Here is a 57671-nt window from a genome sequence, read left to right as displayed (position 1 = left end):
AAGCGATGCTGATTCCTTCATTAGGCTATATTGTTGGCTTAATTGCAGGTATTTATTATTATAGAAAACCTAGAAAATATTCTGAACATAAAGATATTAAAGATATGAGTGAAATTGAAATTAGACCATATGTCCTCATAGTAACCATTATTTCTATTATTGCTACGTTTTTAGTACAAATGTTCACTGATTCTATGATATTTGGGGCTTTAGCTGGTGTGCTTGTATTCTTCATCTCACGTGCATACAAGTGGACTGAGTTAGACCAAAAATTTGTAGATGGTATTAAAATTATGTCATTTATAGGTGTCGTAATCTTATCAGCAAATGGATTTGCAGGTGTAATGAATGAAACAGGAGATATCGGTAATTTAGTAAGTGGGCTTAGCGATGTTATTGGTGAGAATAAATTATTTAGTATTATTGTCATGTACATTATTGGTTTGGTCGTAACATTAGGTATCGGTTCATCATTTGCTACAATACCTATTATTGCAACGTTATTTGTGCCATTAGGTGAATCTTTAGGATTAAGTACTATGGCATTGATTGCGTTGATAGGAACAGCAAGTGCATTAGGTGATTCAGGATCACCTGCAAGTGATTCAACATTAGGACCTACGGCAGGTTTAGATGTTGATGGTCAACATGATCACATTCGTGATACATGTATTCCAAACTTTGTTTTCTATAACATTCCTCTAATTATTTTTGGAACAATAGCGGCTATGATATTATAAATCTAAGAATAAAAAAAGAGGTGTCTTAAATGGCAAATATGCTTGATGCTTTAAAGATAAAGGTAGAGCGACAAGAACATGGACTTATGGTTATGTCCATGCCAGTAACAGATGAAGTGAAACAACCATTTGGCTTTTTACATGGTGGGGCGAGTTTAGCGCTCGGAGAAACAGCATGCTCTATGGGGGCTGCTGAAATCATTGACACAGAGCATTACATTCCCCTAGGTTTAGAAATGAATGCGAATCATATAGGTTCGACAACCGAAGGGACAATATTTGCGACTGCTACAATCATACATGAAGGTAGTACGACTCAAGTTTGGAACATAGATATCAGAGACCAAAATGATAGATTGATTTGTGTAATGAGAGGAACCGTTGCTATTAAACCACGTAAACGGCAATGAGCAATTAAAGTATTAGATTAGTGATTTTTATTTTAATGATTAACATGTATTCAAGATAATTATTATTACATGTAAACTATATATAAGCTTGGGATAAAAACCTAGAAAAATAGCACGCAGATGATTTAATTAATGCATCTGCGTGCTTCTTTGTTATTCAATATTTCGTATGGTTGTCTCGCTTTCTTAGGAAACAGCTTCAGATTGTCTTGTTTCCTCAATCGACACGCCAAAATACAATGTATTCATATGTCATTTCACATTAAAATACTTTAAAAACAAAGTCTTATATTAACCAAAATGATGTTAATAATTATTCTACATGCATACACCAATCTGTATACACTGGTCGTAAAATAGAAAAATGCTTAATAATCGTATCTGAATGATGTAGCTCTCACAAAATCAAACACCTTTTATAAAACAATGAATCGTTTTAAAGTAAATCTTAAAGTAGATGTCTTATTAGTATCTTTATTTCTTGGTATTAATGGTATTTAATATGAGCAAAGTAGCAACTCAATGAGTTAATTATTATTTCAATTGAAATTGGCTTTTTCACATGTCCAAGAACTTTATGTCCCAGATTCTTTTGAATATGTTTATTTGTTGTTAAATATATCTTATGTTCAATACGGTTTTTTTGATAATACAGCAGTTGCAATTTTTGCTGCTGCTTCACGGCCACCCATGATGTTGCGAGCAAAGGGACCGAGTTCTAAATCTGCTAGACCACCTGTGACGAATAAATTCGGTAACCATTCTAAATGAGATGAAATAGAAGGCAATCCCGCATCTGACACAGGTGCATTAAAATTTTTAACGAGCTGCTTGATAATTGGTTGTTGCATAAGTGTATCTTCGAAACCTGTGGCTAATACTACGCTATCATAGAACATACAATATTGTTCTGTACAAATATGATGATGATGTATATCTTTTAATTCATTGATATGCATTATTAATTTACCTTGCTTCATGTGTTTTTTGAGCCTCAATGCTAATTCTTTAGGCATAGAACCTTTATGGCGCTCTTTTTGAATGATTTTCAGTTTGGTTTTTGAGTCAGTTAATGCACTAAAGTTTGACATTTTTTTGGGACCTAACCAACCTGGATCTGCGTCGAAGTCATGTACATCAATTATTTTATTTGTCCAAAGATGAATGACTGATTGCGGTTGATGTTGTAGTAATTTTAAAGTGACATGTGCTGCAGAAATCCCACTTCCAACGACATGAGAAGTTTGTTTATGTAAATTTAATTGTGAATCAAAAATATGATATACATCTGGTGTATGTTTAAAGTTATGTGGAATATAGGGTACGTGATTACAACCTGTTGCAATCACCAAGTAATCTGATGTAATCCAATTGTGTTGTGATAATTGTACATGCCATTGTTTTTGGTTGAAGCTGATTTTATTAGCAAAATCGACAATATGGTTCTTGTTCAAATTGAATTTATGTAATAGATGGTGAATATGGTCTATAAATAACGCTCGATTTGGTCTTTTATACGGTCCATAACTGGCATTAATATATTGATGACATTTAGCAAATTGATTTAAATGAAAGGGATTAGGATGTATATGGTGGACACACGGCGAACGTAAATAAGGCATTTGAATGCGTTGAGTATAATCCTCGAATTGCTCGCATAAACTTTGATGTGGATCAATAATTGTTAGTTCGTGGTCTTTGATACCTATGGATTTTAATTTTATTGCAATTGTAACTGCTTGGATACCGCCACCGATTATGGTCCAAGTAGACATATTTTCAGCTCCTTTTAAAACGTAATAATTACGATTTAATATATCATCACACACCGAATTTAGCAATCATTAATTTTATAAAATAAAAAACGCATCCCAGTTAATTGGAATGCGTAAGTTAATGACTTTACAATTTTGTATCTTTTAGGTCTTTTTGTATATCATCACGTTTTGTTCTTTTGGAAGCGGGTGTTCTCAAATTATATGCGGATTTAATAATAAGGTGACTTGCTAGTGGACCTGTTATCAGAATAAATAATATTCCAATAAGTAATTGCATATTTACGTAACCTTCACGCCCGATGAAATATAAGAAAACACCACTTATAAGTAACATTGCTCCCAATGTAGCAGCTTTACCAGCAGCATGTGCGCGCGCATATACGTCATCTAAACGCAAGAGGCCAATCGCAGCTAGTGCACTTATGAGTGAGCCAAGGATAACTAAGATAAGCGCTATGCTAATGATAATCGTTGTTATCATGTTCAATCACCTTACCTTTATCCATATATTTTGCAAACACTGCGGTTCCTAAAAATGCTAAAATACCAATTAACAAAATAGCAACCATCATATATTTAGTACCTAAGAAAATACTAAATAGTGCTACAATCGCCATTAATTGGATACCCATTGCGTCGAGTGCCACAACCCTATCCGCAAGAGAAGGGCCGATAATGACACGAACAAGCATACCAAACATTGACAATGTTACGATAACTAATGCCACGATTAATATTACGTTGTAGTTCATTAATATTCGCCTACCTCTCTTACCACTTTTTCAAGTGATGATTTAATACTTTCTATTTCTTCTTCCTTAGTACTAAAATCAATACTGTGAATGTATATTTTTGTGCGATCATCACTAATGCCTAGAACAATTGTGCCTGGTGTCAGGGTAATCAAATTTGATAACAACACAATTTGCCAATCTTTTTTTAAATCGGTCGGATAAGTAAAAAAGGCGGGTTCGTTGTTGATTTTAGGCTTAGTTACAATTCTAATAACATCAATATTTGCTTTAATCAATTCTACTAAAAAGACGATAAATAATTTAATGATTTTATAAATAGTAATAATATAAAATCTACCGGGTAAGACACCGCGCATTAGGAATACTAATAAAAGTCCAAAGATATAACCTAAAAGGAAATTATTAAATGTATAACTGCCGGTAACGAATAGCCAAAACACAGATAAAATTAAATTTACTAATATTTGAATTGCCATACTATTTACCCCCCAATACGCTGTCTATATATACACTAGGATTATAGAATGTTTCAGCAGCATCTTTTATGATTGGCTGTAAAAAGTCAGCGGATAGGCCAAATATTACTGATATGGCAACTGCGATAATAGCTACTGTTAAGATACCTTTGTACTGCAGTTTAGGATTGACTTCATAACCTTCAGATTCACCGAAGAATCCTTTTAAGAAAATACGAATAACAGAGTAAAGTACGACTAAACTAGATAGTAATACGATTATACCGCTTAGATAAAATCCTTTTTCGAAAGTAGCTTGAACGATATAGTATTTACCATAAAAACCACTTAACGGCGGAATACCGGCTAAACTTAAAGCAGCGATAAAGAAAGACCAACCTAATACAGGATAATGTTTGATTAAGCCACCATATTTGCGTAAATCGTGTGTTTTGGTAATTTTATACATCACACCAATTAAGAAAAATAGTGCTGCTTTAATCAACATATCGTGTAAAGTATAATAAATTGCGCCCATCATGCCAGCCTGATTCATCATTGCTACGCCTACTAAAATGACACCAACAGCAATCATAATATTATAAATGATAATTTTTTTAGTATCAAAGTAGCTTACTGCACCCACACAACCAAAAATAATTGTAAGTAAGGCTAAGAATAGAATGGTGTACAGCGAAAAATTAGAGGAATCGCCAAAGAAAAGGCTTGCTGTTCTAGCTATTGCGTAAACCCCAACTTTTGTTAACAATGCACCAAAGAAAGCGATAATTGCTATAGGTGGCGCATAATAAGCACCTGGTAGCCAGATATACATTGGAAACACACCAGCTTTTGTAGCAAAAACAAAGATGAACATAATAAATATAATACTGATAATTCCTTTGTCTTGTGTTGACAGTTGGCTTAATTTTTCACTGATATCTGCTAAATTCAATGTGCCGACGACAGAATAAAGCATTGCAACGGCTATAACAAAGAAAGCAGAAGATGTCACATTCACAAGCACATATTTTATCGTTTCACTCAATTGAACTTGTGTGCCACCAATAACTAATAAAATATAAGATGCCATTAAAAATACTTCAAAGAATACGAAAAGGTTGAAAATATCACCAGTTATAAATGAGCCTATAACACCTGTGAGCATAAACATTATGGCAAAATAATAATAATAAGTTTCACGTTCGATACCTACTGATTGATATGAATATAAGATAATCAACATTGTTACAATTAAACTTGTAATCACAAGTAAGATACTAAAAATATCTGTAACAAAAACAATACTATAAGGTGCATCCCATGAACCAAGCTCGAGTTTAATAGGTCCATCTCTGAGAACATTCTTTAGATTTATAAAAGCAAAAATTAATGTAACTGCAGTACCTGTTAATGCAACGTAGCGTTTAATTTTAGGGCGTTTACCAATAAAAATTAATGCAATAATTGTTAACATTGGTATGACAAGTAATGAAATAATAAGATTACTCTCTATCATTATCTAGCACCCCTTTCATGCTTTCTACGTTGTCTGTACCTAGTTCTTTATAGCTTCTAAAAGCCAATACTAAGAAAAAGGCTGTTACTGAAAATGAAATTACAATTGCTGTTAATATGAGTGCTTGTGGAATTGGATCCACATATGAAGTGAACCCTTTTTCATAAATAGGGACTTCACCTTTTTTAAGACCACCCATCGTTATTAAAAATAAATTAGCTGTATGTGTTTGTAATGTAGTCCCAATAATGATGCGTATCAAACTTTTAGAAAGAATGAGATAGACGCTCATTGCAGTGAGAATACCACAAACAAAAATCATCACTATTTCCATTACTCATTCTCTCCAATCGCTAATATTATAGTCATTATTGTGCCAACAACCGCACATAAAACACCTAAATCAAAAAATGTGGCAGTGTGCATTTCTATAGGTTTTAAAATACCTAATGGAATTTCAAAAGGTGTATGCGTAAAGAAGTTTTTATTGTATAGCCAACTCGCCATCGGTGTAGCTAAACAAAAGAACAACCCGATACCAATGAGTTTCTTGAAGTCCCATGGGTATATTTTACGCATCGTTTTAATATCGTAAGCCACAGCTACAATCACAAGTGAACTTGATAATAGTAAGCCACCGACGAAACCGCCACCAGGTGTATAATGTCCTGTTAGAAATAGGTGTAAACCAAACATAACGATTAAGAAGAAAATCACAATGGCAGAGTATTGGAATATTAAATTATTTTTCTGTCTTTTCAATGTGAGTTCCTCCTTCATCATTTGGTTTATTTTTATAACGAAGTTTAATCATTGTGTAAACACCTAATCCAGCAATACCTAATACTGAAGATTCGAATAAAGTATCCGTACCACGGAAGTCAACTAGGATAACGTTGACCATGTTTGTACCATGAGCTAAATCATATACATGCGCTTTATAAAATTCTCCAATTGAGCCAAAGTGTCTATTTCCGTATGTGATTAAACCCAATACTGTTACAACAGTACCAGCACCGATGGCAATCAAAACATTCAGCCACTTAAATGAAGTGGACTCGTTATGTCGATTTAGATTTGGTAAGTGATAGAAACATAATAAGAACAATGCAGTAGAAATAGATTCTACAACAAATTGCGTCAGCGCTAAGTCTGGCGCACCAAAGAAAATAAAGAAGATTGCTACTGCATAACCTACTGCACTTGCCATGATAATACTGAATAGTCGAGAGCGAGCAAAAATAATCATTGAAGCTGCCGTAATAATAATGACTACGATGATCAATTCGAATGGTCTGATTTCACTAACATCTTTAAAGTTAACACTGAATGGTGTTACTAATAACGTCACAAGTGTAATTACGATTAAAGACGCAAAAATGATTAATAAGTTATTACGTGTAAATCCAGTAACATAAGTGTTGGTAAATTGACTAGAATAGCCTGGGAATACCGTTCCAACTTTATCATACCAATAATTGATTGTTAGTTTTGTAGGTTGTGCTTTTAATAAACTAATCCAATAACCAAAGCTAAATATTAACAATATACCAGCTACATAAATGCCCAATGTGGAGAAAAAGGCTGGTGTAAATCCATGGAACATATGAAACTCAGCTGTTGCATTTGTATTATTACTGATTGCGTTGACAGCTGGTTCAATAATCGTACCTGTCAATATTGAAGGGAAGAACCCAAAAACAATGACGAGTAGTGCTAAAATACCTGGAGAGATTAGCATTAATTTTGAAACTTCATGAGCTGATTTTGGTAAATTATCTGGTTTATAACTACCTAAGAATATTTGACCAATAAATCTAACTGCATAAACAAAAGTGAATACGCTGCCCAAAATTGCTACGATAGGTATGAGTATGCCAATACTATTTAAACTGAAGATATTAGCATGTGTAACTTCAATCATACTTTCAAGAAATTTCTCTTTAGATAAGAAACCATTAAACGGTGGAATACCCGCCATACTCAATGATGTAATTAATGTAATCGTAAAAGAAATTGGCATGATTGTTACTAAGCCACCCAATTTATTGACATCACGTGTTCCTGTACTGTGATCAACAGCACCAGTTACCATAAACAATGCACCTTTAAATGTAGCGTGATTTATAAGGTGAAACACAGCCGCTGTAAACGCAGCAACATAAATTTGACTATCTGCACCTTCGAAATGATAACTTACTGCCCCGATACCTAACATTGACATAATCATGCCTAATTGTGAGACAGTTGAAAAAGCTAAAATGCCTTTTAAATCTTGTTGTTTTGTGGCATTCAAAGATGCCCAGAACAGCGTGATTAAGCCGACTGCAGTAATCGTCCAAATCCAACCTTGAGAAAGTGCGAATATTGGTGTCATACGAGCAACTAAGTAAAGGCCAGCTTTAACCATCGTTGCAGAATGCAAGTAAGCACTAACGGGTGTCGGTGCTTCCATAGCATCCGGTAACCAAACGTAAAATGGAAACTGAGCTGATTTAGTCATTGCTCCAATGATTACAAAAATCATAGACAATATAAAGTAAGGGCTTGTCTGAATTTCAGACGCATGATTGATGAGCGTTTGAATACTGGTAGAATTACCTGCAAGTGATAGTAAAATAAGGCCACCTAGCAGAGAAAGACCGCCCAAAACAGTTATGAGCATTGATTTTTGTGCACCATAAATAGATGCTTGTTTTGTTCTCCAAAATGAAATGAGTAGAAAACTTGAAAATGAAGTTAGCTCCCAAAACAGATATAAGATAATGATATTATCTGATAATACGACCCCTAACATGGCACCCATAAAAAGCAAAAGGTAACAATAAAAATGACCCAATTGCTCTTGTCGACTTAAATAACTAATGGAATATAATACAACCAAGCTTCCGATACCAGTTATTAATAAACTGAATAATAAGCCTAAGCCATCAACGTATAAATCGAAATTCATGCCAAAATGAGGCATCCAATTTGCTTTATGTACTACGTTTTCACCTGACATTGTTGTCGAAATGATTGATATAAAATATATAAATAAGACGACGGGGATAGGTAACACAAACCATCCTAAATGTATCCGCTTATGTATGCGATATACAATTGGAATAATGAGTGCAAATATTAACGGTAATAACACCGCTATATGTATCAAACTCATTATTTTATCCTCCTTTTAAAAATAGTATAAGGTCATTATACATGAATAAGACTATTCTGAAAAACCACGCTAACCCTTGTGGAGCTTTAATTTTAAGTTTGTTTTAAATAAGAAGAAACACGGTATTTTTATTCAAAATTTTGTTTGTATTGAATTGAATAATCTTTTTTTAATTGTGCTAAATTAGCAAGTGAGTATTGTGCAAATTCGGTATTTTCTTCTTTTAATTTGTTTTCTAAATTCGTAATGGCAAATTGTAAAGATTGTATATAATCCAGTTCTTCTACATTAAAAGGTCTAAGTTTGGATTTTGAAGTATAGCGCTTTTCAAATTGACTTAAAGCTTTGCGTTCGTGAAAAAAGACATTGTTCGTTTCGTTTGGGTGATGTAAGTCTCCTTGTTTTGGATGTTTAATGACCTGTTCAATTTGAACAAGTACTTGATTGTCATCTTCTTCTATAATAGATACACCATAACTTCCAGTTTTATGTGCAAAACGATATAACATAATTCAATACACTCCTCATTTTATGTTAGAATACATATATCATCTTAACATGAAATGGAGAATAAAAATGTCGAACTATCCTCAGTTAAATTCAGAAGTAAACGAAAATGAAATAAAAATGGTTATGCATACAAATAAGGGTGATATGACTTTCAAATTATTGCCTGATATTGCGCCTAAAACTGTAGAAAACTTTGTTACACATGCAAAAAATGGCTACTATGATGGCATTTCTTTTCATCGAGTAATCAATGACTTCATGGTACAAGGAGGCGACCCAACAGCAACTGGTATGGGCGGTGAAAGTATTTATGGAGGTCCGTTTGAAGATGAGTTTTCACTAGAAGCATTCAACTTATATGGTGCTTTATCGATGGCAAATTCTGGACCGAATACGAACGGTTCACAATTCTTTATTGTTCAAATGAAAGAAGTACCAGAATCTATGCTTAGCCAACTCGCAGATGGTGGTTGGCCAGAACCGATTGTGAAAGCTTATGGTGAAAAGGGTGGTACACCTTGGTTAGATCAAAAGCATACTGTTTTTGGTCAATTATTAGAAGGTGAATCTACATTAGAAGATATTGCGGCTACTAAGGTAGGACCACAGGATAAACCTTTACATGATATCACGATTGATTCAATAGATATTATTGAAAAATAAGGTAAAATAAAGTTTGAAAGATGGTAAACTCTAGTAAGCATTTAACCATTTTTAAATTGTTTTTAAATACCTGTTATATTAAAAATAAAAAATGTTTAAGAGGTTGAGACAAATTCATTGTTTCAGCCTCTTATTTTATTTTGACAATTTTAGTTATCTCCATTGGAGCGTGATGGTGTAATATATTCAATTAAATACCATTATAAGTAAAAACCTAAGAATTTTTATTTTGAAAGCATTGATGCAAGTATCAGTTCTTGGAAATGGTTTAAAAGCCTTTGTATAATGAGATATAAGAGAAATTCAATCCGTGGTTGTGTAGCTTGATTTTTGATAAATCGTGAAATTTTTCTAGGTAATATTAGTACCATTGAATGATTTATGCTATTATGAACATGTTAAGTAAAACGAATTAAGGGGTTATCACGTTGAATAATCACTATAAAGTAGGTCAACATATCAAAGTTCGTGTGACTGGAATTCAACCGTATGGCGCTTTTGTAGAAACCCCTGACAATACTGAAGGATTAATCCATATTTCTGAAATTATGGATGATTACGTCCATAATTTAAAAAAGTTTTTATCAGAAGGACAAATTGTAAAAGCGAAAGTCATTTCAATTGATAAAGAAGGAAAGTTAAATCTTTCTTTAAAAGATAACGACTATTTTAAAAATTATGAACGTAAAAAAGAAAAGCAATCAGTATTAGATGAAATTAAAGAAACCGAAAAATATGGGTTTCAAACAATTAAAGAACGCTTACCGGTTTGGATTAAACAGTCCAAAAACGCGATAAAAGATGAACAGTCATCTTTTAAAAAACACTAACATCTTATTTTAAGATGTTAGTGTTTTTTTATTTATAAGCTAAAATTTATTGGAAGAGTAGCAATATAAAATTATATGCGTGAGCATATAATTTTATATTTAAAACTAAGGAAGTTAGAATTAAAAACACTTAAAGTGATTATGTAATGACATTTAAGTATTTTGTATTTTAGGAGGATTTAATTTAATGGATAAAAAATTTCAACCGTTATTTGAAAAATTAAAATTACCAAATCAAGTTGTTTTAGACAATCGATTTGTACTAGCACCTTTAACACATGTTTCATCTAATGACGATGGCACAATTTCTAATGAAGAGGTTGTGTATATGGAACAGCGTTCAAAAGATGTTGGTTTAGCAATTTCAGCTGCAAGCAATGTAACAGATTTAGGTAAAGCTTTTCCTGGACAACCTTCAGTAGCACATGACTCTAATATAGAAGGTCTAAAACGTTTGGCAAAAGCTATGAAAAAAAATGGTGCAAAAGCGGTTGTCCAAATACATCATGGTGGCGCGCAATCTTTACCTAATTTAACACCTAATGGTGATGTTGCGGCGCCAAGCCCGATATCATTAAAGAGTTTTGGTGAACAAGAAGCACATGATGCACGTGAAATTACAAAAGAGGAAATTGAATCAACAATAAAAGCTTTCGGTGAAGCAACTAGAAGAGTCATTGAAGCTGGATTCGATGGTGTTGAAATTCACGGTGCAAACCATTACTTAATCCATCAATTTGTATCTCCATATTATAATCGTCGTAATGATGAGTGGGGACAAGACCGTTATAAATTTGCTACAAGCGTGGTAGATGAAGTGACTAATACTGTTAAGCAATACGGAAGTAAAGATTTTATCGTTGGCTATAGATTTTCTCCTGAAGAAGCTGAATCTCCAGGTATAAGCATGGAAATTACTAAAGAGTTGATTGAATTATTAGTAGAAAAACCTTTAGATTATTTACATGTATCGTTAATGGATATTCACTCACAAACGCGTGAAGGTCAATACAAAGGCAAAGAGCGTATTAAACTTATTTTAGAGTGGATGAATGGACGTATGCCACTCATAGGTATAGGATCTATTTTCACAGCTGAACAAGCTATTGAAGCAATTGAGTCAACTGGTGTAGAACTGGTCGCACTAGGACGTGAAATCTTGTTAGATCATAATTTTGTAAGTAAAATTAAAGATGGCAAAGAAGATGAAATTCTATCTCAATTTGATCCGCAAAGAGCAGATAAACATCACTTGCCACCAAAATTATGGGAACAATTTAATAAAGGTTTTTATCCATTACCTAGAACTGATAATAAATAAAAGTTTTGAATGCGTAAATACTAACTTTATTAATCCTATCTAACTGCCAAAGTGAGCACAAGTTATAAATATTTTACTAGCAAAAAAAACGTCAATTTCTATTGAAAAAATTATAGAAATTGACGTTTTTTGTTTGTATAAAATTTTAAATTATAAACACTAGAATTAGCATAAATCTTGTAATCTGGATTTAAATCAAGAAGAATTTTTAAATTTATAAAAATTGGCTTGTGTAAACGGTCGAGAATGTGTCATTATATTAATGTAAAGGCTTACATTTTGACGGTTATATTCTAAATTTAACGTTTAAAAGTTGTAATGTAAGTTCTGAATCGATGATTTTATAGTATTTTCGGAAAATAGTTTTCGTAAGTGAATAAATACGTTATGCTATGAATGAGTAATGCCAATAAATTATTATATAATTCATGCAAAGGGGAGATATTATGTCAAGATCTGAAGAAATCATTGAATTAACAAATCATTACGGTGCCCACAACTATGTGCCACTTCCAATTGTAATTTCAGAGGCTGAAGGTGTATGGGTTAAAGATCCTGAAGGAAATAAATATATGGATATGCTATCTGCTTATTCTGCAGTAAACCAAGGTCACAGACATCCTAAAATCATTCAGGCTTTAAAAGATCAAGCTGACAAAGTGACTTTAGTATCACGTGCGTTTCATAGTGATAACTTAGGGGCATGGTATGAAAAAATATGCAAGTTAGCCGGTAAAGATAAAGCCTTACCTATGAATACAGGTGCTGAAGCGGTTGAAACAGCACTAAAAGCAGCACGTCGTTGGGCTTATGATGTGAAAGATATTGCACCTGATAAAGCTGAAATTATTGCGTTCAATGGTAACTTCCATGGCCGAACAATGGCGCCAGTATCATTGTCATCTGAACCAGAATACCAACGAGGATACGGCCCATTATTAGATGGTTTCCGTAAAGTTGATTTTGGTAACATAGAAGCTGTTAAAGAAGCAATTAATGAAAATACTGCTGCTATTTTAATCGAACCTATTCAAGGAGAAGCAGGTATCAATGTTCCACCAGAAGGTTATTTAAAAGAAATTAGAGAATTATGTGATGAGCATAATGTATTATTTATTGCTGATGAAATTCAAGCTGGACTAGGGCGTTCAGGAAAATTATTTGCCACAGATTGGGATAATGTAAAACCAGATGTCTATATTTTAGGTAAAGCATTAGGTGGAGGTGTATTCCCAATTTCTGTTGTATTAGCTGACGAAGAAGTGTTGGGCGTATTTACACCTGGTTCTCACGGGTCAACGTTTGGTGGTAATCCATTAGCGTGTGCTGTATCGATTGCAGCGTTGGATGTATTAGTTGATGAAGATTTAGCAGGGCGTTCATTAGAGCTAGGTGAGTACTTTAAATCAGAATTAGAAAAAATAAATCACCCAGCAATTAAAGAAGTGCGTGGTCGTGGATTATTTATTGGTATAGAACTAAATGAAAATGCTAGACCTTATTGTGAAAAGTTAAAAGAAGAAGGATTATTATGTAAAGAAACACATGATACAGTAATTAGATTTGCACCACCTCTTATTATTTCCAAAGAAGAACTGGACTTTGCATTGGATAAAGTAAGAAATGTTTTTAAATAAAAATGTTCTGTAACTTAAGTTTTGAAAACCCTTTAAAAAGCAAAATCTTATGTTACAATTATCGTGAAAGCGAAATCATTAGTAACGAAAAAGAGGCGAAATGAATCATGACTGAGAATAATAATTTAGTTACTTCTACGCAACAAATTATTAAAGAAGCATTGCATAAATTGGGATTTGATGATGGGATGTATGATTTAGTAAAGGAACCATTAAGATTCCTTGAAGTCCGCATTCCTGTACGTATGGATGATGGTACGGTTCAAACATTTAAAGGTTATCGTGCTCAACATAATGATGCAGTTGGACCAACAAAAGGTGGGGTGCGTTTCCATCCAGACGTTGATGTCGAAGAAGTTAAAGCATTATCTATGTGGATGACATTAAAATGTGGTATCGTCGACTTGCCATATGGCGGCGGTAAAGGTGGTATCATCTGTGATCCTAGACAAATGAGTATACATGAAGTTGAACGTTTATCTCGTGGTTATGTACGTGCGATATCTCAATTTGTTGGACCTACAAAAGATATCCCAGCACCAGACGTATTTACTAACTCACAAATCATGGCTTGGATGATGGACGAGTATAGTTCATTAGATAAATTTAATTCACCAGGGTTTATTACTGGTAAACCGATTGTATTAGGTGGATCACAAGGTAGAGACCGTTCTACTGCACTGGGAGTAGTTATTGCCATAGAACAAGCTGCTAAAAGAAGAGGTCTAGATTTGAAAGGTGCACGTATCGTTATTCAAGGATTTGGTAACGCAGGTAGTTTCTTATCTAAATTCCTTTATGATATGGGAGCAAAAATTGTGGGTATTTCAGATGCTTACGGTGCTTTACATGACCCAGACGGTCTTGACATTGATTATCTTTTAGATAGAAGAGATAGCTTTGGTACTGTAACAAATTTATTTGAAGAAACAATTTCTAATAAAGAATTGTTTGAACTTGATTGTGATATTCTTGTACCTGCAGCGATTGCTAATCAAATCACAGAAGACAATGCAAATGAAATTAAAGCTGATATTGTGGTTGAAGCGGCTAATGGCCCAACAACACCAGCTGGTACACGTATTTTAACTGAACGTGGTAAATTGCTCGTACCTGATGTATTAGCAAGTGCAGGTGGCGTAACAGTTTCTTACTTCGAATGGGTACAAAATAATCAAGGTTATTATTGGACAGAAGAAGAAGTAAATACAAAATTACGTGAAAAACTTATCACAGCTTTCGATACAATTTATGAGTTATCCCAAAATAGAAAAATTGATATGCGCTTAGCAGCTTATATTGTAGGTATTAAACGTACTGCTGAAGCTGCACGTTATCGTGGTTGGGCTTAATTAAATATTTAACTTTTAGAAAAAGAAGAAGTTCTTGAACCCAAGAACTTCTTCTTTTTTGTTATTTATTTTTTTGTTCATTATCTAGAACGACTTGTTTATATAAATCAGGATAATTTGTAAAAACGCCGTCAACGCCATATCGATTTAAGCGGTGCATATCGGTTTCATTATTAACGGTGAAAGGATGTACGAGCAGACCAGCTCTTTTAAGGTTTTTAACATTTTGTTTAGTTAAGTCTGTATATTCAGGGCCGACACCGATTGCGTATTGACGAATTTGATTAAAATCTTGTTGGGTTAACGCGGGTAATTCACCTTTATCTAATAACCTTATCAATGGGACATTGCTATTTAAACGATGTAATTTACTTAAGCTTTCAGGTGAAAATGATTGTAATAAGACATGCCCTTGATTTAATGATTGCTCATTAAGCATTTTGTGATTGTTTAGTGATTTTAATACTGCTTCTTCCATCCCTGGATACACATCTGGTGATTTAGTTTCAATATAATAATTTGCATTCGGACCATATCGTTCTAAAATTTCATCTAATGTAGGAATTTCAGCACCTACATAATTTGAATTAGCATACTGAGGGTTTGTGGCATTAAATTTACTACCAGCATCTAATTGCTTTAATTCTTTTAGTGTATATGAATCAACTCTACCTGTACCGTTTGTAGTTCTATCAACTGTTTCATCATGCATGGCAACTAGATGACCATCTTTAGTCATCTGAAGATCGATTTCGATATATGATGCTCCCATTGCATTGTGACTTTTATCATATGAATAAAAAGTATGTTCTGGTGCATAACCACTGGCACCTCTATGAGCAATCGTTGCATATTTTTCACCTGTTAGATTTTGAGCTCTGTTTGGGTTGTGTGAGTTGTTACCTTGTTGCTTTGAGGGTGTGGCAGATGATTGTGTATTAATATTGTGGTTATTTTCACTTGCAGTTGCTATAGATGTCGTTCCAATCAAAGCTAGAGATAACATTGCTAGACTCGTTGATAATGCTTTTTTTAAATTTTGCAAGAATGGGTCACTCCTCGATATGTATTTACATATCAACCCTACAAAATAAACGTTTGTTTGAGAATGACATTTACACGATTAAAATTTAAGATTTAAAAAGTTAATATTGTTATAACAATATATTAAACTAATTAAAATTTTTTCTGGCATATATAGAATGTATTAGTTTAATCACGTTAACTTCATATGCCTATATATAAGTTCAAACCAACAAAAAGCGTCAATTTCATTTGAAACGGACGCTTTGGCGTAGTCAAAGCTGCTGTGCCGGTGACTTAATACATTTATTTGGTTTTAAAATTTTCAATTGCTAATTTAATTTCGTCTCTAACACGTTGAAATTCTGTCCAAGTTTTTCCAGCTGGATCATCAAAACCCCAATGTTCTTTTTTTACATTCGGTGGTAAAATTGGACAATTTTTATCTGCATCGCTACATAGTGTTACGATTAAATTTGCTTTCTTTAAAATATCATTATCAATCAAGTCTGACGTATGATTTGATATATCAATACCTACTTCATTCATAGCATCTATCGCTTTAGGGTTAACACCATGTGTCTCAATACCAGCAGAATAGACATGCCATGTTTCACCTAATATATGCTTTCCCCAACCCTCAGCCATTTGGCTACGACAAGAGTTACCAGTACATATAAAATAAATTATTTTCTTCTTCATAATTAAGACCTCTTTTCTTAAAAAATAACGAGCGTGAAATATAAACCTAACAAGGTAACAAATAGTACTGGAATGGTAATGACGATGCCTGTTTTGAAATAGGTACCCCAAGCAATTTTTACACCTTTTTGTGTTAAAACATGAAGCCACAATAATGTAGCTAAAGAACCAATAGGCGTGATTTTAGGGCCCAAGTCAGAGCCAATGACATTCGCATAAACCATACCTTCTTTCAAAGTGCCAACGACATTGGATTGGCCAATAGCAATTGCATCTATTAAAACGGTAGGCATATTATTCATGATTGATGATAAAAAGGCCGATATAAATCCCATTCCGATAACACTACTGAATAGTCCATAACTTGAAATACTGGATAATACGTCGGCTAAAATTGTGGTAATACCCACGTTTTTTAACCCAAATACGACGAGGTACATACCAATGGAAAATAACACTATATTCCATGGAGCACCTTTAATTACTTGCTTAGTATGAACTGCATTAGATTTACGAGCTAAGCATACAAAGACAAAAGCAATCATACCTGCAATGATTGATACAGGTATTTGGATAAATTCACTTACAAGATAGCCTACGAGCAGTACGGCTAATACAATCCATGAAATCTTAAATAATTTAGGATCTTTAATAGCATCTTTAGGTACTGAAATGTTTTCAGTATCAAATGTATGTGGTATAGATTTTCTAAAATAAAGCCACAATACGAGAATACTAGCTAGTAAAGAAAATACATTAGGGATTATCATACGACTAAAATACGCAATGAATCCTATATCGAAATAATCTGCAGAAACGATATTTACTAAGTTACTTACAATGAGGGGCAATGATGTCGCATCAGCGATAAATCCACTGGCAATAATAAAAGGGAAGATGACTTTTTTATTAAATCCTAAATTTCTCACCATGGCTAATACGATAGGCGTTAAGATTAAAGCAGCACCATCATTTGCGAAAAATGCTGCTACAACTGCCCCTAATAGCATGATGAAAACAAACATTTTTAACCCGTTACCATTCGATGCTTTAACCATATGTAGTGCAGACCATTCAAAGAAACCAATTTCATCTAATATTAATGAAATAAGAATAACAGCAACAAAAGTTAACGTGGCATTCCAAACGATGCCTGTTACTTCTAATACATCGGAAAAGCTAACTACACCTGTAATTATAGCTACGATAGCCCCAGCTAAAGCAGTAATACCAATATCTAATCCCTTAGGTTGCCATATGACAAAAATTAATGTTAAAAGAAAAATTAATATAGCTAAAATGGTCATTGATTAACATTCACCTGATTTCATATTATGACATGCGCAATGTTGGTTCGATGTGTGAATTATATTGAGACTTTGATTGATTTCATCTAAAATAACATGATTAAGCTGGTACAAACGCTTATTTCCATTTTTACGTGTATGCACTAACTCATAATCCACTAATGTTTTCATGTGATGGCTTAGCGTGGGTTGCGAGAATTGAAAGTGCTCCAACAAATCGCATGCACATCGTTCACCACAAGAAAGTAAATCTAATATTTCTAATCTGTTTGAATCTGATAAAACTTTAAGCAATGCTGAAAGTTTTTTATAAGACATAATGATACCTCCTAAGCATTAAATAGACTAACATCTATATAGAAAAGTGTCTATATAGATTTGAGACATATAAATAAATAGCTTTATCTATAGGATTCAAGACATGGTGAGTTGAGTACTGTTAATACATTTATACAAACATATGTTGAGGGAGCTAAGTAAAATGTGAAATGGATTAAAACGTTGGACTATGAATGGAAGAAAAAACCGGAAGTTAAGTAATGGTTTAACTTCCAGTTTTTAAAGGTTTATTAATTTGTATTTAGATGTTGCTTGATAACTGATAATTGATGTTCTACCGCTGATTGTCCAGTTGAGCCATAACTAATTCTACGACTAACGCAATTTTCTGGCTTTAAATAATCATAAATATCTGAATCAATACGTTTATGCGCTTTCTGATATTCTTCCAACGGCACATCTAATAAATAGACATTATGTTGAATTGACCACAGTACGATTTTTCCTACAATTTCATGTGCTGATCTAAATGGAACACCTTTATTGACAAGGTAATCAGCCAATTCAGTAGCGTTTGAAAAATCATTGTAAACAGTTTGTTGTAGATGATCGACATTCACAGTCATTGTATCTATCATGCCAGCAAAAATTCGTAAGGAGCCCTTTATCGTATGCACCGCATCAAATAGCCCTTCTTTATCTTCTTGCATATCTTTGTTATAGGCAAGCGGTAAACCTTTGAGCGTCATCAAAATGCTCATTAGGTTTCCTGTTGTACGTCCTACTTTGCCTCTTATTAACTCTGCCATGTCAGGATTTTTCTTTTGAGGCATAATTGAGGAACCTGTTGAGAATGCATCCGATAAAGTTACAAAATTGGCTTCTGCTGATGACCAAAAGATAATCTCTTCAGCAAAACGTGATAAATGTATCATTGTTAATGATATATTGTGCAATGTTTCTACTATATAGTCTCTATCACTTACAGCATCTATACTATTTTCATAAACAGAGCCGAAATTCAATAAAGATTGCGTTTCATGACGATTGATTGGATAAGTCGTCCCACTTAGAGCAGCAGCACCAAGTGGTGAAATATCGATTCGCTTCAAACTATCTTGAAAACGCGATTTATCTCTATCTAACATCCAGAAATAAGTCAGTATATGGTGTGCAAATGAAATAGGTTGAGCTCTTTGCAAATGTGTATAACCAGGCATAATTGTATTGACATGTTGTTCTGCGATATTGACAATTGTTTGTTGCAACTCATTGATGAGCTCAATAATTTGAGTAACTTCTTCTTTAGTATATAAGTGCATATCAGTAGCAACTTGGTCATTTCTGCTACGTCCTGTATGCAACCTACCACCTGCATCACCGATACGTTTAATCAATTCATGCTCAATGTTAAGATGAATATCTTCTAAAGAAACATCGAATGATAAATTACCTTGTTCATAATCATTTAATATTGTTGTTAAACCATTGATTATTTGCTGACAGTCTTCATCGGTTATGATATCTTGTTTAGCTAGCATTTTAGCGTGAGCAATACTTCCTTGCACATCATATTGGATGAGCGTTTTATCAAAGTGAATGGAGGCATTAAATTCATCGACCCAGTCTTCGGGTTGCTCACTAAATCTTCCACCCCAAGCTTTATTACTCATCTGAATATCCGCCGTGTAACATAGAATTAACTTTTGTAGGTAAACCAAAGATATCAATAAAACCGACTGCAGATTCTTGATTAAATGCATCTTCTTTTGTATAAGTCGCTAATTTTTCATTATATAGTGTATGCGGTGATTTTCTACCATTTACAACGGCATTACCTTTAAATAATTTAAGACGTACGTCACCAGAAACGAATTTTTGTGTACTATCTACAAACGCTTTTAGGCTATCAGTTAGTGGAGAAAACCAAAGTCCATTGTACGTTTGTTCCGAAAATTGTTTTTCAATAATAGGTTTAAAATGAGCGACATCTTTAGTTAAAGTGATCATTTCGAGTGCTTTATGCGCTTTGATTATAACCTCTGCTGCAGGTGTTTCGTAAACTTCTCTAGACTTAATACCGACAAGTCTATTTTCTACATGATCAATTCTTCCAATACCATGTTTACCCGCTAATTTGTTTAAATCCAAAATTAATTGGCTTAATTTATAGGATTTACCGTTTAAAGCGGTAGGTAAGCCTTGTTCGAATGTAAGTACGACTTCATCTGCTTCGTCAGGTGTATCTTCAATTTCATTCGTTAAGTCAAATGCATCTTTTGGTGGTGCTGCATATGGATCTTCTAAAATGCCACATTCATTACTTCTTCCCCATAAATTTTGGTCAATAGAATATGGTGAATCATGTTGGATAGGTACTGGAATATTATGTTTGATTGCATAGTCAATTTCTTCTTCACGGCTCCAAGCCCACTCCCTTACTGGAGCAAATACTTTTAACTCTGGATCCAATGCTTTTATGGCCACTTCAAAACGAACTTGGTCATTACCTTTGCCGGTACAACCATGTGCAATACCTACTGCATTTGTTTTGTTAGCAATTTCAACTAATTTTTTTGAAATTAAAGGTCTTGATAATGCAGATACAAGGGGATATGTGCCTTCATACATTAAATTGCCTTTGATTGCATATGAAACAAAATCTTCACTAAATTCTTCTGTGGCATCAATAATATGACATTCAACTGCACCCATATCTAAAGCTTTTTGATGCACTAAATCTAAATCTTTACCTTCCCCGACGTCCAGACAACAAGCTACGATATCATAGCCTTTATCTATCAACCATTTCACTGCAACACTTGTATCTAAACCGCCCGAATATGCTAAAACTATTTTTTCCTTCATACCGTTACACCTCAATTGAATTTTTTAATATGTTGTTTATAAATTTGATATTAGTAAGTATAGCAGAAGGATGGTGAAAATAAAACCATTTTTATACATAAATATGCAATTTGTAGAAATTTCTTACAATTCAACCGTCTGTTTGTATATTGAAATTTAGGTGTTTTGGAGTTATATGCGTTTTATGAAGATGTATATATAAGTGAATATATGATTGGATGTTCTGTCTGTTGTATAAGAAATGAATAAGCTAAAATAATTATAAAAAATTTTGTTTTGTAGGCTAGTTGTTTGAATAGTCAAAATAAACTTAGTAAAATATGTATGAAATCAAAAACACTGGAGGCAATTTAGATGACTCATATTCAATTAGATTACGGTAAAACTTTAGAATTTTTCGGCGAACATGAATTAAAACAACAAAAAGATATTGTTAAATCAATTCATCATACAATTCATGAAGGAACAGGTGCTGGTAGTGATTTCTTAGGTTGGATTGATTTACCTGTTAATTATGATAAAGAAGAATTTTCACGTATATTAGAAGCTTCTAAACGTGTCAAAAATAATTCAGATGTATTTGTTGTAATTGGTATTGGTGGTTCATATTTAGGTGCACGTGCTGCAATTGAAATGCTGACACCGGCATTTAGAAATAGTAATGAATATCCTGAAATTGTCTTTGTAGGTAATCATTTATCTTCGACATATACACAAGAGTTAATTAGTTATTTAGATGGTAAAGATTTTTCAGTAAATGTTATTTCTAAATCTGGTACTACAACAGAACCAGCAGTTTCATTTAGACTATTTAAACAAATCTTAGAAAATAAATATGGTAAAGAGGAAGCAAAACAACGTATTTTTGCTACTACTGATAAAGAAAAAGGTGCATTAAAACAATTAGCAACAAATGAAGGCTATGAAACATTTGTAGTGCCGGATGATATTGGTGGACGTTACTCAGTTTTAACTGCAGTAGGTTTATTACCAATCGCTATCGCAGGTATTGATATTGAAGCAATGATGGGCGGGGCTGCAAAAGCGCGACAAGAGCTCTCTTCTGAAAACTTAGAAGATAATATTGCATATCAATATGCTAGTATCCGTAACATTTTATATGCTAAAGGTTATGACACTGAAATGTTAATCAATTATGAACCTTCAATGCAATATTTTAACGAGTGGTGGAAACAATTATTTGGTGAATCAGAAGGTAAAGATTACAAAGGCATCTATCCATCCAGTGCAAATTATACAACTGATTTACATTCACTTGGACAATATGTACAAGAAGGTCGTCGTTTCTTATTTGAAACTGTTGTCAAAGTAAATACACCAAAGCATAATATTACAATTGAAGAAGATAATGACAATTTAGATGGTTTAAACTATTTAGCAGGTAAAACAATTGATGAAGTGAACACTAAAGCCTTTGAAGGTACTTTATTAGCACATACTGATGGTGGCGTGCCAAATGTAGTGATCAACGTTCCACAATTAGATGAAGAAACATTTGGTTATCTCGTTTATTTCTTTGAAATGGCTTGCGCAATGAGTGGCTATCAACTTGGTGTAAATCCGTTTAACCAGCCTGGTGTAGAAGCATATAAACAAAATATGTTCGCATTATTAGGTAAACCAGGTTTTGAAGATAAAAAAGAAGCATTAGAAAAACGTCTATAATTTTATCTGTGCATTAGATTAATAAGTGACTGAGAAAATGATTTCCGCATTGAAAATGCGGAAATTTTTTTATGTGCTATTTTATAAAAAAAACTTATCATTTGTGTGTAATGTCATTTACTGTTTTGGTACTTGAGACTGATATTTACACAAAAGTATACATAATTGTTTTAAAATCGCTATAATACACTTATAATAATCGTTGACTAACATTGGTAGGGATTGATGAAATGACTCAAGAACAAGTGCAGTATTGGTTTGATTTATTTGGTAGTTTAGGTTATATCGTAGGATTTTTATTGCCTTTTATTGAAGCATTTATCCCAGTACTACCTATTATTGTATTTGTGATTGTGAATGTGAATGCATTTGGATTTTTGATGGGTACATTATTAGCATGGTTGGGTACTGTTTTAGGAAGTTATCTTGTATTTTTAGGTTTTCGCAAATTGAACCATACACGTTATATGAAAAAATTACAACAACGCACCTCGGTTCAAAGGTTAATACATTTTATAGATAGAAAAGGCGTTATTCCTATTTTCATTCTATTATGTTTCCCCTTTACCCCAAGTGCATTAGTAAACTTGGTCGTAAGCTTGTCGCATATCAGAGCACACGTTTATCTGGTAGTATTGTTCAGTTCGAAATTGATAATGATTGGTTTGATTGGATGGTTAGGCAATGATATTACGACGTTATTTACACAGCCTTTAAGGTTGGTCATCATCATTATTGTTATTATTGTCGTTTGGTTTATAGGTAGAAAACTTGAACGATATTTTATGCATTCTCCAGAGGAGTGACAATTTGAGTAAGGTAGTAAAACATTTGATTTCTATAATATTTGCGATTATTATTGTAATATTGATTCAGACTTTTATTATTACAGGAGCAGTCATACAAGATAAAAGTATGACGCCAACGTTGAAACAAAATGATCGTGTGATTGTTAATAAAATCAAAACGACTTTTAATATGCTAAAGCTTAACGATATCATCATGTACCATAAAGGTGACGATGTACATATTGGTAGAATTATCGGGAAGCCTGGCCAATCTATAACCTTTAAAAATAATCAGTTGTATAGAGATGACAGACAAGTAGATGAAATGTATACTGAGTCAAGTATGAAAGATCTATCCCTCAGAAATATTAAAGGCTCTGAAGGAGATATAATTCCACCAGGCGAATACTTTGTACTGAATGATAATCGAGAACTAAAAAACGATTCAAGAACAGAGGGTTTTGTTCGACAAGAAGACATTATTGGTGATGTAAGTTTAAGGTATTACCCTTTAAGCAACTTCACAGTAAACTTTAAATAAATAGACGAGGTGTAAAAAGTGAAAAAAGAAATACTAGAATGGATTGTGTCAATTGCTGTCGCAGTAGCGTTAGTACTATTGATTACAAATTTTGTTGCAAAATCATACACAGTCAAAGGGGATTCTATGGACCCAACCTTAAAAGATGGTGAACGCGTAGTTGTAAATATGATTGGTCAAAAACTAGGACATTTAGAAAAGGGAAATGTCATTGTATTCCACGCTAATAAGGAACAAGATTATGTAAAACGTATTATTGGTACATCTGGAGATAACATCGAATATAAAAAGGATCAATTATATGTTAATGGTAAAAAAGTTGATGAACCTTATTTAGATTACAATGAAAAACACAAACTAGGTGAATACATTACAGGTACTTATAAAACAGAAGATTTTAATCAGGCTGATGGAAAAAACAAAATTCCAAAAGGTAAATTGTTAGTATTAGGCGATAATCGAGAAGTGAGTAAGGATAGCCGCTCATTTGGTTTGATTGATGAAGATAAGGTAGTAGGTAAAGTTTCATTTAGATATTGGCCGTTAAATAAAATGACATTTGGATTTAACCCAGATGTCAGTTATGAATAGATAGCATATGTGTATACTTCCTGAGACATAAAAATGTCTCAGGTTTTTCTATATATTAATGTTGTTCAATTTGTGCTTCGTGAACCTTTTGAATAACACCTTTCAAATATTAAACTTACACAGTATATCATTCATTTATGAACTTAAATGTAGGTAAATCACATAGACTATTAAACAAAGTGTAATGCCTAATATGTTAAAATATGAATCAAAGGAGTTGTTGCACGCAATGGAATTTAATGCTTATATTGGGAGAGCTGGCACTGGTAAATCGCACAGTGTAATAGAAGAAATAAAAACTAAAATGAAACAAAATCCATTAGGTGATCCTATTATCTTAATCGCACCTACCCAAAACACGTTTCAGTTAGAGCAAGCTTTTGTAAAAGATCCATCATTATATGGCAGTTTGAGAACTGAAGTGCTCCATTTTGAACGTTTAAGTCACCGTGTTTTTCAAGAAGTTGGTGGATTAACAGAACAACAGTTATCCAAAGTTGGTACTGAAATGATGATTTATGACATTATTCAACAACATCAGTCAGAATTGAAATTATATCAATCTCAAGTAAAATACTATGGCTTTAGTGAAAAATTATATGAGCAAATTCAAGATTTTAAAAAATATGCAGTTTCTCCACAACATATTGAAGATTATATAGCAAACAACCACTTACAAACGAGGACTAAACACAAATTAGAAGACATCGCGTTAATATATAAACATTTAGAAGATAGGATTCGTGGCGAGTATGTTTCTACTGAGGATAGTTTGCAGCGATTTATTGAGGTGATGAACCAATCCGATTGGTTGCAACGTGCTGAGATTTACATTGATGGATTTCATAACTTTTCTACAATTGAATATCAAATCATTCGTTCATTAGTTCAGCATACCAAGCAAGTTACGGTTGCTTTAACTACAGATGGAGATAAAGATGTTTTTAGTTTATTTAGAAAGCCGTCAGAATCATTAACACAAATGCAAGCCATCGCAAATGATTTGAATATCCATTTAAATGTTAAACCATTTTATCAACAACAAAGATTTATTCATAATGACTTATCGCATTTAGAGAAAAACTTTAATGCATTGCAATTTGAACCTATTGCATCAACAGGTCATATCTCTATCCTAGAATCATCAGTGATGCGAGAAGAAATAAATGAAGTTGCTAGACGGATTTTAAAAGAAAACCGTGAATTAGGTAGACGTTTTCAAGATATTGCTATTTTATATAGAGATGAATCATATGCCTACTTAATGGAATCGATATTATCACAATACGATATACCTTATAACATTGACGTCAAGGCTTCTATGACTCATCATCCTATAATGGAAATGTTTCGCTCGTTAATTGAAGTGCTTCAGACAAATTGGAATTTTGAGCCTCTAATGCGTTTGTTTAAAACGAATATTTTAACTAAAAAATTTAAAGACAGCCAGTACTTAATTGATATTTTAGAAAATTTTGTATTAGAACGTGGTATTTATGGAAAACGTTGGATAGATGATAAATATTTCCAAGTTGAACAATTTAGGAAAATGGGTTTAAAACGACAACCATTAACAGAAGAAGAACGTGAAACATTTGAAAGGGTTATTCAGTTAAAAACAGATGTGATAGATAAAATTATGCGATTTGAAAATCAAATGGCTGATGCAACCACAGCTGTTGATTTTGCAACAGCGTTTTACGAAGCTATTGAATCGTTCGATTTGACCAGTCAGTTAATGACAGAACGTGATACGTTAGACGCTGAAGGCGAACACCGTAAATCAGAAGAAATTGATCAAATATGGCATGGATTTATTCAAACATTAGATGATTTAGTTACGGTTTTTGGAACTCAAAATTTAACAAAAAGTAGATTTTTAGAGTTATTAGATATTGGTTTGGATCAATTGGAATTTGTAATGATTCCCCAAACGCTTGATCAAGTTAGCATTGGTACAATGGACCTAGCAAAAGTTGATAATAAAGAACATGTGTATTTAGTTGGGGTCAATGATGGCGTTTTACCACAGACTGTGAATGCTTCAGGCTTAATAACAGATGAGGAGAAAAAATATTTTGAAGAACAAGCTGATATCGAATTAAGTCCAACATCAGATATATTACAAATGGATGAAGCATTTGTTTGCTATATTGCTATGACACGAGGGCGTTCAGAGGTGACATTTTCATATTCCTTAATGGGATCAAATGGGGATGAAAAAGAAGCGAGCCCATTTTTAGGTCAAATTCAGCAATTGTTTACAGATCTTGAAGTACAAAATATCCATCGTCAACATCAAGCAAATCCGCTAACGTTAATGGAACATCCACATCAAACAAAAATTGCATTATTTGAATCACTTAAAGCTTGGCTTGATGAAGAAATCGTCGCAGATACGTGGTTAGATACATACCAAGTTATGAGGGATGATGAGCAGTTAAATGAAGGGCTTACTTATTTGTTATCAGCACTCACTTACGATAATAAAACTGTACAATTAAGTGAATCTTTATCAAAAGATTTATATGGTACGACTATAAATGCTAGTGTATCACGTTTTGAAGGGTATCAATCATGTCCATTTAAGCATTTTGCTTCACATGGTTTACGACTTAATGAACGAACAAAATATAAACTAGAAAACTTTGATTTAGGTGATATATTCCATCAAGTATTAAAATTTATCTCTGAAAAAATTAATGGCGACTTTAAGAATTTAAACATCAAACAAATTCACAAATTGACGAGTGACGCGTTATCTGAAATCCTACCAGAGATACAATTTAATCTATTAAATTCAACAGCTTATTATCGCTATTTGTCACAGCGTATTGGTTCAATAGTAGAAACAACTTTAACGGCGTTAAAATATCAAGGTAGTTATAGTAAATTCACACCGCAACGCTTTGAAGCCAGTTTTAGAAAAAAACCTAGGGACAATCAAGAACTGTATGCGCAGCCTTTAAAAACTAAACAAGGGGTTCCTATCAACATTCGAGGACAAATTGACAGGATAGATACGTATAACCACGGAAATGAAAGTTTTGTGAATATTATTGATTATAAATCATCAAAATATAGTGGGACCTTAGATTTAACAAAAGTATATTATGGCATGCAAATGCAAATGATGACTTATATGGATATTGTATTACAAAATAAAGCAAGGCTCGGCCTAACCAATATGACTAAGCCGGGTGGGTTATTGTACTTTCATGTCCATGAACCACGTATTAAACTTGCGTGGAATGAATTAAATGAAACGAAAAGGGATTTAGAATTTATCCAATCCTTTAAATTAAGTGGCTTATTAAATAGTGACGAAGCAGTATTGGATGCTTTTGATACTCGAATAGAACCTAGCTATAATTCAGATATTGTACCTTTAGGTTTAAAAAAAGATGGAGGCATTAAATCTAATAGTAAGGTCGCGGACGAAAAGACGATTTATAAATTAATTCAACATAATAAGCAAAATTTTATAGAAACAGCATCTAATATTATGGATGGTCACACAGAAGTAGCGCCAATGAAATATAATCAAACACTGCCATGTGATTTCTGTAACTATAAACCAGTCTGTCATGTTGATGGCATGATTGACAGTAAACGCTATAGAACCGTAGACGAAACAATCAACCCAATTGAAGCAGTACAAAATATGGAGTTAGAAAGTGAGGAAGAAGAATGATCAGTGAGATTCCTGTAAAACCAGCTGGCACAAGATGGACCGATAATCAGTGGAAAAGTATCTTTGCAAAGGATCAAGACATACTTGTAGCAGCAGCTGCAGGTTCTGGTAAAACAGCGGTTTTAGTAGAACGCATCATTCAACGCATTCTTAGAGATAAGGTCGATGTAGATCGTTTATTAGTCGTAACGTTTACTAATGCAAGTGCAAGAGAGATGAAGCAACGTGTAGATCAACGAATACAAGAAGCATTTATTGAATCACCTGATAATACGCATTTAAAGAATCAGCGCATCAAAATTCACCAAGCTCAAATTTCTACACTACACAGTTTTTGTTTAAAGTTAATTCAGCAACATTACGATGTATTGGATATTGATCCAAACTTTAAAACAAGTGGTGAAGCGGAAAATATTTTATTACTGGAACAAACCATAGATGAGGTTTTAGAACAACATTATGACATCTTAGACCCGCATTTTGTTGATTTAACTGAACAGTTGTCCTCAGATAGGAATGATGAACAACTCAGAGATATTGTAAAAAAAATGTATTTCTTTAGTGTTGCTAACCCCAATCCTTTGAATTGGTTAAGCGGTCTTGCAACACCATATAAAGATGTAGTGCAACAGGAAGCGTTATTAAAATTACTTAATGAGTTGGCCATGATATTTATGAGGTCTGCCTTAGAGTCATTAAATAAAAGTTATGATTTATTTATGATGCTGGAACAAGTCGATAAACAAATTGCAGTTATTGAAAAAGAACAACAATTCTTAAACAAAGCTATGGAAAATGGCCATATCAATCATGAAGCAATCGTACAACACGAATTTGAAAAAACATTTCCTCGAAAAGATAAAAAAATTAAAGAAGCAAACGAAATGATGATAGATGCTTATGATGATGGTAAAGCATATTATGATAATTATAAAAAATTAGTGTCAAAAGTTAAGAATGATTATTTTTCAAGGTCTTCAGAAAATCTAAAAGAAGATATGCAACGTTTAGCGCCTAGAGTATCTTATCTTAGCCTTATTACAAAAGATGTCATAGAACTTTTTAATCAAAAAAAGCGCAGTCGAAATATTTTAGATTTCTCGGATTATGAACATTTTGCTTTGAAAATTTTAACAAATGATGATGGTTCACCTTCAATGATTGCACAATCTTATCGTGATCAGTTTGAAGAAATATTAGTAGATGAATATCAAGACACAAACAGAGTACAAGAAAAGATTTTGTCATGTATTAAACGTGGTGAGGAACATGATGGCAACTTATTCATGGTAGGGGACGTCAAACAGTCGATTTATAAATTTAGACAAGCAGATCCTAGTTTGTTTATCGAAAAGTATAATCGTTTTACTGTAGATGGCTCATCATATGGCTTACGTATAGATTTATCACAAAATTTCCGTTCAAGATTAGAAGTGTTAACGACAACTAATTATTTATTTAAACATATGATGGATGAATCTGTAGGAGAGATTAACTATGATGATGCAGCACAGTTATATTATGGAGCTCCCTTTGACAACAAGCCATATGATGTGAATTTAAATATGCTAGTAGAAGATGCATCTTCTGAGTTAAATGGTTCTGAACAAGAAGCAGAATATATTGTACAACAAGTTGAAAAAATAATGAATACACGTGAAATCTTTGATATTAAAGCCCAACAATATCGAAAGCCGAACTACAAGGACATTGTTATTTTAGAGAGATCATATGGGCAAGCACGAAAAATACAACAAGCATTTAAGGATCATAATATTCCGTTCCATGTTAATAGTAAAGAAGGTTATTTTGAACAAACAGAAGTGCAACTGATATTGTCTTTTTTAAGAACGATCGACAACCCACTACAAGATATTTATTTAGTCGGTTTAATGCGTTCAGTTATTTACCAATTTACAGAAGATGAATTATCAAACATTAGAGTATTTAGTCCTCATGATGATTATTTTTATCAATCTATCCAACATTATATGGAAAATGACGTGGCAAATAAGAAATTGGTCAAAAAATTAGAAGTATTTTTAAAAGATATAGCTATGTATCAATCGTACAGTCAAAATCATCCTGTATATCAACTGATTGATAAATTTTACAATGATCACTATGTTATACAATATTTTAGTGGTCTTATTGGTGGCAAAGGTCGACGTGCGAATTTATATGGTTTGTTTAATAAAGCAGTAGAATTTGAAAATTCTAGTTTTCGTGGTCTATATCAATTTATTCGATTTATTGATGAACTTATGGAGCGAGGAAAAGATTTCGGTGAAGAAAACATCATAGGTCCTAATGATGATGTTGTGAGAATGATGACAATCCATAGCAGTAAGGGGCTGGAATTTCCATTTGTTATTTACTCTGGCTTATCGCGTAAGTTTAGAAGAGATGACTTACATAAACCTGTGATTTTAAATCAAAATTATGGACTTGGAATGACGTATTATGATGTAGAATCAAATTTAGCTTATCCTTCATTATCATCAGTCACTTTGAAAGCAATCGCGGAAAAAGAAATGGTCTCAGAAGAGATGAGATTAATTTATGTGGCGTTGACACGTGCTAAGGAACAATTATTTTTGATTGGCCGTGTTAAAGATGAGAAAGAATTAACACAATTAGAGCAGGTTTCTGTTTCGGAAAAACATTTACCAGTCAGTTATCGGATTACAGCCCAAAGACCGATTGATATGATATACCCAATATTAGCAAAATATCAATCATCATCTTTACCAAGAGAGATGCGTTTTGAGCAATCAATAGAAGATATTGATTCAACGATGAAACCTTATGTGAATTTGACTACAGAATTTTATGAAGACATTGCTTCAGAACAAGTTATTTCAGATAGTGAACAGCGTACAGTTAGTGATATTGAGTATATAAATAGTGGCAATGACACATTAAAAACGCAAATACATCAGCAATTAAGTTACGTCTATCCATATCAAGAAGCTATGATGAAACCTTCAAAACAGTCCGTTTCTGAATTAAAACGACAATTAGAAACAGAACAAGCGGATACAAATTATGATAGAGTTCGTCAGTATCGTATTGGCACAACTTCATATGAAAGACCAGCTTTCTTAAGTCAACAAACAAAGAGAAAAGCAAATGAAATAGGGACATTAATGCATACGGTAATGCAGCATTTACCATTTAAAGAAGAAAGGCTGACAGCAGAAGAAATTGGAATATTTGTTGACCAATTAATAGTTAAAGCGATCATACCTAAAGATGCAAAAGCTGATATTCAATTTGATGATATTTATAAATTTGTTGAGAGTGACTTGTATCTTACGATTGCTCAAAGTGATTATATTTATCGTGAATTACCTTTCGTTGTGAATCAAGCAAAAGTAGACCAGTTGAAAGATGTAGAAACAGACGCATCAATCATTCAAGGGATGATTGATTTGATTTTTATTAAAGATCAGCAATATTACTTTGTTGATTATAAAACAGATGCATTTAATAGACGCTTGCATATGTCAGATGAAGAAGTTGGAAATCAATTGCGTGCGCGTTATAAAATACAAATGGAATACTATAGAAATACCTTACAGACCATACTTGGCGAACCTGTTAAAGGTTATTTATACTTCTTTAAATTTGGTCAGCTTTCAATAGATGATAAATCGATTAAATAATGCTTTGATAAAGGAGTGCTAAACAGTGTCGACACAGCAGAGAATATTCGAACTGGATGCTTTACGTGGATTCAGTTTGTTAGGTATTGTATTGATGAATATATTGACATTTAGTATGCCATATGAGGAATCATTTTTACCGGATTTAGTGAAAGGGATAGATCAAAGTATATTAAGAGTTATTACACTGTTTGTAATCAGTTCTTTTTATCCTATTTTCACCTTTTTATTTGGTTATGGTTTAGCCATTATGTACAAACATAGTCAGAGAAGAGCGATGAAATATTATCCCTTTATTTATAGAAGATTAACTTTTTTATTAATATTAGGTGCATTACACGGTTTTTTACTATTTTCAGGAGATATTTTGTTCAGTTATGCATTTACAGGGATGATTGCAGTATTATGTATTAAAAAAAGTAGCAAGAAACTCTTTAAAATAGGTGTTATTTTATATGCAATAAAAGTATTTATCTTAATTTTACCTACTTTTTTAGTAACATACTTAGATGATCCATATAGTACTATTAATATAAGCGGATTTAATGTTTCTGAAATCGTCAATCTAAAGCAAAGTGGCGAATATTTTAACTATTTAAAAGTAAATGTTGTAGAAAACACCTATAATATTATAGATACAATAACTTTTTCTGCATATTTTGAATTTTTACCGTATGTGTTTTTAGGAATGGCAGCACAAAAATACAACTTGGTTGAAAAGGTACAATTCGCACAAAATCGTCATCGTCACGTTTTATATGCATGCCTTATGTTAATTGTTGGATACGCTTTTAAAATGCCATATGTAGTGGACATTGGAAACCAAGCTTTTGCAATCATTAGTGCTATGATTGGTGGGCCACTTGTAGCGTTTGGCTACATATTATTATTTATCTATTGTTGTCGATTTAAGCAATTTTCCAAAACCGTAAATATCTTTAAATACCCAGGAAAATTGAGTCTAACAGTATACTTAATGCAAAGTTTTATTTTTACATTTATTTATGTAGGTTTAGGTTTATATAATAAGTTACCACTGTATGAATCTTATTTAATCGTATTGGTTGTATATAGCTTACAACTAATTTTCTGTTATGTGTATCTGAAATTTTATAGATACGGCCCTATTGAATGGTTGTGGCGTAAAGTGACTTATTTAAAATAGCGATACAAAATTATGTCTATGTTTATTGAATTTTTTGAAAATAATGGGTATTTATTTGTGATTTGTTACTAAATATAGTTATAATATGTAATAAGATAAAGATGAGGAGCTGATATTGAATGAAATTTCTATCATTCAGACATAATGAACAGACATCTTATGGTGTGAAAGTTAAAAGAGAAGAAGCTGCTTGGGACTTGAAAAAAGTCTTTGCAGATTTTGCGGAAGGGGACTTTCATCCTAAGACATTATTGAATGGTCTTCAACAAAATCAAATATTAGATTTCCAAGAACAGGTTCGTAAAGCAGTCGTAGCGGCAGAAGATAGTGGTAGAGGTGAAGAATATAAAGTCGCATTTGCAGATATTGAATTTTTGCCACCGGTCACGCCAACAAATAATGTGATTGCTTTTGGACGTAATTATCAAGACCATGCTAGTGAATTAAATCATGAGGTACAGCGTTTATACGTCTTCACAAAAGCAGCTTCATCGTTAACTGGTGATAATAGTGTAATACCAAATCATAAAGATATTACAGATCAGTTAGATTATGAAGGTGAGCTAGGTATTGTGATAGGTAAATCAGGTGAGAAAATTCCTAAAGCTTTAGCACTTGACTATGTATATGGCTATACAATCATTAATGATATTACTGACCGCAAAGCCCAAAATGAACAGGATCAAGCATTCTTATCTAAAAGTTTAACTGGTGGTTGCCCAGTTGGTCCATATATAGTAACTAAAGATGAATTACCTACACCTGAAGATGTAAATATTGTAACTAAAGTAAACAATGAAATTCGTCAAGATGGTAATACAGGAGAAATGATTCTTAAAATCGATGAATTGATTGAAGAGATTTCGAAATATGTAGCATTACATCCTGGTGATATTATTGCTACTGGTACACCAGCTGGTGTGGGGGCAGGTATGACACCGCCTAAATTTTTACAACCAGGTGATGAAGTAAAAGTAACGATTGATAATATTGGTACTTTAACAAATGTCATAGCAGAAAAATAATTATAAACGAATTAGGCTAATTATAATAAGTTAGCCTAATTTTTTTGATACAAAGTAATGATGTTGCTATAAATTGAAAATGAAGATAAAATGTGAAGTGCAGAACTTTTTTTGAAAAATATTTACTTTTTCAGTATGATTAAAAAAGTACGCTTTTAATTTTATAATTAAAAGTAACAATGTATTGATATTTTTTATAAAGTAAAAATAGTGTGGGGGTATTAAATATGTTACATATGCATATTGCAAGTTGGGTATTGCTAATTATCTTGTTTTTCGCTGCTTATTTTAATTTCTCAGAAAAACAAGGTGCGACACCTTATTTTAAACCAATTCATATGTTATTAAGGTTATTCATGGTTTTAGTCTTAATTTCAGGATTCTGGATTTGGATTCAAGCATTTGGTGATGGAAATTCAGGCGGGCACATGTTATTAACATTGAAAATGATTTGTGGTGTGGCTGTCGTAGCATTAATGGAAGTTACAGTTACAAAACGAAAAAAAGGACAAGCAAGTCATGGTATGATGTGGAGCACAATTGCAGTTATTATAATCACTATCATTATTGGGGTTATTTTACCGCAAGGCCCAATCACACAAATGTTTGGTATGTAATATAAAAAGCGGAGACATTAAGCTGTCTCCGCTTTTTATTTTCACGTATTAAATTAGCTGAAATTATTTGTTGCGCGCTTTATAACCAATCATATTGATGATATCTTTTGGTCGACTATAAGGTGGGGCATAGGAAACTTCGAACTCAGTAAGTTCATCTATTGTCAACTTATGCAACATTGCCATAGATAAAACATCTATACGTTTATCTGCACCATTTTTTCCTACTGCGGCAGCTCGAATAATGCGTCTGCTTGATTTATCGAAATAAACACGTAAATGTAACTTAGTATTTCCTGGGTAATAGCCCGCGTGTTCTCCTTGGTTAGCTTCTACCATTTCGTAATCAAAGTTATCTAATTCTTGTGGTGTTACGCCAACGCTGGCAAACGTATAATCAAAGAATTTTACAATATTTGCACCCAAGTAACCTTTAAAGTGTATAGATGCATTACCAGCTAGTTGTTCTGCTATAATACTCGCTGCTCTATGAGCACCCCATGCTAATGGTACGTGTGCATTTAAGTCCACATGACGATAATGTGAAGTAATAATATCACCTAAAGCATAAATGTTATCAATGTTAGTTTGGAACTGATCGTTTACTGGAATATAACCCTTACTGTCTAAACTTACATTTGATGATTGAATAAATTCGGAATTAGGTTTTACTCCAACCCCTTCAATAATCAAATCATAGTTTTCAACTTTACCAGATTTGAAATGAACTGTATTACCATCCACTGATTGAATTTCTTCATTTAAACGATAATTGATATCTCTCGCTTCCATTTCATCAAAAATGGGTTGATTCATATCGCTATCCATTAACTTGTTCACATGAGTTGAACGGTGTATCAATGTGCTTTCGATACCTCTATGGTGTAAATTGTCTAATATTTCTAAACCTATATATCCTGCACCAACGACAAGGGCAGTTTTAACGTTTTGGTGTTCTATAAATTTTTCAATGGCATCAGTATCTTCCATATTTCTTAATGTAAAGCTGATATCACTGTTTAAGTTTAAAGTATTTGCACTGCACCCTGGACTTAAAATTAAAGTGTCATAATCTTCTTCAAACGTTGTATTGTCACGCTTGTTATAAACAGTAATTGTTTGCGCTTTGTCATTAATTGCAGTTACCTCGTGATAAGGTTTAACAACAATTTTTTTAGAATCATAGAAAGACTCGGGTGTAGCTTCTAATACTTTGTCTCTTGAATCTACGACATTTCCTAAATAATAAGGAAGTGCACAGTTAGCAAAACTCATATCTCTATCTTTTTCAAAAACAGTTATTTCACTCTCATGGTCTAGTCTTCTGATTTGGCTAGCAACGGTTGCACCTCCAGCAACAGCACCCACCACTACAATTTTATTCATAGTATATTGCCCCCTATAAATTTAGTGTTTAAATATGTGATTCTACTACTGTTTCATACGATATATTTAAATGAAAGAAATCGTTTAAATAGCGACCAATGCCATCTTCATTATTTGAATAAGTCACATGATTGGCTACATGTTTTAGTTCATCTAAACCATTTCCCATAGCAATACCATGTTTGGCATATTTTATCATTTCTAAGTCATTATCTTCATCGCCGAATGCAATAATATGGTTTCTGTCTACATCTAAATAAGTTTTCACATAATCTATGCCTCTAGCTTTACTAATTCCTTGTTTTACGATTTCGATTACTGGGAAAGGTGAGCCCCATCTTCGGTGTTCAATATTTTCTGCATAGAAACGGGTTAGCATTTGTTTGATTCTAGGAATCATAAATTCTTCAGCTTCAACTAAAATGGAAGTAGGCGATTCATTTAAGGAGTAAAGTAAGTCACCAGTTTCAATTTTAGGATTTCCCATTGAAAAACCATCGAATAATTTTTGGTCAAAATTATTTAAAAAAACATAATCTTTTACTTCAGCAATAATGTTGGAGACACCAAAGTTGTTCAGTGACTGAATGATCTCATGTGATAAGTCTAAATCCAGTACTTCATGTTTATTTTGGAAATGATCATCTTTTGGATGGTGAACGAATGCACCATTAAAGTTAACTACAGGAGTATCCATATTTAGTTCATGGTAATAAATTTGACTGGCTCTGTATGGTCTGCCTGTTGCAATCATTAGTTTGTGTCCTTGCTTTTGCAATGTAGTTAAAACCTTTTTTGTATAAGGTGTAATTTTCTTGTCATCGTTTAATAGTGTTCCGTCTAAGTCTAAACAAATTAAATAAGAACTCATGTAAATCTCCTTTGAATTTAATAAATGATGTATGAACATCATAGCATTTTATTGGCGTTTTGTAAGATATTTGATATATTGTTAGTATGATTAAATACGAAGAGGTGAAAAGTATGGACGAAGGATTAAAAGATAGCATACTAAATGCTTTAGAGATGGTCATAGACCCTGAGTTAGGAATCGATATTGTAAACTTAGGTTTAGTATATAACGTAGATGTTGATGATGAAGGTTTATGTACAGTGGAAATGACGTTAACTTCTATGGGTTGTCCGCTTGGACCGCAAATTATGAACCAAGTAAAAATGGTCTTAGCAGAAATTCCAGAGATTTCAGATACAGAAGTAAATATTGTTTGGAGTCCACCATGGAGTAAAGAAATGATGTCACGCTATGCAAAAATAGCGCTAGGCATAGGTTAATATACAGATTAGAGAACTAGTTTAAGTAACAATGCGATGAGATACGTATTGCTAACTTAAGCTAGTTTTTTTATTTAAACAACATATACCCACTTTGTGTCAGGCTATTTTAAAATTATTTATTTCTATCGCTCAATTCATTAAAATAATTGCAGTTGTATTACATTAGTATTACAATGGCTAGGTAAATAAAATAGATGTTTATGTAATTTTAGGAAAGTTTGTGGGAAAATGAACAATAATCTTGAAAATTGTCGTGTGAAACGTAGCACGCGATACATGCCAGGTTTAGATGGTTTAAGGGCAATTGCAGTGATTGGTATTATTATTTACCATCTAAATAAGCAATGGTTAACCGGTGGATTTTTAGGTGTTGATACATTTTTTGTTATTTCGGGATATTTAATTACTAGTTTACTGTTAAATGAATATGAAGAAACAGGGATAATTAATTTAAAAAACTTTTGGATAAGACGTTTTAAAAGATTGATACCTGCAGTATTAACTTTAGTATTTGTTGTCATTGTGGTAACACTGGTATTAAAACCAGACGAAATTATTAATATTAAAAAAGATGCAATAGCAGCAATTTTTTACTTTTCAAATTGGTGGTACATCGCTACAGATGTCAATTATTTTGAACAATTTGCTTTCATGCCATTAAAACATTTGTGGTCTTTAGCAATTGAAGAGCAATTTTACATAGTTTTTCCAATTCTTTTTATATTCCTTTTATTAGCTTTTAAAAAATATCGTAATGTTGTTTTGATATTTTGGATTATTTCGTTAATTTCTTTACTAGTGATGATAAGCATTTCACAACCACATATGTCTCATTCTCGAGTTTATTTTGGTACAGATACAAGACTTCAAACTATGTTATTAGGCGTCATATTAGCGTTTTTATGGCCTCCGTTCAAGTTGAAAAAACATCCGAAAAAGACATTAACGCATATCATAGATGGTATTGGTGTTTTTGGTATTTTTATCTTGCTTTTACTTTTTTATAAAGTTAATGATAATAGCGATTGGATTTATAATGGTGGTTTTTATTTAATATCTGTAATGACATTATTTGTCATAATGAGTGTTGTTCATCCATCAGGTTACTTTGCTAAAGTCATAGGAAATTCTATTTTTGTTATGATAGGTAAAAGGTCCTATAGCTTATATTTATGGCATTTTCCAGTGATTAGTTTTGTACATTCATATTATGTTGATGGACAATTACCGAGTTATGTGTACTTATTAGATATCATATTGACAATTATTTTAGCAGAATTATCGTATCGTTATATTGAAACGCCTTTTAGAAAAAAAGGTTTCAAAGCACTTTCTATAAAATTAAACCAAAAAATACCATTAGTGAGAACAGCTATTTTATTAATTTTTATGATTCCAAGTTTATTTGTTTTAGCTGGTAGCTTTGATAAATTAGGGAAAGATATGGTTTCAGATAAAAAAACTACGTTTAAGACTAATGAATTTGATAAACAAATAGTGAGGCCTATACCAATTGATGATGTAAACTTTTTTGGTAAATCAAATGCTAAAAAAACCTCCAAATCAGAAGTTTTTACAAATATTAAACCACTGCTCATTGGTGACTCAGTGATGGTTGATATTGGTGAGAATTTTAAAAAAAGGGTGCCCAATGCACAAATTGATGGTGAGGTTGGTCGTAATCTTTACGATGTCGCTCCACTTGTAGAAAAACATTATCGTTCGTTTAATAAAAAATCAGATAAAATTGTACTAGAGCTTGGTACAAATGGAGATTTTAGTAAAGAACAATTAGATACGTTAATCAATAAATTCGGGAATGCTCAAATTTATTTAGTGAATACGAGAGTTCCGAGAAGTTATGAAGGCCATGTGAATAAATTGATGACAGATGCTGCACACACACACAAGAATGTAACGCTTGTTGATTGGTACAAACGCTCTGAAAATCATACAGAATACTTTGCACCAGACGGTATTCATTTAGAACCAAAAGGTGTAGAGGCATTGACGGATGAAATTTTAAAACATATAGCTAGCAATGCAAAATAAATTAAAAACTTAGAGAAATATGAAATCAATGAAGCTTAACTAACAAGCAAACGCCAATTTTTGTTAAAATTGGCGTTTACTTTGCTTTTGAACATCTATAAAGAAAACTGTCATTTGAAGATGTACTTTAAATGGCATATATTTACCATTGATGAATTAGCATAGATGATATTAATATTTTCTATCTTGTTTCTTGATTGGGTAATCGTTTGCGCTCATATCCCTTCTAGTCATGAGTCCATGGCTATTAAATTCCCAATGTTCATTACCATGGGTACGCATCCATTGAGTTGTTGAAGCATCATACCATTCATACTCAAATCTAACTGAAATACGGTTATCGGTGTAACACCATAATTCTTTCATCAATTTGTAATGAAGTTCTTTATTCCATTTTCTATATAAAAAAGATTTGATTGCTTCTCGACCTTCAAAAAACTCATTACGATTTCTCCATTGTGAATCAAGTGTATAAGCGAGACATACTTTTTCAGGATCTCTAGTATTCCATGCATCTTCCGCCAATTTAACTTTTTCTAAAGCTGTCTGTTTATTAAACGGCGGCGTTGGCTTTTTGATTACATCTTTCATATAGATAACCTCCAATCTTGTATATTTACAATAATGCTAACATAGCTTTAAAGTAATGAGGAATGTCCTATTGTTGAAAATATAAATATTGCTATAGAATTTAATAGCTTTATATTATTTATCTAGATGTTTTAACATATATGTATCTGGTAAAAGTTATGATATAGTAAGCGTTCAAAACTTATAAAAAATAATTGAAAAACCAACCCTTTATTGTTGATTATTGCCGAGAAGCGTAATATAATATAAATAAGGTCAAAGAAAGTCAAAGTCAAACTTACTTTATTGATCAATCATTAAATGGTGAGGTGAATCAATTTGGATATCAATCAAATGACCTATGCAGTCCAAAGTACATTACAAAATGCTATTGAACTGGCTAAAATAAATGAAAATCAAAATATTGAAATTGAAGCTGTATTATCAGCGGCATTAACAGAAAGTGAAAGTTTATTTAAAAGTATTTTTGATAGAGCGCATATAGACACTGATAAATTAGATCAATCATATAAAGAAAAGCTTAAAAAATATCCATCCGTTCAAGGAGATAATGTCCAATATGGCCAATATATAAGCCAAAATGCTAACAATTTATTAAATAAAGCTGAATCTTATATGAAAAAATATGAAGATGAATATATATCTATGGAACACATCGTATTAGCTGCTATTGATATAGATGATACGACTAAACAATTTGTAGCAAATAAAAAAGAAGTTATTGAAGAAATTATTAAAAAAGTTAGAGGGGGCAGTCACGTGACATCACAAAATCCAGAAGCAAATTATGAAGCTTTAGAAAAATACGGTCGTGACTTAGTTGAAGAAGTACGTCAAGGAAATATGGACCCTGTCATTGGTCGTGACGAAGAAATTCGTAATTCAATCCGTATATTAAGTAGAAAAACTAAAAATAATCCTGTTTTGATTGGTGAACCAGGTGTAGGTAAAACAGCAATCGTCGAAGGGTTAGCGCAACGTATCGTTCGTAAAGATGTGCCAGAATCATTGTTAGATAAAACAATTTTTGAACTTGATTTAAGTGCACTTGTGGCTGGAGCTAAATATCGAGGAGAATTCGAAGAAAGATTGAAAGCAGTACTTAAAGAAGTCAAAGACTCTGACGGCAGAATTATTTTGTTTATTGATGAAATTCATATGCTTGTAGGTGCTGGTAAAACTGAAGGGGCTATGGATGCAGGTAATATGCTTAAACCGATGTTAGCTCGTGGTGAACTACATTGTATTGGTGCGACTACATTAAATGAATATAGAGAATATATTGAAAAAGACTCAGCTTTAGAGCGTCGTTTCCAAAAAGTAAATGTATCTGAGCCTAATGTAGAAGATACAATTTCTATCTTACGTGGTTTGAAAGAACGTTACGAAGTATATCACGGTGTTCGTATACAAGATAAAGCATTAGTAGCAGCAGCTGAATTATCAGATCGGTATATTACAGATCGATTCTTACCGGATAAGGCAATAGATTTAGTAGACCAAGCATGTGCGACGATACGTACTGAAATGGGCTCAAATCCAACAGAATTAGATCAAGTGAATCGTCGTGTTATGCAGCTGGAAATTGAAGAGTCGGCATTGAAAAATGAATCTGATAATGCTAGTAAGCAGCGTTTACAAGAGCTACAAGAAGAATTAGCGAACGAAAAAGAAAAACAAAGTTCTATTCAATCACGTGTTGAAGAAGAAAAAGAAAAAATAGCTAAGTTGCAAGAGAAACGTTCAGAATTAGATGAAAATCGAAAAGCTTTAGAAGATGCTGAAAACAACTACAATTTAGAAAAAGCAGCGGAATTACAGCACGGTAAAATTCCACAATTAGAAAAAGAATTACGTGAACTAGAAGATGCTTTCCAAAATGAACAAAATGAAGACAATGACCGCATCATTCGTGAAATTGTTACCGATGAAGAAATTGGTGATATTGTTAGTTCTTGGACAGGCATTCCAGTATCAAAATTAGTTGAAACTGAAAGAGAAAAACTCTTGAACTTATCTGATATACTTCATGAACGTGTTGTGGGACAAGATAAGGCTGTAGATTTGGTTGCAGACGCAGTTGTCAGAGCACGTGCTGGAATTAAAGATCCTAACAGACCCATTGGCAGCTTCTTATTCCTAGGCCCAACTGGTGTGGGTAAAACAGAATTAGCGAAATCTTTAGCATCAACTTTATTTGATTCAGAAAAACATATGATTCGTATTGATATGAGTGAATATATGGAAAAACATTCTGTCTCACGTTTAATAGGTGCGCCTCCAGGTTATGTTGGACATGAAGAAGGCGGTCAACTGACTGAATCAGTACGACGTAATCCTTATTCAGTCATTCTGTTAGACGAAATAGAAAAAGCACATTCAGATGTGTTCAATGTGTTGCTTCAAATATTAGAAGAAGGTCGTTTAACTGATTCACAAGGTCGAGAAGTAGACTTTAAAAATACAATTATTATCATGACGAGTAATATAGGTTCACAAATTTTATTAGAAAATGTAAAAGATACAGGTGTAATAACTGAATCAACAGAAAAAGCAGTTATGAATAGTTTAAATCAATACTTCAAACCTGAAATCATTAATCGTATGGATGATATCGTATTATTTAAACCATTATCTGTAAATGATATGAGTTTAATTGTTGATAAAATTTTAACACAATTAAACATTAGACTGATGGAACAACGTATTTCAATTGAAGTTTCTGACAAAGCTAAGACTTGGTTAGGTGAAGAAGCATATGAACCACAATTTGGTGCAAGACCACTTAAAAGATTTGTTCAAAGACAAATTGAAACGCCACTTGCACGCAAAATGATTAGAGAAAATCTACCGGAAGGTACGTTAATAAAAATAGATTTATCTGATGATGGTTTAACATTTGAAGAAATTAAACCAGAAATGATATAAGAAGAAATAAATAGAAAATAGTGTTTGCACATCATCGCTATTAAAATATGCCCATAAATGATTTGGAGAAATTTATTTATGGGCTACTATTATATTAATGTTGGATTAATTAAAAAGTTAGTACATTTAAAATCTTAGAAATTTTCTATAGCAAAAAGGCAATCTCTAAATTGAAAACTTAGAGATTGCCTTTTTAAATTCGTTCGAGATATTTTCGTTTCGAACGCTTCTTAAAAATGTGTATGCGATAAATAATTAGTGTTGTTCTTTCGTTTCATGCTTTGAAGGTTTAATAATCAAGTCAAATAATACGACAATGATTGTAAATACAATAGCACCAATAATAGGGGTAATCAAATTAAGTGCGCCCCCACCTGAAAGACTGTTAAGCACGAAATTTACCATTTGTAATAAGACAATAGACCAAAATAACACTGCGAGGTATTTCATTATGTAATGCCTCCAATTTAATATATATACATTTATTATAAATAAGAATGTGATATTTGTATAGTAGTAAGTTATAAAGTGTAGATTTTAATTGTACTAATTTTCACTATAAATTATAATAATAAATGTGATTTTAATGAGTATACTAGGTGAAGTTCTTGTATTGGAATTATGTATTATGTTAAATTAATACCTGGTATTAAAAAATTATTAAGAAGGTGTACAACCATGAACGTGGGTATTAAAGGTTTCGGCGCATATGCGCCTGAAAAAGTAGTAGAGAATGCCTATTTTGAATCGTTTTTAGAAACTTCAGATGAATGGATTTCGAAAATGACAGGTATTAAAGAAAGAAGATGGGCTGATGAAGATGAAGAGACGTCTGATTTAGCTTATCAAGCAAGTGTTAAAGCTATTAATGATGCTGGTATTGAACCAACGGACATAGATATGATTATTGTTGCAACATCTACAGGAGATTTTCCATTTCCAACTGTGGCTAACATATTACAAGACAGACTTGGCATCGGAAAGGTTGCTTCTATGGATCAGTTAGCTGCATGTAGTGGTTTCATGTATGCAATGATTAACGCTAAACAATTCGTACAATCAGGCGATTATAAAAATATTTTAGTTGTAGGTGCAGATAAATTATCTAAAATCACAGATTACACAGACCGTTCAACCGCTATTTTATTTGGTGATGGTGCTGGTGCAGTCGTTATCGGCGAAGTGTCTGAAGGCCGAGGTATTTTAAGTTATGAACTTGGATCAGACGGTTCTGGAGGCGAATATTTATATTTAAATCCAGAAAATGGTAAGATATTTATGAATGGACGAGAAGTGTTTAAATTTGCTGTTAGAATCATGGGTGAAGCCTCTAATAATGCAGTTGCAAAAGCAAATTTAGAACCAAACGATATCGATATGTTTGTGCCACATCAAGCGAATATTAGAATTATGGAATCTGCAAGAGAACGATTAGGTATACCTAAAGAAAAAATGAGCGTCTCAGTGGATAAATTTGGTAATACTTCTGCAGCTTCAATTCCATTAAGTATCGCACAAGAATTAGAAAATGGTAAAATTAAAGATGATGATGTTTTAGTACTAGTAGGATTCGGTGGCGGTCTTACTTGGGGTGCTGTAACAATAAGATGGGGAAAATAGGAGGATAATATATGAGCAAGGAACATCGTGTCGTCATTACTGGTATGGGTGTTTTATCACCAATCGGTAATGATGCAAAAACTTCATGGAAAAATGCACTAAATGGTGTTAGTGGTATAGATGAAATAACACGTATAGATACATCAGCATATAAAGTTCATTTAGCTGGTGAATTAAAAGACTTTGATATTGAAGATCATATAGATAAAAAAGAAGCGCGTCGTATGGATCGATTCACACAGTATGCAGTAGTCGCTGCAAGAGAAGCGGTTAAGGATGCAAAACTAAATATTAATGAAGATACAGCTAATAGAATTGGTGTTTGGATTGGCTCAGGTATCGGTGGCATGGAAACATTTGAATTATCACATAGCCAATTGCTAGAGCGTGGCCCTAGACGTGTCAGTCCTTTCTTTGTTCCGATGTTAATTCCTGATATGGCTACAGGCCAAGTATCTATTGATTTAGGTGCAAAAGGGCCGAATGGTGCTACGGTTACAGCATGTGCTACAGGTACAAACTCAATTGGAGAAGCTTTCAAGATTATTCAACGCGGTGATGCCGATGCTATGGTTACAGGTGGTACTGAAGCGCCAATTACACATATGGCAATCGCAGGCTTTAGTGCAAGCCGTGCTTTAACAACGAATGAAGATAAAGAAACAGCTTGTCGACCATTCCAAGAAGGCCGCGATGGCTTTGTAATGGGAGAAGGCGCAGGTATTGTTGTACTTGAATCTTTAGAGTCAGCCAAAGCACGTGGTGCAGAAATTTATGCTGAAGTAGTTGGTTATGGTTCAACAGGTGATGCTTATCATATTACAGCTCCAGCACCTGAAGGCGAAGGCGGCTCACGTGCGATGCAAGCAGCGATTGATGATGCAGGCATTGAGCCCCAAGATATTCAATATTTAAATGCTCATGGTACGAGTACGCCAGTTGGCGATTTGACTGAAATTCAAGCGATTAAAAATACATTTGGTGAAGCAGCTAAAAACTTAAAAATTAGCTCTACAAAATCAATGACTGGTCACTTATTAGGTGCAACAGGTGGTTTAGAGGCCATTTTCTCTGCTTTATCTATTAGAGATGGCCGCATCGCGCCAACCATCCATGCTGAATCTCCAGACCCAGAGTGTGATTTAGACATTGTTCCAAATAAAGCTGAAGATTTAGATATTACTTACGCTATGAGTAATAGTTTAGGATTTGGTGGCCATAATGCCGTCCTTGTTTTGAAAAAATTTAACGACTAAATCATATGTAATGATAAAAGGCTGAGGCAATTCATTTGTCCAGCCTTATTTATTTTGGCTGAAATTATTTAACAGATACGGAGTGATATGAATAAGCGATGATATCTATTGAAGATAGTTTTAATTTTTAAATAATATATATTTTAATAGTAAAATACATAATTAAATTTGATATATTGTATATTTATAGTGTGCACCTAGTGTATAATGTGCTTTATATTTACTTCAAAAGGAGGCAGTCAAGATGAAACGCTTTTCAACTTTGTCAACAACTTTGAAAACACGAATGATTGCAGATTTTATCTTGATTATAGCAAGTCAAGCCATCATGCCTTTTATAGCACTTTATTTAACGAGCAAGGTGAACGCAGTTTTTGCAGGGACATTTTTAATTATAAATATTATAGTGAGTTTTATAGTGTCTTTTTTAGGTGGATATTTAGGTGATAATTATAATAGGAAGAAAACGGTGAATTATATTCACTTTTTATATGCAATTTGCCTAATTATTCTAAGTATTACGGTTACTATGGACGGTACTGGTTTAGTTATATTTTGTATTGCTATTTTTGTTTTTCAATTATTATTTGCTGCAAGTGAACCTATATTTGAAGCGGCTATTATGGATGCTATATATGAAGATGTTAGGGCATATGTATATCAACTCAATTATTGGATGTTTAATATCGGTACAGCCATCGGTATGGCGTTAGGTGCATTATTATATTTGGGGCATAAACATTTATTATTTATTCTTTTCTTTGTCGCTATGTTAGTAAGTTGGTACTTATTTGAGAAGTATTATGATGTTAAACAAGTTATTAGTAAAAAGGGCGACGTTACGACTAAATTTAAACATTTTTTTGAAAGCTATCGAGATGTAGTTAAAGATAAATATTATATGATGCTAAATTTGGGCTATATGATGGTCATCATGGCTGAATTGAGTTTAAATTCTTATGTCGTGGTAAGGTTGAAAGATGCTTTTGAACCATTATCGATTTTAGGTTTTTATATAGATGGTGTCAGAATGTTTACGGTCATTATGATTATTAATACAGTAGTTGTCGCCACTTTAACATTTACTGTAAACAGAATTGTCGCAGCGACTTCGACTAGAATTGCATTTATGATTGGGATTGTCTTGTATACATTAGGATACAGTGTATTGACGTCTGCAACATCGTTTTGGATTTTATGCTTATTTTCAATTTTGGCTACTTTAGGGGAATTAATATATTCACCTATACAAAATGCACAACGATTCTTGATGATTCCTGAAGATAAACGAAGTACGTATAGTACATTTGCAATGGTTTCATTTTACGGCGGAAATATTTTAGCACGTCTAGGACTTATTATTGGCGCATTTATATTACCATGGATGATGTCTATCTACGTGGCAGTCATTGTTTTGTTGGGCTTTATCCTACTTTATTATGCACTTTTTTGTAATCCCAATATTGATAATCAACAGAAAAAAAGGCTGGATTAGTTATTGTTATTAAATACAATTACTAATCCAGTCTTTTTATATAGCAAATGATATTAAAATAGAGATAATGACATAAATGAGATTACAAAGAAAAGCAATTTTCACCCAAGATGAAACAATATAAATATCTTTTTTAGGTTTAGTAGGCTTAAAAAACGTATCATCTTCAAGCGAGCTTCTATGTTTCTTTCTCATCAATTGATATTTTAATCTTCTAAAACCAAAGCTTGTAGGATCTAAAACGCCTTCCTGCACAACCAAAATGATAAAAGAGAATATTGCTAAGAAGATAGAGACATAGAATATAATATTAATAAAGTTTATCCAATTATGGTTTGAAAATAACCATAAAATAAATGAAATTATAGGTGTAATAAGTAAAAATAATACGAGATGTTTTAAATATTTCATGTCGTTGCCCCCCAAAAAAGAATTAAATTAATTGTAACTTAAGTTAACTAAAAAATGAATAAAAATTACTATAAATTCGTTAACAACAGTATTTAATTAGAAGTTTAAAATTAATTAATTTTTAATTTCTTTAATAAAGTAAAGCAATAGAATATTGATTAAAATCTTAACTAAACGTATAATGTTATTAAATATTCTGAATATTGTGAAGGGAATGTTTAATTCGATTCAAAGGGGGATACAATATGCTTAAATATGTTTTAAAGCGATTGGGTTATATGTTTTTGTCATTATTCATTATCATTACCATTACTTTTTTCTTGATGAAACTTATGCCAGGTTCACCATTTAATGATGAAAAATTAAATGATGAACAAAAGCAAATTCTAAATGAAAAATATGGTTTGAATGACCCAGTACCAGTTCAGTATGCGAGTTATTTGAAGAATGTTGTTACGGGGGACTTTGGTAACTCATTCCAATATGATAACCAGCCAGTTTGGGATTTAATCAAACCAAGGTTATTACCATCTTTAGAGATGGGTTTAACAGCGATGGTGATTGGTGTCATACTCGGTCTGATTTTAGGGGTCATTGCGGCAGTCCGGCAAAACACCTGGGCTGACTATACAGCTACAGTAATTTCAGTTATAGCAGTATCGGTACCATCATTTGTCTTAGCTGTTTTATTACAATATGTATTTTCAGTAAGGTTACAATGGTTCCCAGTAGCAGGTTGGGAAGGTATTTCAACAGCAGTGTTACCATCTTTAGCACTATCAGCAGCAGTTTTAGCGACGGTAGCAAGATACATAAGAGCAGAAATGATAGAAGTGTTAAGTTCAGATTATATTTTACTTGCACGTGCCAAAGGTAATTCAACAATGAGAGTATTATTTGGACACGCATTAAGAAATGCCTTGATTCCAGTAATTACAATTATTGTGCCAATGTTGGCAAGTATATTAACAGGTACTTTGACAATTGAAAATATTTTTGGTGTGCCAGGGTTAGGGGATCAATTCGTAAGATCGATTACCACGAACGATTTCCCAGTAATTATGGCGACAACTATTTTATTCAGTACACTATTTATAGTTTCTATTTTCCTTGTAGATATATTATATGGTGTTATTGATCCACGTATACGTGTACAAGGAGGTAAAAAATAATGGCTGATAATAAAAATGAAAATTTAAATCAAGATTATTCAAATGCAGTTATGTCACATACCTCAGAAGCAATACCAGCATCAGATTTTATTAGAAGTAACAATGATATTGAAAAAGAACCTGAAATACAGCGAGAAAGTAAAAACTTTTGGCAGGATGCATGGACACAATTAAAGCGTAATAAATTAGCGGTAGTTGGTATGATAGGGTTAATTATTATCATTATTTTAGCGTTAATTGGGCCATTATTTAGTGCGCATGACTATGCTGAACAAGATGTTGAAAGACGTAACTTACCAGCTAAAATACCTGTACTAGATCAAATTTCATTTTTACCATTTGATGGTGAAGGTGCTCAAGGTAAAGATGCCTATGAAGAAGCTGGAGTGAAAGAAAATTTCTGGTTTGGTACAGACCAATTAGGTAGAGATTTATGGTCACGTACTTGGCAAGGTGCACAAGTATCATTATTTATTGGTGTTGTTGCAGCATTGCTCGATATTTTTATAGGGGTCATTTATGGCGCGATTTCAGGATTTTTTGGAGGACGACTTGATAATGTGATGCAACGTATTATTGAAATTGTTGCGTCTATACCAACATTGATTGTTGTTATTTTATTCGTGTTAATCTTTGAACCATCTATATGGACGATTATATTAGCGATGGCAATCACAGGCTGGATTGGAATGAGTCGTGTTGTCAGAGGGGAATTCTTAAAATTAAAAGGCCAAGAATTTGTATTAGCTTCAAAAACATTAGGTGCATCTAAACTTAAATTAATATTTAAGCACATATTACCTAACACACTAGGAGTTATAGTTGTTACATCTATGTTTACAGTGCCGAATGCAATCTTCTTCGAAGCATTCCTAAGCTTTATTGGTATTGGAGTGCCAGCACCAAGAACATCACTTGGTTCACTTGTAAATGATGGTCGTGCAATGTTATTGATTCATCCACATGAATTATTTATTCCGGCTATTATTTTAAGTTTATTAATATTATTCTTCTATCTATTTAGTGATGGATTACGTGATGCATTTGATCCGAAAATGCGTAAATAAAAAGGGGGCAACATTTTATGTCAGAAAGAATATTAGAAGTTAACAATTTGCATGTTTCCTTTGATATTGACGCAGGGGAAGTGCAAGCAGTACGTGGCGTGGATTTCTTTCTAGATAAAGGAGAAACACTAGCGATTGTTGGTGAATCAGGTTCTGGGAAATCAGTGACAACAAAAGCTATTACGAAATTATTCCAAGGTGATACAGGGAGAATTAAAAAAGGTGTTATTAATTTCTTGGGTGAAGACTTAGCTCAAAAATCAGAAGAAGAGTTAATTAAATTACGAGGAAAAGATATTTCTATGATTTTTCAAGATCCGATGACTTCGCTTAATCCTACAATGAAAATAGGCAAGCAGGTTATGGAACCACTAATGAAACATAGAAATTACAATAAAGTAAATGCGAAAAAAAGAGCATTGGAAATATTAAACCTTGTCGGTTTACCAAACGCTGAAAAACGTTTTAATGCCTATCCACATCAATTTTCAGGGGGACAAAGACAGAGAATAGTCATTGCGACAGCACTTGCATGTGAGCCTAAAGTATTAATTGCTGATGAGCCAACTACTGCACTTGATGTAACGATGCAAGCTCAAATATTAGAATTGATGAGAGAGTTACAAAGTAAAATAAGTACTTCAATCGTTTTCATCACTCATGATTTAGGTGTTGTTGCTAATATAGCAGACAGAGTAGCTGTTATGTATGGTGGTCAAATGGTTGAAACAGGGGATGTAGATGAAATATTTTATGACCCTAAACACCCGTATACTTGGGGACTATTATCATCGATGCCTGATTTAACGACTGGTTCAGAAATAGAATTATTAGCTATTCCAGGTACACCACCAGATTTATTACACCCGCCTAAAGGAGATGCGTTTGCTGAACGTAGCCAATATGCATTAGATGTGGATTTTAAAACACCGCCACCATGGTTCAAAATATCTGATACACATTTTGTGAAATCTTGGTTACTTGACGAGCGTGCACCTCATGTTGAACCACCAGAAATGGTACAAAAACGTTTACGTAAGATGCCAAATAATTACGATAAACCGCAACAAGTAGAAAGGGTGGCGTTTGATGATGCAAAATAAAGACATACTTTTACAAGTGAAAAATGTTAAACAATATTTTAATGAAGGAAAGCGTAACGAAGTGCGTGCAGTTGAAAATATTTCATTTGATATTTATAAAGGGGAAACATTTGGATTAGTTGGTGAATCTGGTTGTGGAAAATCTACAACTGGTAAAGCTATTATTAAACTCAATGATATAACTGATGGAGAAATACTTTATGAAGGTATCGATATTCAAAAAATAAAAAACCGTAAAGATTCGTTGAAGTTTAATAAAAAGATGCAAATGATTTTCCAAGATCCGTATGCTTCATTAAACCCAAGGTTAAAAGTCATGGATATAGTAGCAGAGGGGATAGATATTCATAAGCTAGCTAGTGGGACAAAAGACCGAAAAAGAAGAGTGTACAATTTATTAGAAACAGTAGGTCTTAGCAAAGAACATGCCAATCGTTATCCACATGAATTCTCAGGCGGTCAAAGACAACGTATCGGTATTGCACGTGCATTAGCAGTAGAACCAGAATTTATTATTGCAGATGAGCCAATATCAGCGTTAGATGTGTCAATACAAGCCCAGGTCGTTAATTTGTTATTAAAGTTGCAAAGAGAACACAATATTACGTTTTTATTTATTGCCCATGACCTTTCAATGGTGAAATATATTTCAGACAGAATAGCAGTAATGCATTTTGGTAAAATTGTCGAATTAGGTTCTGCAGATGAAATATACAATTATCCGTTACATCCTTACACGAAATCATTGCTTTCAGCAGTACCACAACCGGATCCTGAAAGTGAACGTTCTCGAAAAAGAACAGTGTATAAAGAAGACACATCCAAAAATAATCAACGGTCATTAAATGAAATACAACCTGGCCATTTTGTATTTACTACGGATGAAGAAGCAGAAACATTAAAATCTCAAATGCAAGCACCATCAGTATAAGGGGAAGGGGGATTAATATGAAAAGGATTAAACTATTTATAGTTTTATTAGCTTTAACGGTGATTACAGCGGGATGTAGCAGTGCTGAAGGTATCTACTCGGACAAAGGACAAGTATTTAGAAAAGTGATACCACAAGATATTTCTTCATTAGACTCTGCACTAGTGACCGACACGGTATCTTTTGATTTATTCAATCAAGTCTATGAAGGTCTTTACACTTTGGATAAGAATGATAAAGCACAACCAGGTGTCGCTAAAGAAATGCCAAAGAAAAGTAATGGCGGTAAGACATTGACAATTAAATTGCGTAAGGATGCAAAATGGTCTAATGGGGATCCAGTTACTGCACAAGATTTTGTTTTTGCATGGAAACGTGTTGTCAATCCAGATACAGCTTCAGAATATGCTTACATAATGTATGACTTAAAAAATGCTGAAGACATTAATATGGGTAAAAAAGATGTTGATAAATTAGGTGTAAAAGCGTTAGATGACCACACATTAAAAATTGAACTAAATAAGCCAATACCATATATTAATGAAATGCTTGCATTTGGCACATACTTGCCACAAAAAGAAAAAGTTGTGAAAAAGCATGGTGAACAATATGCTACAACTGCAGATAAAACAGTGTTTAATGGTCCGTTCAAAGTTCAAGATTGGAAAGTTGAAGATAAAATTCAATTAGTTAAAAATGAAGATTATTGGGACAAGAAAAAAGTTCATTTAGACCGTGTAAATTATAAAGTGTTAAAAGACCAGCAAGCAGGAGCATCACTTTATGACACTGGTTCTGTAGATGATACTACTATCACCGCCGACCAAGTGGATAAATATCAAGGAAATCCTGGTTTGAAGAAACGTTTGTTGGCTAGTACGTTCTATATGAAGTTAAATCAAGATAATGTACCTGAATTTAAAAATAAAGATATGCGATTAGCTATTTCGCAAGCGATTGATAAAGAGGGGTATGTGAATTCTGTAAAAAATAATGGATCAAAAGCGACAGATGGGTTCACAGCTAAATTAACGGCAGAAACACCTGACGGCAAAGACTTTGCCGAATCTATAGATTCACCACTTGCATATAATCCGACAGCAGCTAAGAAACACTTAGAAAAAGCGAAAAAAGATTTAGGTGTGAAAGAATTGACGTTTACCATGAATACTGAAGATACACCAGATGCAAAGATTTCAGCAGAATATATTAAAGCACAAGTAGAGAAGAATTTACCAGGTGTCACTTTGAAGATTAAACAATTACCGTTTAAACAGAGAGTAAACCAAGAACATTCTGAAACATTTGAAGCATCGTTATCAGGTTGGGGGCCAGATTATCCAGATCCTCTAACATTCTTGGAAATTATGACAACAGGTAATCCTTCAAATAATACCGCTTGGGGTAGTAAAAAATACGACCAACTCGTTAAAGATGCGAATGGTAAATTATTGAAAAAACCGGAAGAACGTAATGCAGCGATGAAAGAAGCGGAAGAATTATTACTCAATGATGCACCTGTAGCACCTATATATCAAAAAGGGGAAGCACATTTAACCAATCCACAAGTCAAAGGTTTATTCTATCACCAAATTGGTGGTGATACTTCGCTAAAAGAAGTAAGCATTGATAAATCAATTGACCGTGAAACTGGTAAAAAGAAATAAAATAAGTGAAAAATGAAATTTGAGTACAACTTATTGAAATAATGAAAATACGTCACTTTCTATGTCATTATATAGAGAGTGGCGTATTCTTTGATATCATACATTTTTAATCCTTGTTAAATAATTACTTTCCAACAGAAGAACTGACAATAAATGATTATTGATATTGTAAGACCTAATTGATATATTTCAAAAATTACGGTGTTAATGTAGCATACATCAACTAAACAAAATTGTAATTTGCTAAAATCACGTGGATAGTTGTAGAAGGAATGATGAAATTTGAGTACAACCAGGTTAATATATGTATCGAAAGTTGAAAAAACAGACTAATCCTTTAATTTGGATTGGTCTGTTTTAGAATGAGATGTATGCCAATTTTTTTGATTTTTAGATTATCTTTTTCGACCTAAGCCCATTGCTTTTTCCATTTTTTTTAATGTTTTAAATGAAGCTTTTTGAGCTTTCTCTCTACCATTATCTAAAATCGTATCTAATTCATCTGAGTTGAAATAATACTCATATTTTTCTTGGAACTGAACTAAAAAGTCTTTTACAATTTCAGCTAAATCTGATTTAAATTCACCATAGTTAGAATCTTTATACTGTGTTTGGAGTTCATCAATTGTTTTATCAGTTAAACTTGAATAGATAGATAATAAATTTGAAATGCCAGGCTTATTGTTACGATCAAATTTAATAATACCATCTGAATCTGTTACTGCGCTTTTTATTTTTTTAGCGCCAACATTGGGTTCATCTAACAATGAGATATAATTCTTTTGGTTATCATCACTTTTACTCATTTTTTTCGTTGGGTCTTGTAAACTCATAACACGACCACCAACTTTTGGCATGCGTATTTCTGGTTTTACAAGAACATCGTTGTAACGTGAATTGAATCGGTCTACTAAATTTCTAGTTAATTCAATATGTTGTTTTTGGTCGTCTCCAACAGGAACGATGTTTGTGTTATAAATAACGATATCTGCTGCCATTAATGGAGGATATGTAAGTAAGCCAGCTGGTATACCTTCCGTTTGTTTTACTGCTTTATCTTTAAATTGTGTCATGCGTTCTAATTCACCAATAGATGAAATAGTTGTTAACATCCAGCTAGCTTGCACATGCGCTGGCACTTCAGATTGTATAAATAATGTTGATTTTTCTGGATCAATGCCTGAAGCTAAATAAATTGCTGCTAGTTGTCTTGTTTGTTTACGTAGTTTTAATCGATCTTGTGGAATTGTAATTGCGTGTTGATCCACGATGCAGAAGAAACAATCATAGTCTTCTTGGACTTCACCAAATTGCTTCAACGCACCAATATAATTACCAAGCGTTGGGATGCCGCTAGGTTGGATACCAGAAAATAAAGTTTCCATTTTTTGATGCCTACCTTTTTAATAATTTAATTTATCTACTTTAGTAATAGTATAACAGTATTTCAATCATTTGTAAGTTATGTTAAACTGTATACATATCAATATTTCTAACTAAATTGATTGGGAATTAAGCTTATTTGAAAATTTTTAAAAAAATTAGAGAATTCTCATTTAATTTTAATGTTGATAGGGTATACTTTAATTGTAAGGTTAAGAGAGGTAAAAATGACTTAGTAATTTCTTAATCATATAAAAATTGAAATCTAATGAATTTATATTCATGAAAAATAGGAGAGTGAGATGTATGGTAACATTATTTACTTCACCAAGTTGCACATCTTGCCGTAAAGCGAAAGCATGGTTACAAGAACATGACATTCCGTATACGGAGCGTAACATTTTTTCAGAACACTTAACAATTGATGAAATTAAACAAATTTTAAAAATGACTGAAGATGGAACAGACGAAATCATATCTACTCGTTCTAAAACTTATCAAAAATTAAATGTAGATATTGATGCTTTACCACTTCAAGACTTATATTCAATTATCCAAGATAATCCAGGTTTATTAAGACGTCCGATTATCTTAGATGATAAACGTTTACAAGTTGGTTATAATGAAGATGAAATCAGACGTTTTTTACCTAGAAAAGTACGTACGTTCCAATTGCAAGAAGCGCAACGTATGGTTGATTAATTTATAAATAGAGCGATTAAGCCATAAAGTAATGTTATTGTGATGTTGCTTTGTGGTTTTGTTGTGTTTACCATAACAGATAAATGTATACTTACGTCAAACAAATCGATTATTCGATTGTGAATAATTATTGACTAAATTCAAACAGCACTCTATAAAAAGTGCTGTTTTTTGGCCTTTTATAAGGGTATATGTTATTATAAGAGACCAAATAGAAAATAGTAAAAATTAATCAAACAAATTAATTGTAATTCTTACTACGTTCTAATAAAATAATGATTACTATTCATCGACTGTAAGGAGTGAGATGATATGAGAATAGAGCGAGTTGACGATACTACCGTTAAACTATTTATAACATATAGTGATATAGAAGCAAGAGGTTTTAAACGAGAAGATTTATGGACTAATCGCAAACGTGGAGAAGAATTCTTTTGGAACATGATGGAAGAAATCAATGAAGAAGAAGATTTTGTTGTTGAAGGTCCTTTATGGATTCAAGTACATGCTTTTGAAAAGGGCGTTGAAGTAACAATTTCTAAATCTAAAAACGAAGATCTTATCAATATGTCTGATGAAGACAATGACCAATTAGATCATCAAGTTAATGATTTATTATCACAAACATTTGATCAAGATGATAGTTTAGAGGATTTATTTGAACAACGACAACAACAAAAAGAGACACAACAAGATCAAGAACGCAACAAACGTAAGCCGCAAAATACACGTACTGTTATAGTTAGATTTAATGACTTGGAAGAAGTAATTGATTATGCTTACCATAATAATCAAAGAACAGATGAGTTTGAAGATTTATTATATAGTTTTAATAATGTATATTACTACGCTGTTCACTTTGATGAAACAGTTGGACAAGAAACAATTAACGATAGTTACAGTCAATTACTTGAGTTCGCATATCCTACTGATAAATCAGAAGTATATTTAAACGATTACGCAAAAATTATTATGAGTCATAATGTCGCTTCACAAGTACGTCGTTATTTTCCTGATACAACAGAATAACTACGATAAAGAAACTAATATAAATTATTATCAACAATGATTATGATTTGATTAGTAGATTAATTTGAGACTGACAGTCTGGGACATAAAGTTCTTGGACAAATGAAAAAGGCAATTTCTATTGAAATCATATAGAAATTGCCTTTTTCTGTATTGTTTTAAAGTAAGGCATTTGATTCTGTGAGAGCTACATCATTCAGATACCATTATTGACCTTTTTCTATTGTACGACTAGAGCATACAGATTGGGTGTCTACATGTAGAATAATTATTAACATCATTTTGGTTGATATAAGACGTTGTTTTTAAAGTATTTTAATGTGAAATGACATATGAATACGTTGTATTTTGGTTAGGTGCTGAATGTACAGGATAAGCGAAGACTGCAGTATGAAGCTGTTTTCTAAGAAAGCAAGTCAACTATACGAAGTATTGAATAATAAAGAAGCGCGCAGATAAATTGAATTAAATCATCTGCGTGCTATTTTTCTAGGATTT

50 protein-coding genes (1 of these 50 cut by a window edge) are annotated in these 57671 nt (G+C 32.8%); 29 read left to right on the top strand and 21 right to left on the bottom strand.

Features of this window, described 5'->3' with window-relative positions; all coding sequences use genetic code 11:
* Positions 1-740: the 3' portion of a Na+/H+ antiporter family protein gene (locus HMPREF2586_RS06610; protein WP_046207525.1), read on the top strand. The gene continues 577 nt to the left of window position 1, outside the view; only the last 740 of its 1317 coding nucleotides appear in the window; its start codon lies off the left edge, out of view; its stop codon occupies positions 738-740.
* Positions 741-769: 29 nt separating this feature from the next.
* Positions 770-1150, top strand: a complete 381-nt coding sequence (locus tag HMPREF2586_RS06605) for a PaaI family thioesterase (RefSeq protein ID WP_046207526.1) — start codon at positions 770-772, stop codon at positions 1148-1150.
* Between the two features lie 629 nt (positions 1151-1779).
* On the opposite strand, the gene HMPREF2586_RS06600 is transcribed toward HMPREF2586_RS06605, so the two are convergent.
* The 9 genes from HMPREF2586_RS06600 to kapB all read right to left on the bottom strand — a co-directional run bounded on the left by HMPREF2586_RS06600 (position 1780) and on the right by kapB (position 9326).
* A complete protein-coding gene (locus HMPREF2586_RS06600) occupies positions 1780-2925 on the bottom strand; it encodes an NAD(P)-binding domain-containing protein (RefSeq protein ID WP_070657796.1) in 1146 nt (381 codons plus the stop codon).
* Between the two features lie 127 nt (positions 2926-3052).
* Entirely contained in the window at positions 3053-3409 is a 357-nt protein-coding gene (locus HMPREF2586_RS06595; protein WP_064209455.1) for a Na+/H+ antiporter subunit G1, read from the bottom strand.
* Positions 3387-3680 carry a Na(+)/H(+) antiporter subunit F1 gene (locus tag HMPREF2586_RS06590; protein ID WP_070657794.1) on the bottom strand — a complete coding sequence of 98 codons (294 nt, stop codon included), beginning with the start codon at positions 3678-3680 and terminating at the stop codon, positions 3387-3389. Before HMPREF2586_RS06590 ends, HMPREF2586_RS06595 begins: the two co-directional genes overlap by 23 nt.
* Positions 3680-4159: a Na+/H+ antiporter Mnh1 subunit E gene (gene mnhE1, locus HMPREF2586_RS06585; protein WP_070657792.1), complete on the bottom strand. Its 480-nt coding sequence runs from the start codon at positions 4157-4159 to the stop codon at positions 3680-3682. The genes HMPREF2586_RS06590 and mnhE1 overlap by 1 nt, the downstream gene beginning before the upstream one ends.
* A gap of 1 nt (position 4160) precedes the next feature.
* Positions 4161-5657, bottom strand: coding sequence for a Na+/H+ antiporter subunit D (locus HMPREF2586_RS06580; RefSeq protein WP_046208020.1), 1497 nt, complete (start codon positions 5655-5657; stop codon positions 4161-4163).
* Complete coding sequence (mnhC1, locus tag HMPREF2586_RS06575; protein WP_040030166.1) at positions 5644-5991, bottom strand: Na+/H+ antiporter Mnh1 subunit C; 348 nt, start codon at positions 5989-5991, stop codon at positions 5644-5646. The genes HMPREF2586_RS06580 and mnhC1 overlap by 14 nt, the downstream gene beginning before the upstream one ends.
* A complete protein-coding gene (locus HMPREF2586_RS06570; protein WP_080760407.1) occupies positions 5991-6419 on the bottom strand; it encodes a Na(+)/H(+) antiporter subunit B in 429 nt (142 codons plus the stop codon). Before HMPREF2586_RS06570 ends, mnhC1 begins: the two co-directional genes overlap by 1 nt.
* Complete coding sequence (locus HMPREF2586_RS06565) at positions 6400-8817, bottom strand: Na+/H+ antiporter subunit A (RefSeq protein WP_046208022.1); 2418 nt, start codon at positions 8815-8817, stop codon at positions 6400-6402. Before HMPREF2586_RS06565 ends, HMPREF2586_RS06570 begins: the two co-directional genes overlap by 20 nt.
* A gap of 128 nt (positions 8818-8945) precedes the next feature.
* A complete protein-coding gene (gene kapB, locus HMPREF2586_RS06560; RefSeq protein ID WP_064209451.1) occupies positions 8946-9326 on the bottom strand; it encodes a sporulation phosphorelay system protein KapB in 381 nt (126 codons plus the stop codon).
* A gap of 67 nt (positions 9327-9393) precedes the next feature.
* Here kapB and HMPREF2586_RS06555 point away from each other — a divergent pair, with 67 nt between their 5' ends.
* The 5 genes from HMPREF2586_RS06555 to HMPREF2586_RS06535 all read left to right on the top strand — a co-directional run bounded on the left by HMPREF2586_RS06555 (position 9394) and on the right by HMPREF2586_RS06535 (position 15130).
* Positions 9394-9990, top strand: coding sequence for a peptidylprolyl isomerase (locus HMPREF2586_RS06555; protein ID WP_046208024.1), 597 nt, complete (start codon positions 9394-9396; stop codon positions 9988-9990).
* A gap of 428 nt (positions 9991-10418) precedes the next feature.
* Entirely contained in the window at positions 10419-10820 is a 402-nt protein-coding gene (gene ygs, locus HMPREF2586_RS06550) for a S1 domain-containing post-transcriptional regulator Ygs (protein ID WP_046208025.1), read from the top strand.
* 187 nt (positions 10821-11007) lie between these two features.
* Complete coding sequence (locus HMPREF2586_RS06545; RefSeq protein WP_070657789.1) at positions 11008-12141, top strand: NADH-dependent flavin oxidoreductase; 1134 nt, start codon at positions 11008-11010, stop codon at positions 12139-12141.
* A 446-nt stretch (positions 12142-12587) separates the two neighbouring features.
* Positions 12588-13778 carry an ornithine--oxo-acid transaminase gene (locus tag HMPREF2586_RS06540; protein ID WP_046208027.1) on the top strand — a complete coding sequence of 397 codons (1191 nt, stop codon included), beginning with the start codon at positions 12588-12590 and terminating at the stop codon, positions 13776-13778.
* Positions 13779-13885: 107 nt separating this feature from the next.
* Positions 13886-15130, top strand: a complete 1245-nt coding sequence (locus tag HMPREF2586_RS06535) for a Glu/Leu/Phe/Val family dehydrogenase (RefSeq protein WP_019469653.1) — start codon at positions 13886-13888, stop codon at positions 15128-15130.
* 61 nt (positions 15131-15191) lie between these two features.
* On the opposite strand, the gene HMPREF2586_RS06530 is transcribed toward HMPREF2586_RS06535, so the two are convergent.
* From HMPREF2586_RS06530 to HMPREF2586_RS06505, 6 genes are all read right to left on the bottom strand, one after another.
* Entirely contained in the window at positions 15192-16175 is a 984-nt protein-coding gene (locus tag HMPREF2586_RS06530) for a glycerophosphodiester phosphodiesterase (RefSeq protein WP_070657786.1), read from the bottom strand.
* A gap of 284 nt (positions 16176-16459) precedes the next feature.
* On the bottom strand, positions 16460-16855 hold the full coding sequence (gene arsC, locus HMPREF2586_RS06525; RefSeq protein WP_070657784.1) for an arsenate reductase (thioredoxin): 396 nt from the start codon (positions 16853-16855) through the stop codon (positions 16460-16462).
* A 17-nt stretch (positions 16856-16872) separates the two neighbouring features.
* Positions 16873-18162, bottom strand: coding sequence for an arsenite efflux transporter membrane subunit ArsB (gene arsB, locus HMPREF2586_RS06520; RefSeq protein WP_064209446.1), 1290 nt, complete (start codon positions 18160-18162; stop codon positions 16873-16875).
* 3 nt (positions 18163-18165) lie between these two features.
* Positions 18166-18480, bottom strand: coding sequence for an ArsR/SmtB family transcription factor (locus HMPREF2586_RS06515; protein ID WP_046208030.1), 315 nt, complete (start codon positions 18478-18480; stop codon positions 18166-18168).
* Positions 18481-18731: 251 nt separating this feature from the next.
* Positions 18732-20114, bottom strand: coding sequence for an argininosuccinate lyase (argH, locus tag HMPREF2586_RS06510; RefSeq protein WP_070657782.1), 1383 nt, complete (start codon positions 20112-20114; stop codon positions 18732-18734).
* Entirely contained in the window at positions 20107-21309 is a 1203-nt protein-coding gene (locus tag HMPREF2586_RS06505) for an argininosuccinate synthase (RefSeq protein WP_070812695.1), read from the bottom strand. Before HMPREF2586_RS06505 ends, argH begins: the two co-directional genes overlap by 8 nt.
* A 354-nt stretch (positions 21310-21663) precedes the next feature.
* On the opposite strand from HMPREF2586_RS06505, the gene HMPREF2586_RS06500 reads away from it, so the two are divergent.
* The 9 genes from HMPREF2586_RS06500 to HMPREF2586_RS06460 all read left to right on the top strand — a co-directional run bounded on the left by HMPREF2586_RS06500 (position 21664) and on the right by HMPREF2586_RS06460 (position 35084).
* A complete protein-coding gene (locus HMPREF2586_RS06500; protein WP_070657780.1) occupies positions 21664-22995 on the top strand; it encodes a glucose-6-phosphate isomerase in 1332 nt (443 codons plus the stop codon).
* Between the two features lie 230 nt (positions 22996-23225).
* Positions 23226-23801, top strand: coding sequence for a TVP38/TMEM64 family protein (locus HMPREF2586_RS06495; RefSeq protein WP_046208034.1), 576 nt, complete (start codon positions 23226-23228; stop codon positions 23799-23801).
* Between the two features lie 4 nt (positions 23802-23805).
* Complete coding sequence (gene lepB / locus HMPREF2586_RS06490) at positions 23806-24324, top strand: signal peptidase I (protein ID WP_064209441.1); 519 nt, start codon at positions 23806-23808, stop codon at positions 24322-24324.
* Positions 24325-24342: 18 nt separating this feature from the next.
* A complete protein-coding gene (gene lepB, locus HMPREF2586_RS06485; protein ID WP_046208036.1) occupies positions 24343-24915 on the top strand; it encodes a signal peptidase I in 573 nt (190 codons plus the stop codon).
* 229 nt (positions 24916-25144) lie between these two features.
* Entirely contained in the window at positions 25145-28609 is a 3465-nt protein-coding gene (addB, locus tag HMPREF2586_RS06480) for a helicase-exonuclease AddAB subunit AddB (protein ID WP_070812694.1), read from the top strand.
* Positions 28606-32277, top strand: a complete 3672-nt coding sequence (gene addA / locus HMPREF2586_RS06475) for a helicase-exonuclease AddAB subunit AddA (RefSeq protein WP_070657776.1) — start codon at positions 28606-28608, stop codon at positions 32275-32277. Before addB ends, addA begins: the two co-directional genes overlap by 4 nt.
* Positions 32278-32302: 25 nt before the next feature.
* A complete protein-coding gene (locus tag HMPREF2586_RS06470) occupies positions 32303-33442 on the top strand; it encodes a DUF418 domain-containing protein (protein ID WP_046208039.1) in 1140 nt (379 codons plus the stop codon).
* 119 nt (positions 33443-33561) lie between these two features.
* The gene (locus tag HMPREF2586_RS06465; protein ID WP_046208040.1) at positions 33562-34467 is read left to right on the top strand and encodes a fumarylacetoacetate hydrolase family protein; all 906 of its coding nucleotides are present in this window, start codon (positions 33562-33564) and stop codon (positions 34465-34467) included.
* Between the two features lie 227 nt (positions 34468-34694).
* The gene (locus HMPREF2586_RS06460; RefSeq protein ID WP_046208041.1) at positions 34695-35084 is read left to right on the top strand and encodes a YisL family protein; all 390 of its coding nucleotides are present in this window, start codon (positions 34695-34697) and stop codon (positions 35082-35084) included.
* A gap of 63 nt (positions 35085-35147) precedes the next feature.
* On the opposite strand, the gene HMPREF2586_RS06455 is transcribed toward HMPREF2586_RS06460, so the two are convergent.
* Positions 35148-36470, bottom strand: coding sequence for a CoA-disulfide reductase (locus tag HMPREF2586_RS06455; RefSeq protein ID WP_064209436.1), 1323 nt, complete (start codon positions 36468-36470; stop codon positions 35148-35150).
* A gap of 28 nt (positions 36471-36498) precedes the next feature.
* On the bottom strand, positions 36499-37341 hold the full coding sequence (locus HMPREF2586_RS06450) for a Cof-type HAD-IIB family hydrolase (RefSeq protein ID WP_046208043.1): 843 nt from the start codon (positions 37339-37341) through the stop codon (positions 36499-36501).
* Positions 37342-37454: 113 nt separating this feature from the next.
* Between HMPREF2586_RS06450 and HMPREF2586_RS06445 the strand changes: the two genes are divergently transcribed.
* Both HMPREF2586_RS06445 and HMPREF2586_RS06440 read left to right on the top strand, forming a co-directional pair.
* On the top strand, positions 37455-37763 hold the full coding sequence (locus tag HMPREF2586_RS06445) for a metal-sulfur cluster assembly factor (protein ID WP_019469047.1): 309 nt from the start codon (positions 37455-37457) through the stop codon (positions 37761-37763).
* Positions 37764-37994: 231 nt separating this feature from the next.
* The gene (locus HMPREF2586_RS06440) at positions 37995-39818 is read left to right on the top strand and encodes an acyltransferase family protein (RefSeq protein WP_070657772.1); all 1824 of its coding nucleotides are present in this window, start codon (positions 37995-37997) and stop codon (positions 39816-39818) included.
* Positions 39819-39989: 171 nt separating this feature from the next.
* Here HMPREF2586_RS06440 and HMPREF2586_RS06435 read toward each other — a convergent pair whose 3' ends face one another.
* On the bottom strand, positions 39990-40409 hold the full coding sequence (locus HMPREF2586_RS06435) for a nuclear transport factor 2 family protein (protein WP_064209435.1): 420 nt from the start codon (positions 40407-40409) through the stop codon (positions 39990-39992).
* 318 nt (positions 40410-40727) lie between these two features.
* Between HMPREF2586_RS06435 and clpB the strand changes: the two genes are divergently transcribed.
* Positions 40728-43337 (top strand): ATP-dependent chaperone ClpB, encoded by a 2610-nt coding sequence (clpB, locus tag HMPREF2586_RS06430; protein ID WP_046208046.1) that lies wholly within the window; start codon positions 40728-40730, stop codon positions 43335-43337.
* A gap of 255 nt (positions 43338-43592) precedes the next feature.
* Here the strand turns inward: clpB and HMPREF2586_RS06425 are convergent, their stop codons facing one another.
* Entirely contained in the window at positions 43593-43787 is a 195-nt protein-coding gene (locus tag HMPREF2586_RS06425) for a YjzD family protein (protein WP_046208047.1), read from the bottom strand.
* A gap of 228 nt (positions 43788-44015) precedes the next feature.
* Here HMPREF2586_RS06425 and HMPREF2586_RS06420 point away from each other — a divergent pair, with 228 nt between their 5' ends.
* From HMPREF2586_RS06420 to HMPREF2586_RS06410, 3 genes are all read left to right on the top strand, one after another.
* Entirely contained in the window at positions 44016-44957 is a 942-nt protein-coding gene (locus tag HMPREF2586_RS06420) for a beta-ketoacyl-ACP synthase III (protein WP_040030149.1), read from the top strand.
* Positions 44958-44968: 11 nt separating this feature from the next.
* The gene (fabF, locus tag HMPREF2586_RS06415; protein WP_070038090.1) at positions 44969-46213 is read left to right on the top strand and encodes a beta-ketoacyl-ACP synthase II; all 1245 of its coding nucleotides are present in this window, start codon (positions 44969-44971) and stop codon (positions 46211-46213) included.
* A gap of 244 nt (positions 46214-46457) precedes the next feature.
* Positions 46458-47708: an MFS transporter gene (locus tag HMPREF2586_RS06410; RefSeq protein ID WP_064209432.1), complete on the top strand. Its 1251-nt coding sequence runs from the start codon at positions 46458-46460 to the stop codon at positions 47706-47708.
* Positions 47709-47744: 36 nt separating this feature from the next.
* Here the strand turns inward: HMPREF2586_RS06410 and HMPREF2586_RS06405 are convergent, their stop codons facing one another.
* Complete coding sequence (locus HMPREF2586_RS06405; protein ID WP_064209431.1) at positions 47745-48119, bottom strand: DUF3899 domain-containing protein; 375 nt, start codon at positions 48117-48119, stop codon at positions 47745-47747.
* Between the two features lie 245 nt (positions 48120-48364).
* Here HMPREF2586_RS06405 and opp3b point away from each other — a divergent pair, with 245 nt between their 5' ends.
* The 5 genes from opp3b to HMPREF2586_RS06380 are packed head-to-tail and all read left to right on the top strand — an operon-like array spanning position 48365 to position 54059.
* Positions 48365-49291 carry an oligopeptide ABC transporter permease gene (gene opp3b / locus HMPREF2586_RS06400; protein ID WP_064209430.1) on the top strand — a complete coding sequence of 309 codons (927 nt, stop codon included), beginning with the start codon at positions 48365-48367 and terminating at the stop codon, positions 49289-49291.
* Positions 49291-50358, top strand: a complete 1068-nt coding sequence (gene opp3C, locus HMPREF2586_RS06395; protein ID WP_046208052.1) for an oligopeptide ABC transporter permease — start codon at positions 49291-49293, stop codon at positions 50356-50358. The genes opp3b and opp3C overlap by 1 nt, the downstream gene beginning before the upstream one ends.
* A gap of 17 nt (positions 50359-50375) precedes the next feature.
* Complete coding sequence (locus HMPREF2586_RS06390; RefSeq protein ID WP_070812693.1) at positions 50376-51461, top strand: ABC transporter ATP-binding protein; 1086 nt, start codon at positions 50376-50378, stop codon at positions 51459-51461.
* A complete protein-coding gene (locus HMPREF2586_RS06385; protein ID WP_176745315.1) occupies positions 51451-52392 on the top strand; it encodes an ABC transporter ATP-binding protein in 942 nt (313 codons plus the stop codon). Before HMPREF2586_RS06390 ends, HMPREF2586_RS06385 begins: the two co-directional genes overlap by 11 nt.
* Positions 52393-52409: 17 nt before the next feature.
* Entirely contained in the window at positions 52410-54059 is a 1650-nt protein-coding gene (locus HMPREF2586_RS06380; protein ID WP_070657767.1) for a peptide ABC transporter substrate-binding protein, read from the top strand.
* A gap of 395 nt (positions 54060-54454) precedes the next feature.
* Here the strand turns inward: HMPREF2586_RS06380 and trpS are convergent, their stop codons facing one another.
* Positions 54455-55444: a tryptophan--tRNA ligase gene (gene trpS, locus HMPREF2586_RS06375; protein WP_070657765.1), complete on the bottom strand. Its 990-nt coding sequence runs from the start codon at positions 55442-55444 to the stop codon at positions 54455-54457.
* Between the two features lie 304 nt (positions 55445-55748).
* Between trpS and spxA the strand changes: the two genes are divergently transcribed.
* Positions 55749-56144, top strand: a complete 396-nt coding sequence (gene spxA / locus HMPREF2586_RS06370; RefSeq protein ID WP_040030144.1) for a transcriptional regulator SpxA — start codon at positions 55749-55751, stop codon at positions 56142-56144.
* A gap of 312 nt (positions 56145-56456) precedes the next feature.
* A complete protein-coding gene (gene mecA / locus HMPREF2586_RS06365) occupies positions 56457-57173 on the top strand; it encodes an adaptor protein MecA (RefSeq protein ID WP_064209428.1) in 717 nt (238 codons plus the stop codon).
* The last annotated feature ends 498 nt before the right edge of the window (positions 57174-57671 follow it).

Source organism: Staphylococcus sp. HMSC034G07 (genome assembly GCF_001835975.1).
GTDB classification, from domain to species: domain Bacteria; phylum Bacillota; class Bacilli; order Staphylococcales; family Staphylococcaceae; genus Staphylococcus; species Staphylococcus ureilyticus.
The sequence above is the reverse complement of the archived record's forward strand: the minus strand, read 5'-3'. Positions and strand labels throughout refer to the sequence as shown.

Bases quoted from the DNA above. Each gene is read 5' to 3' on its own strand.
- HMPREF2586_RS06605 (WP_046207526.1), top strand. From the start codon at position 770: ATGGCAAATATGCTTGATGCTTTAAAGATAAAGGTAGAGCGACAAGAA.
- HMPREF2586_RS06600 (WP_070657796.1), bottom strand. From the start codon at position 2,925: ATGTCTACTTGGACCATAATCGGTGGCGGTATCCAAGCAGTTACAATT.
- HMPREF2586_RS06595 (WP_064209455.1), bottom strand. From the start codon at position 3,409: ATGATAACAACGATTATCATTAGCATAGCGCTTATCTTAGTTATCCTT.
- HMPREF2586_RS06590 (WP_070657794.1), bottom strand. From the start codon at position 3,680: ATGAACTACAACGTAATATTAATCGTGGCATTAGTTATCGTAACATTG.
- mnhE1 (WP_070657792.1), bottom strand. From the start codon at position 4,159: ATGGCAATTCAAATATTAGTAAATTTAATTTTATCTGTGTTTTGGCTA.
- HMPREF2586_RS06580 (WP_046208020.1), bottom strand. From the start codon at position 5,657: ATGATAGAGAGTAATCTTATTATTTCATTACTTGTCATACCAATGTTA.
- mnhC1 (WP_040030166.1), bottom strand. From the start codon at position 5,991: ATGGAAATAGTGATGATTTTTGTTTGTGGTATTCTCACTGCAATGAGC.
- HMPREF2586_RS06565 (WP_046208022.1), bottom strand. From the start codon at position 8,817: ATGAGTTTGATACATATAGCGGTGTTATTACCGTTAATATTTGCACTC.
- kapB (WP_064209451.1), bottom strand. From the start codon at position 9,326: ATGTTATATCGTTTTGCACATAAAACTGGAAGTTATGGTGTATCTATT.
- HMPREF2586_RS06555 (WP_046208024.1), top strand. From the start codon at position 9,394: ATGTCGAACTATCCTCAGTTAAATTCAGAAGTAAACGAAAATGAAATA.
- HMPREF2586_RS06545 (WP_070657789.1), top strand. From the start codon at position 11,008: ATGGATAAAAAATTTCAACCGTTATTTGAAAAATTAAAATTACCAAAT.
- HMPREF2586_RS06540 (WP_046208027.1), top strand. From the start codon at position 12,588: ATGTCAAGATCTGAAGAAATCATTGAATTAACAAATCATTACGGTGCC.
- HMPREF2586_RS06535 (WP_019469653.1), top strand. From the start codon at position 13,886: ATGACTGAGAATAATAATTTAGTTACTTCTACGCAACAAATTATTAAA.
- arsC (WP_070657784.1), bottom strand. From the start codon at position 16,855: ATGAAGAAGAAAATAATTTATTTTATATGTACTGGTAACTCTTGTCGT.
- arsB (WP_064209446.1), bottom strand. From the start codon at position 18,162: ATGACCATTTTAGCTATATTAATTTTTCTTTTAACATTAATTTTTGTC.
- HMPREF2586_RS06515 (WP_046208030.1), bottom strand. From the start codon at position 18,480: ATGTCTTATAAAAAACTTTCAGCATTGCTTAAAGTTTTATCAGATTCA.
- argH (WP_070657782.1), bottom strand. From the start codon at position 20,114: ATGAGTAATAAAGCTTGGGGTGGAAGATTTAGTGAGCAACCCGAAGAC.
- HMPREF2586_RS06505 (WP_070812695.1), bottom strand. From the start codon at position 21,309: ATGAAGGAAAAAATAGTTTTAGCATATTCGGGCGGTTTAGATACAAGT.
- HMPREF2586_RS06500 (WP_070657780.1), top strand. From the start codon at position 21,664: ATGACTCATATTCAATTAGATTACGGTAAAACTTTAGAATTTTTCGGC.
- HMPREF2586_RS06495 (WP_046208034.1), top strand. From the start codon at position 23,226: ATGACTCAAGAACAAGTGCAGTATTGGTTTGATTTATTTGGTAGTTTA.
- addB (WP_070812694.1), top strand. From the start codon at position 25,145: ATGGAATTTAATGCTTATATTGGGAGAGCTGGCACTGGTAAATCGCAC.
- addA (WP_070657776.1), top strand. From the start codon at position 28,606: ATGATCAGTGAGATTCCTGTAAAACCAGCTGGCACAAGATGGACCGAT.
- HMPREF2586_RS06465 (WP_046208040.1), top strand. From the start codon at position 33,562: ATGAAATTTCTATCATTCAGACATAATGAACAGACATCTTATGGTGTG.
- HMPREF2586_RS06460 (WP_046208041.1), top strand. From the start codon at position 34,695: ATGTTACATATGCATATTGCAAGTTGGGTATTGCTAATTATCTTGTTT.
- HMPREF2586_RS06455 (WP_064209436.1), bottom strand. From the start codon at position 36,470: ATGAATAAAATTGTAGTGGTGGGTGCTGTTGCTGGAGGTGCAACCGTT.
- HMPREF2586_RS06450 (WP_046208043.1), bottom strand. From the start codon at position 37,341: ATGAGTTCTTATTTAATTTGTTTAGACTTAGACGGAACACTATTAAAC.
- HMPREF2586_RS06445 (WP_019469047.1), top strand. From the start codon at position 37,455: ATGGACGAAGGATTAAAAGATAGCATACTAAATGCTTTAGAGATGGTC.
- HMPREF2586_RS06440 (WP_070657772.1), top strand. From the start codon at position 37,995: ATGAACAATAATCTTGAAAATTGTCGTGTGAAACGTAGCACGCGATAC.
- HMPREF2586_RS06435 (WP_064209435.1), bottom strand. From the start codon at position 40,409: ATGAAAGATGTAATCAAAAAGCCAACGCCGCCGTTTAATAAACAGACA.
- HMPREF2586_RS06425 (WP_046208047.1), bottom strand. From the start codon at position 43,787: ATGAAATACCTCGCAGTGTTATTTTGGTCTATTGTCTTATTACAAATG.
- HMPREF2586_RS06420 (WP_040030149.1), top strand. From the start codon at position 44,016: ATGAACGTGGGTATTAAAGGTTTCGGCGCATATGCGCCTGAAAAAGTA.
- fabF (WP_070038090.1), top strand. From the start codon at position 44,969: ATGAGCAAGGAACATCGTGTCGTCATTACTGGTATGGGTGTTTTATCA.
- HMPREF2586_RS06410 (WP_064209432.1), top strand. From the start codon at position 46,458: ATGAAACGCTTTTCAACTTTGTCAACAACTTTGAAAACACGAATGATT.
- HMPREF2586_RS06405 (WP_064209431.1), bottom strand. From the start codon at position 48,119: ATGAAATATTTAAAACATCTCGTATTATTTTTACTTATTACACCTATA.
- opp3b (WP_064209430.1), top strand. From the start codon at position 48,365: ATGCTTAAATATGTTTTAAAGCGATTGGGTTATATGTTTTTGTCATTA.
- opp3C (WP_046208052.1), top strand. From the start codon at position 49,291: ATGGCTGATAATAAAAATGAAAATTTAAATCAAGATTATTCAAATGCA.
- HMPREF2586_RS06390 (WP_070812693.1), top strand. From the start codon at position 50,376: ATGTCAGAAAGAATATTAGAAGTTAACAATTTGCATGTTTCCTTTGAT.
- HMPREF2586_RS06385 (WP_176745315.1), top strand. From the start codon at position 51,451: ATGCAAAATAAAGACATACTTTTACAAGTGAAAAATGTTAAACAATAT.
- HMPREF2586_RS06380 (WP_070657767.1), top strand. From the start codon at position 52,410: ATGAAAAGGATTAAACTATTTATAGTTTTATTAGCTTTAACGGTGATT.
- trpS (WP_070657765.1), bottom strand. From the start codon at position 55,444: ATGGAAACTTTATTTTCTGGTATCCAACCTAGCGGCATCCCAACGCTT.
- spxA (WP_040030144.1), top strand. From the start codon at position 55,749: ATGGTAACATTATTTACTTCACCAAGTTGCACATCTTGCCGTAAAGCG.
- mecA (WP_064209428.1), top strand. From the start codon at position 56,457: ATGAGAATAGAGCGAGTTGACGATACTACCGTTAAACTATTTATAACA.